45 protein-coding genes, 3 tRNA genes, 1 rRNA gene and 1 pseudogene are annotated in these 49,153 nt (G+C 54.9%); 35 read left to right on the top strand and 15 right to left on the bottom strand.

The window, feature by feature from the left end; genetic code table 11:
• Positions 1-85: 85 nt before the first annotated feature.
• Positions 86-337 (top strand): annotated as a pseudogene (locus OCV58_RS09180) (transposase); the annotation flags it as partial.
• A gap of 155 nt (positions 338-492) precedes the next feature.
• Here the strand turns inward: OCV58_RS09180 and OCV58_RS09175 are convergent.
• The 6 genes from OCV58_RS09175 to OCV58_RS09150 all read right to left on the bottom strand — a co-directional run bounded on the left by OCV58_RS09175 (position 493) and on the right by OCV58_RS09150 (position 4,544).
• Positions 493-942, bottom strand: coding sequence for an IS66 family transposase (locus OCV58_RS09175; protein ID WP_267312873.1), 450 nt, complete (start codon positions 940-942; stop codon positions 493-495).
• A 13-nt stretch (positions 943-955) separates the two neighbouring features.
• Positions 956-2,053, bottom strand: a complete 1,098-nt coding sequence (gene tnpC / locus OCV58_RS09170) for an IS66 family transposase (protein WP_267312872.1) — start codon at positions 2,051-2,053, stop codon at positions 956-958.
• Positions 2,054-2,103: 50 nt separating this feature from the next.
• Entirely contained in the window at positions 2,104-2,460 is a 357-nt protein-coding gene (tnpB, locus tag OCV58_RS09165) for an IS66 family insertion sequence element accessory protein TnpB (RefSeq protein WP_154877658.1), read from the bottom strand.
• Positions 2,454-2,780 (bottom strand): IS66 family insertion sequence element accessory protein TnpA, encoded by a 327-nt coding sequence (tnpA, locus tag OCV58_RS09160; RefSeq protein WP_154877657.1) that lies wholly within the window; start codon positions 2,778-2,780, stop codon positions 2,454-2,456. The genes tnpB and tnpA overlap by 7 nt, the downstream gene beginning before the upstream one ends.
• Before the next feature lie 308 nt (positions 2,781-3,088).
• Entirely contained in the window at positions 3,089-3,244 is a 156-nt protein-coding gene (locus OCV58_RS09155; RefSeq protein ID WP_204614103.1) for a hypothetical protein, read from the bottom strand.
• Positions 3,237-4,544 carry an IS30 family transposase gene (locus tag OCV58_RS09150; protein WP_154877656.1) on the bottom strand — a complete coding sequence of 436 codons (1,308 nt, stop codon included), beginning with the start codon at positions 4,542-4,544 and terminating at the stop codon, positions 3,237-3,239. Before OCV58_RS09150 ends, OCV58_RS09155 begins: the two co-directional genes overlap by 8 nt.
• A gap of 265 nt (positions 4,545-4,809) precedes the next feature.
• On the opposite strand from OCV58_RS09150, the gene OCV58_RS09145 reads away from it, so the two are divergent.
• The 11 genes from OCV58_RS09145 (at position 4,810) to OCV58_RS09095 (ending at position 15,556) form a co-directional block, all read left to right on the top strand.
• Positions 4,810-6,414 carry a recombinase family protein gene (locus OCV58_RS09145; protein ID WP_154877655.1) on the top strand — a complete coding sequence of 535 codons (1,605 nt, stop codon included), beginning with the start codon at positions 4,810-4,812 and terminating at the stop codon, positions 6,412-6,414.
• 84 nt (positions 6,415-6,498) lie between these two features.
• Positions 6,499-7,194 carry a class I SAM-dependent methyltransferase gene (locus OCV58_RS09140; protein ID WP_154877654.1) on the top strand — a complete coding sequence of 232 codons (696 nt, stop codon included), beginning with the start codon at positions 6,499-6,501 and terminating at the stop codon, positions 7,192-7,194.
• Between the two features lie 44 nt (positions 7,195-7,238).
• Positions 7,239-7,892 carry a CatA-like O-acetyltransferase gene (locus OCV58_RS09135; protein WP_154877653.1) on the top strand — a complete coding sequence of 218 codons (654 nt, stop codon included), beginning with the start codon at positions 7,239-7,241 and terminating at the stop codon, positions 7,890-7,892.
• 100 nt (positions 7,893-7,992) lie between these two features.
• Positions 7,993-8,880, top strand: a complete 888-nt coding sequence (locus OCV58_RS09130) for a MaoC/PaaZ C-terminal domain-containing protein (RefSeq protein WP_154877652.1) — start codon at positions 7,993-7,995, stop codon at positions 8,878-8,880.
• Between the two features lie 295 nt (positions 8,881-9,175).
• The gene (locus tag OCV58_RS09125; protein WP_154877651.1) at positions 9,176-9,940 is read left to right on the top strand and encodes a LamB/YcsF family protein; all 765 of its coding nucleotides are present in this window, start codon (positions 9,176-9,178) and stop codon (positions 9,938-9,940) included.
• A 35-nt stretch (positions 9,941-9,975) separates the two neighbouring features.
• Entirely contained in the window at positions 9,976-11,172 is a 1,197-nt protein-coding gene (locus OCV58_RS09120; protein ID WP_154877650.1) for an NRAMP family divalent metal transporter, read from the top strand.
• A gap of 17 nt (positions 11,173-11,189) precedes the next feature.
• A complete protein-coding gene (pxpB, locus tag OCV58_RS09115) occupies positions 11,190-11,927 on the top strand; it encodes a 5-oxoprolinase subunit PxpB (RefSeq protein WP_154877649.1) in 738 nt (245 codons plus the stop codon).
• Positions 11,917-12,915: a 5-oxoprolinase subunit C family protein gene (locus tag OCV58_RS09110; RefSeq protein ID WP_154877648.1), complete on the top strand. Its 999-nt coding sequence runs from the start codon at positions 11,917-11,919 to the stop codon at positions 12,913-12,915. The genes pxpB and OCV58_RS09110 overlap by 11 nt, the downstream gene beginning before the upstream one ends.
• 15 nt (positions 12,916-12,930) lie before the next feature.
• On the top strand, positions 12,931-13,380 hold the full coding sequence (accB, locus tag OCV58_RS09105) for an acetyl-CoA carboxylase biotin carboxyl carrier protein (RefSeq protein ID WP_154877647.1): 450 nt from the start codon (positions 12,931-12,933) through the stop codon (positions 13,378-13,380).
• A gap of 15 nt (positions 13,381-13,395) precedes the next feature.
• Positions 13,396-14,751 (top strand): acetyl-CoA carboxylase biotin carboxylase subunit, encoded by a 1,356-nt coding sequence (gene accC / locus OCV58_RS09100; protein WP_154877646.1) that lies wholly within the window; start codon positions 13,396-13,398, stop codon positions 14,749-14,751.
• Positions 14,752-14,767: 16 nt separating this feature from the next.
• Entirely contained in the window at positions 14,768-15,556 is a 789-nt protein-coding gene (locus OCV58_RS09095; RefSeq protein WP_107196156.1) for a putative hydro-lyase, read from the top strand.
• Positions 15,557-15,622: 66 nt separating this feature from the next.
• Here the strand turns inward: OCV58_RS09095 and OCV58_RS09090 are convergent, their stop codons facing one another.
• The 4 genes from OCV58_RS09090 to OCV58_RS09075 all read right to left on the bottom strand — a co-directional run bounded on the left by OCV58_RS09090 (position 15,623) and on the right by OCV58_RS09075 (position 19,676).
• Positions 15,623-16,438 (bottom strand): DUF368 domain-containing protein, encoded by an 816-nt coding sequence (locus OCV58_RS09090; protein WP_154877645.1) that lies wholly within the window; start codon positions 16,436-16,438, stop codon positions 15,623-15,625.
• Between the two features lie 57 nt (positions 16,439-16,495).
• On the bottom strand, positions 16,496-17,581 hold the full coding sequence (locus OCV58_RS09085) for a 3'-5' exonuclease family protein (protein WP_233127919.1): 1,086 nt from the start codon (positions 17,579-17,581) through the stop codon (positions 16,496-16,498).
• 99 nt (positions 17,582-17,680) lie between these two features.
• Entirely contained in the window at positions 17,681-18,520 is an 840-nt protein-coding gene (locus tag OCV58_RS09080) for an NYN domain-containing protein (RefSeq protein WP_087478143.1), read from the bottom strand.
• Positions 18,521-18,590: 70 nt separating this feature from the next.
• Positions 18,591-19,676 carry a M48 family metallopeptidase gene (locus tag OCV58_RS09075; RefSeq protein WP_154877644.1) on the bottom strand — a complete coding sequence of 362 codons (1,086 nt, stop codon included), beginning with the start codon at positions 19,674-19,676 and terminating at the stop codon, positions 18,591-18,593.
• 207 nt (positions 19,677-19,883) lie between these two features.
• On the opposite strand from OCV58_RS09075, the gene OCV58_RS09070 reads away from it, so the two are divergent.
• Positions 19,884-20,762, top strand: a complete 879-nt coding sequence (locus OCV58_RS09070; RefSeq protein ID WP_206081557.1) for a DMT family transporter — start codon at positions 19,884-19,886, stop codon at positions 20,760-20,762.
• On the opposite strand, the gene OCV58_RS09065 is transcribed toward OCV58_RS09070, so the two are convergent.
• The 3 genes from OCV58_RS09065 to murQ are packed head-to-tail and all read right to left on the bottom strand — an operon-like array spanning position 20,763 to position 24,140.
• The gene (locus tag OCV58_RS09065; RefSeq protein WP_154877643.1) at positions 20,763-21,845 is read right to left on the bottom strand and encodes a MupG family TIM beta-alpha barrel fold protein; all 1,083 of its coding nucleotides are present in this window, start codon (positions 21,843-21,845) and stop codon (positions 20,763-20,765) included.
• 14 nt (positions 21,846-21,859) lie between these two features.
• Positions 21,860-23,239 (bottom strand): PTS transporter subunit EIIC, encoded by a 1,380-nt coding sequence (locus tag OCV58_RS09060; protein WP_154877642.1) that lies wholly within the window; start codon positions 23,237-23,239, stop codon positions 21,860-21,862.
• Positions 23,229-24,140: an N-acetylmuramic acid 6-phosphate etherase gene (gene murQ / locus OCV58_RS09055; protein ID WP_154877641.1), complete on the bottom strand. Its 912-nt coding sequence runs from the start codon at positions 24,138-24,140 to the stop codon at positions 23,229-23,231. Before murQ ends, OCV58_RS09060 begins: the two co-directional genes overlap by 11 nt.
• 283 nt (positions 24,141-24,423) lie before the next feature.
• Here murQ and OCV58_RS09050 point away from each other — a divergent pair, with 283 nt between their 5' ends.
• The 9 genes from OCV58_RS09050 (at position 24,424) to OCV58_RS09010 (ending at position 31,866) form a co-directional block, all read left to right on the top strand.
• A complete protein-coding gene (locus OCV58_RS09050) occupies positions 24,424-25,614 on the top strand; it encodes an amidohydrolase (RefSeq protein WP_154877640.1) in 1,191 nt (396 codons plus the stop codon).
• A 45-nt stretch (positions 25,615-25,659) separates the two neighbouring features.
• Positions 25,660-25,860, top strand: coding sequence for a DUF3311 domain-containing protein (locus tag OCV58_RS09045; RefSeq protein WP_087478137.1), 201 nt, complete (start codon positions 25,660-25,662; stop codon positions 25,858-25,860).
• Position 25,861: 1 nt separating this feature from the next.
• A complete protein-coding gene (locus tag OCV58_RS09040) occupies positions 25,862-26,722 on the top strand; it encodes an alpha/beta hydrolase family protein (RefSeq protein WP_154877639.1) in 861 nt (286 codons plus the stop codon).
• Between the two features lie 30 nt (positions 26,723-26,752).
• Complete coding sequence (locus OCV58_RS09035) at positions 26,753-28,216, top strand: sodium:solute symporter family protein (protein WP_204967879.1); 1,464 nt, start codon at positions 26,753-26,755, stop codon at positions 28,214-28,216.
• Positions 28,217-28,256: 40 nt separating this feature from the next.
• A complete protein-coding gene (locus tag OCV58_RS09030; RefSeq protein WP_154877637.1) occupies positions 28,257-29,690 on the top strand; it encodes an aspartate ammonia-lyase in 1,434 nt (477 codons plus the stop codon).
• A 138-nt stretch (positions 29,691-29,828) separates the two neighbouring features.
• Positions 29,829-29,905 (top strand) — tRNA-Arg (locus OCV58_RS09025).
• Between the two features lie 163 nt (positions 29,906-30,068).
• Positions 30,069-30,632, top strand: a complete 564-nt coding sequence (locus OCV58_RS09020; RefSeq protein ID WP_095629719.1) for a beta-class carbonic anhydrase — start codon at positions 30,069-30,071, stop codon at positions 30,630-30,632.
• Between the two features lie 18 nt (positions 30,633-30,650).
• Complete coding sequence (gmhA, locus tag OCV58_RS09015; RefSeq protein ID WP_154877636.1) at positions 30,651-31,208, top strand: D-sedoheptulose 7-phosphate isomerase; 558 nt, start codon at positions 30,651-30,653, stop codon at positions 31,206-31,208.
• Between the two features lie 70 nt (positions 31,209-31,278).
• Positions 31,279-31,866: an HNH endonuclease gene (locus tag OCV58_RS09010; protein WP_267312871.1), complete on the top strand. Its 588-nt coding sequence runs from the start codon at positions 31,279-31,281 to the stop codon at positions 31,864-31,866.
• A 61-nt stretch (positions 31,867-31,927) separates the two neighbouring features.
• On the opposite strand, the gene OCV58_RS09005 is transcribed toward OCV58_RS09010, so the two are convergent.
• Positions 31,928-32,584 (bottom strand): tetratricopeptide repeat protein, encoded by a 657-nt coding sequence (locus OCV58_RS09005; RefSeq protein ID WP_154877635.1) that lies wholly within the window; start codon positions 32,582-32,584, stop codon positions 31,928-31,930.
• Positions 32,585-32,723: 139 nt separating this feature from the next.
• On the opposite strand from OCV58_RS09005, the gene OCV58_RS09000 reads away from it, so the two are divergent.
• The 8 genes from OCV58_RS09000 (at position 32,724) to OCV58_RS08960 (ending at position 42,059) form a co-directional block, all read left to right on the top strand.
• The gene (locus OCV58_RS09000; RefSeq protein ID WP_154877634.1) at positions 32,724-33,113 is read left to right on the top strand and encodes a NusG domain II-containing protein; all 390 of its coding nucleotides are present in this window, start codon (positions 32,724-32,726) and stop codon (positions 33,111-33,113) included.
• A gap of 9 nt (positions 33,114-33,122) precedes the next feature.
• Entirely contained in the window at positions 33,123-33,647 is a 525-nt protein-coding gene (locus OCV58_RS08995; RefSeq protein WP_154877633.1) for a Gx transporter family protein, read from the top strand.
• A gap of 249 nt (positions 33,648-33,896) precedes the next feature.
• Positions 33,897-34,385: an NADH-quinone oxidoreductase subunit NuoE gene (gene nuoE / locus OCV58_RS08990; RefSeq protein WP_087478126.1), complete on the top strand. Its 489-nt coding sequence runs from the start codon at positions 33,897-33,899 to the stop codon at positions 34,383-34,385.
• A gap of 36 nt (positions 34,386-34,421) precedes the next feature.
• Complete coding sequence (gene nuoF, locus OCV58_RS08980) at positions 34,422-36,314, top strand: NADH-quinone oxidoreductase subunit NuoF (RefSeq protein ID WP_288149230.1); 1,893 nt, start codon at positions 34,422-34,424, stop codon at positions 36,312-36,314.
• Between the two features lie 12 nt (positions 36,315-36,326).
• Positions 36,327-38,054, top strand: coding sequence for an NADH-dependent [FeFe] hydrogenase, group A6 (locus tag OCV58_RS08975; RefSeq protein ID WP_154877632.1), 1,728 nt, complete (start codon positions 36,327-36,329; stop codon positions 38,052-38,054).
• Positions 38,055-38,075: 21 nt separating this feature from the next.
• The gene (locus OCV58_RS08970; RefSeq protein ID WP_154877631.1) at positions 38,076-38,543 is read left to right on the top strand and encodes a CBS domain-containing protein; all 468 of its coding nucleotides are present in this window, start codon (positions 38,076-38,078) and stop codon (positions 38,541-38,543) included.
• A 254-nt stretch (positions 38,544-38,797) separates the two neighbouring features.
• Positions 38,798-41,167, top strand: coding sequence for a glycyl radical protein (locus tag OCV58_RS08965; RefSeq protein WP_095629724.1), 2,370 nt, complete (start codon positions 38,798-38,800; stop codon positions 41,165-41,167).
• A complete protein-coding gene (locus OCV58_RS08960) occupies positions 41,157-42,059 on the top strand; it encodes a glycyl-radical enzyme activating protein (protein ID WP_154877630.1) in 903 nt (300 codons plus the stop codon). The genes OCV58_RS08965 and OCV58_RS08960 overlap by 11 nt, the downstream gene beginning before the upstream one ends.
• Positions 42,060-42,138: 79 nt before the next feature.
• On the opposite strand, the gene OCV58_RS08955 is transcribed toward OCV58_RS08960, so the two are convergent.
• Entirely contained in the window at positions 42,139-42,711 is a 573-nt protein-coding gene (locus OCV58_RS08955; RefSeq protein WP_087478121.1) for a helix-turn-helix domain-containing protein, read from the bottom strand.
• Between the two features lie 208 nt (positions 42,712-42,919).
• Between OCV58_RS08955 and gyrA the strand changes: the two genes are divergently transcribed.
• The 5 genes from gyrA (at position 42,920) to OCV58_RS08930 (ending at position 49,043) form a co-directional block, all read left to right on the top strand.
• Positions 42,920-45,391, top strand: a complete 2,472-nt coding sequence (gene gyrA, locus OCV58_RS08950; protein WP_095630400.1) for a DNA gyrase subunit A — start codon at positions 42,920-42,922, stop codon at positions 45,389-45,391.
• 165 nt (positions 45,392-45,556) lie between these two features.
• Positions 45,557-46,732: an iron-containing alcohol dehydrogenase gene (locus tag OCV58_RS08945; RefSeq protein ID WP_107196170.1), complete on the top strand. Its 1,176-nt coding sequence runs from the start codon at positions 45,557-45,559 to the stop codon at positions 46,730-46,732.
• A gap of 363 nt (positions 46,733-47,095) precedes the next feature.
• Positions 47,096-48,661: ribosomal RNA gene (locus OCV58_RS08940) — 16S ribosomal RNA — on the top strand.
• Between the two features lie 118 nt (positions 48,662-48,779).
• Positions 48,780-48,856: transfer RNA gene (locus tag OCV58_RS08935), tRNA-Ile, on the top strand.
• Between the two features lie 111 nt (positions 48,857-48,967).
• A tRNA-Ala gene (locus OCV58_RS08930) sits at positions 48,968-49,043 on the top strand.
• Positions 49,044-49,153 lie beyond the last annotated feature (110 nt).

The raw sequence follows: 49,153 nt of genomic DNA, 5'->3' as shown, positions 1-49,153 counted from the left end.
CATGAGCTGAAAGTTCTCAAATTCGCTTTCAGCTTACCAAGTATCATAGAAGATCTATGTTTACAGAGATTTTTTCACAGGCTCGGAAACGCTGACTTACTGCGATTTTCCCTGTGAACATTGGACCCGTATCCGTACTAATAACGTCATGGAACGGCTTAACCGGGAGATCCGCCGCCGTACCCGTGTGGTGGGCAGCTTCCCGGACGGCAACTCCGCCCTCATGCTGGTCTGTGCCCGGCTGCGCCATGTGGCCGGTACCCAGTGGGGCAACAAGAAGTACATGAACATGAAGCACCTACAGGCGGCTCTGGAGGATACCTCCATTGCTGGGTGACTTCACTCATATCAGGGCCTGCAAACCATTTTGCGAAAAATACTTGACACTACCCATCCTGGCAGTCGGTATTTTGTAACCGTCAAATCAACCTATATACCAAAAATGCCGTCTCAGAGAACATTTTCTGAGACGGCAAATTCATATTTTTACATTTACTTGGTTTGACATTCCGAGGGAGCATACCATGGCAGCAGCTTGCGAAACTCTTCTGGCTGAGTAAAATCTGAGGAAGCAGCGGTTTTCATGAGCCAGGTCAAATATCTGTAAGGGTCCAGTCCATTCTCAATAGCAGTCTGGATGATACTGAAAATTACCGCGCTGCCGGTAGCTCCCTTAGGTGTATTGGCAAACAGAAAGTTCTTGCGATCAATCACAAAAGGCTTAATGCTTCTTTCTGCCCGATTGTTGGAAAGCTCCAGTCTGCCGTCCTTAAGGTAATTGGTCAAATAAGGCCATTGCTCCTTTACGTAGGTGAGTGCTTTACCCAAAGCAGACTTAGGTGCCGCAGTTCTTACATTTGCCCACACCAAAAAAGCGTCCAGTACAGGTTTTTCCTGTTCCAGCCGCTGAATATATCGATCATTGGGGGATAAGTCTGCCAAATCTTTTTCAATTTCAAAAAAGTCTGGTACAGTAGGCTAATCCCTGAGCTGCAGAGCTCCCTTTTGCCTTGTTTTTGGGCAGAGATTTCACTGCCTCATCAAACTTCCGTCTGGCATGAGCCCAGCATCCAACCACCGTAATATTTTCAGGCAGATTATGGTACCCGGAATAACCGTCCGTATGTAAGTAGCCTGTGAATTTATGCAGAAAGTTTCTCGGATTATGGGAACTTCGGTTTGGTTGATACTCATATAAAACCACTGGCTGATCGGTATCTCCACTTGTCCGGTAAAGCCACATATAGCTTTCACTCTGTGCTTTCTTTCCCGGTTCATGCAAAACCTGCAGCGTAGTTTCATCTGCATGAAGTACCTCTCGGCTGAGCAGCTCTTTATGCAGCTGTTCATAGACCGGCATAAGATAATCCTCAGCAGCTTTCAAAATCCAATTGGACATTGTCTGGCGGCTTAACGGAATCCTCTGCCGGCTCAGTTCCTGCTCCTGACGATACAGAGGAGAACCCATGACAAACTTCTGGGTCATGATATGGGCAATCGCCTCTGGCGTTGCAAAGCTGCCGGAAATGATATTCTTCTCTTTCGGTGCCTTAACAACAGGAGTTTCCGTGCTTTCCCGATTGCATCTCTGACAGGTGTAAGTAAAGTAATGATGTTCTTCCACAACTACTTTGGCAGGAATGATTTTGAGGGTTTTGACAACTTCCTTACCAATTTCAGTCATGGTGTCCCCGCATTTCGGACACACCAAATTCTCCCCCTCTAAACGGTGTTCCACCAGCTCTGTGGCAACTCCTTCCGGGAGATTATTCAGTGTATATTCCTGCTTTTTACGACGCTTGTATGCAGTGACGACTGTGGCCGGTTCTTCTGCTGTTTTTTCCGCATAAACTTCCGCTTCATTAAACAGAAAGTTCAGTTGTTCTGCGGATTCATCCTCTGTTTTTTCAGAAGACGCTCCAAACCGTTTATGCCGGTTCAGCCGTATTGCTTCCATCAGAAGCGATACCTGCTGTTCCAGTTTCAATATCTGCTGCTTCTGTGCTTCATATTCTGCACGAGGAATTGTGATCATTTCCTCGTTGTTTTCCATACTTTTCATAACTCTATGATACCATATTCGCTTAAAAAAGTATACTGTTTTTAGATAATTTCCAGTCCTTTCACTGGCTTATGTGCCCTGGGCTGGTCAATACTGAGCCCTTCCATCAGCCAGCGATATTGCTGCGGGGTCAGCATCCTGGCTTCACTCTCCGAACGCGGCCACTGGAAAGAACCCGACTCCAATCGTTTATACAACAGTATGAAACCGTTGCCTTCCCAATACAGAGCCTTGATTCGATCCCGGCGTCTGCCGCAGAACAGGAACAGTGTATTGGTAAATGGATCCAGAGAAAACTCCTGCTGAACGATTGCTGCCAGACCATCAATCCCTCGGCGCAAATCTGTATAGCCACAGGCGATGTACACCTTGTCGGCTCCAGTGAAGTCGCTCAGCATGATTGCAAAATTCGCAGTACAGTTTCTACTGTTGCGGCATCTGCGCCACTGTGAATATCTGCCTCTGCTCCAGCTATTCGAACGGTAACAGCAACAGTGTTGGTATTCTGTACCAGAGGTGTAACTTCTGCAAAACAGGTCTGCTGGTAATTGACCATTTCAAACAACTTTTTCTGCCATTTGTAGAAGGTCGCCTCACAAATATTATGGTCTTTACACCAGGTTTTCACACTCTTCCCACTGTCACGACAGGCGGAAATACGCTCCGACCATAACGTCAGTTTGTTCTGCTGATTCAATGTCTGTAGTTTTTGCTCCACGAAAATACCTCCATATCTACACGACTATACACAACTGGCGTATACTATCTTCCAGTCGCGTATACTAGCCGCTGCTATATGGTGATATTATCCCATATTCAGAAAAGTCTCTCAAGCCGCCGATTAGTTTTACGCTTACTAAAATAGTATGCGAATCCGAGAGAATAGGGCTATAAATGGGCGCAGTTGACCGGAAGTGAAATTTCATTGTTTTTTTCTCAGAGTAAATTCCACCCCTGTTCTTGTGCCTATGAAGTCTCATCCCGGGTTGTGGTTTTGGTACAGGCATGATCAGCCTGTCTTTTGTATTATCGCTCCTGGGTTCCTGTCAGGAGCGATAACTTTTCCTTTAATTCGAAAACTTCCAGTTCCAGATCAGAAATCTGATCCAATGCGTCAAAATATTGGAAGATCATCTCTTCGTATTCTTCAATCCGTATAGTAATGCATTCTCTGTCATTCATCTTTGTCATCTCCTTTCGCAAGAAGAGACGGCCGCAGTGTGACATCATCCGGCGCAATCTTATGAATCCCAAACCGTTCAGGAATTCCTTTCCCATATAAAAAGCACATCATATCATAAGGAGTCTTATTGCCAAGGCTTGGGCGGCAGTAAGAATTGATGTGGCTCATCATCAGGCTGATGTCATCCTGAGTATAGGAATCCAGCGGTTTCCCTTTGGGAATTACAAGGCGGATCAGTTCATGATTCCGTTCTGCAGATCCTTTCTGACCAGGCGAAGCAGGATCACAGTAAAACAGATGTGTCCGCTGATTCCCCTGTGTATCGAATTCAATCCGGGATGGATTTGAAAATTCGGAACCGTTGTCTGCAAGAAGGACTGGCATGAGAGAGATAAAAATATCACAGCGCAGTTCAAGGTAAAGCCTGTTAAAGATATCGATAACAGACTGGGAATCATTGGTATCCCTGAGGAATGCGGCCATGAATTCTGCCTGCACGAAATGGATGGTGAGAAGGACTTTCCCGCCTTTGACGCCCTCTACCGAATCAATCTGCGTAACAGGGAGATCAGGATGCTCCTGTATATAAACCTGATAATCCAGATAGGTTCTGCCAGTCCGACACTGCTTGTCGATCTTCCTGTTTTTTCTGCACTTGCGTTTGGAAAAACGAACCCTGCGTGGCAGGTCAAGATTTCTTGCGGTAAAAAGATTGTCATTGATCAGCCGGTAGAGAGTGCTTTCACTGACCATAATGGAATCCCCGTGGTTCTGGAAGATATGGTTGAGGGACTGCCCTTTCAGGATCAGAGGGGAGATGATAGAATCCAGATGCCGGATTTCATCTTCGGAAAGAGAGATCCCTTCCCTTGCCTCTGAAAGGAGGCTCTTGTATTCTTCCTGTGCAGACTGAGCCCTGTAAAACCATTTTTCCAGCGTGCAGGAATTCAGGTTCTGGCAGCCGTTGCAGACGTAGGGAGGAGAGGAAAGGCGGGAGCATTTTTGCTCCTTGTAGTCAGGGCAGATAGAAATACATTTACCGCAGGTCCAGCAATAGCGGTTATTTTTGCATCCGGTACAGAGACGTCTGCAGTCGCAGCCGAACCGATGGGCGCAATTGTTGAAGGCTTTCCCAAGGGCACCGGATTTTTTAGGAACCCGATGTCCCCGGACTTCTTTTGAAATAGTAGATGGATCACGTCCAAGTTCGCGGGCGATTGCTTTAAAAGGGGAACAGTCTTTTAAAAGCTGTGCAATTGTAATCCGTTCATCTAAAGATAAATGCGTATGTTTTTTCATCTTCTAAAACCTCCTGCAAAACAACCTGGGGTGAGGAGATAAAATCATAACAGGAGTGAAAGCGAGAGGTAAAGAATTTTTTTAAGTAACTTCTATCTGTAACTTTGTCAAAGTAATTTCTATGGTTAAAATAAAATGGGTGGAACTTAGTTTGGAAAATAAATTATTTCGATGAATTGTTAACAGAATCGCATTGAATCACAGCCCACGCTTATCATAGGAAAGTATTGTAAGCGTGGGTTGTTTCACGAACAGGAGGATTTTAATGAAACAACCGTACAATACAGCACTATATATGAGACTCAGCAGTGATGACGAGAATTATGGCGACAGCGTTTCCATCGAGACCCAGCGAACCATTTTACAGCAGTACGCAAAGGAACAGGGGCTTCATGTGGTCGGCGAGTACATCGACGACGGATGGAGTGGCACTACGTTTGAAAGACCGAATTTCAAGCGAATGATGGCAGATGTGGATGCAGGACGAGTAAACTGCATTGTCACCAAAGACCTCAGCCGCTTCGGGCGTGACCACATCATGGTCGGCTACTATCTGGAATACGAGTTCCCGGAGAGGCAAGTGCGATATATCTCCGTATCCGAGAACGAGGACACCAAGAAAGGCTTGTCCGATTTCGTTCCTTTCAAAAATCTGTTCAACGAATGGTTTGCCAAGGACACCAGTCGCAAGGTCAAGACCGCACTTCATGCCAAGTATGCCGCAGGAGAACGCACCTTTGCCTATGCGCCGTTGGGGTATATCCGACATCCCGAAGTCAAGAACGCCATTGTGATTGATGTGGAGACCCGCTGGATTATCGAAAAAATCTTTGACCTTGCCTATCATGGGGCGGGTGCTGCCAAGATCGCAAGAGTATTGGTGGATGAACACGTTCCTACTGCCGGATGGCTGAACTATCAGCGATATGGGACATTTGCTCATATCTACGAGGGACAGCCGGAGGAAAAGTCCTACGCATGGACGCTGGCACAGGTCAAGAGCATCCTAAAAGACGAAACCTATATCGGCAACAGCGTACACAACAAGCAGACCAACATTTCTTACAAGAACAAGAAAAAGGTACGCAAGCCGCAGGAGGAATGGTTCAGAGTGGAGAACACCCATGAAGCCATTATCTCCAAGGAAGTCTTTAAGCAGGTGCAGGAACAGATCGCCAGCCGCCGCAGACAGCAGAAGGACGCCACCACGCAAATCTTCTCCGGGCTTGTTAAGTGTGCAGATTGCGGATGGTCGATGCGCTTCGGTACGAACAGGCAGAACAAGACACCGTACAGCCACTACACTTGCAGTCAATACGGTCAAGGCTTGAAACAATGCTCCGCACATTATATCCGCTATGACTACCTCTACACCTACGTTCTTTCAAGAATACAGGAATTGTCGAGACAGGCGCAGTTGGATGAGAAGGAGCTTCTGCATCGGTTGCTGAAAGCCAGCGGTCAAGAGCTTGCCGCCAATGCCAAAAGGCAGAGTGCAGAGCTTACAAGAGCCGAGAAGCGCAGAACAGAGGTTGACCGCAAGTTTGCGAAGCTGTATGAGGACTGGTCGGATGGTCGTATCACGGAGTACAACTTCAACATGATGTCTCAGAAATATCAGACCGAGCAGCAGGAGCTTACCGAGAAGATCAAAAGGCTGTCCACCGAGCTTGAGTCCGAAAAACAAACAACTGTCGATGCGGAGACATGGATTTCCCTTATCAAGCAGTACGCCAACCCCACCGAACTGACAGCGGAGCTTCTGAATACGCTGATTGAAAAGATCGTCATTCATGAAGCCACCAACGAGGGCGGTGTGCGAGAGCAGAACATTGACATCTACTACCGCTTTATCGGCAAAATCGAGTAAACAACTGAATATGAGTGCCTTTGCAGGGCTGCATCGGCACTCATACATAACCAATATCCTTAACTTCGGGAATCCGGCGAGACGATGCCCGATATCCTGCTGCTGCCGGCCTTGGCGGATTTGCTGCAGACGAGCACCGACGAGCTGCTGGGGCATCATCGGCAGTATGGAAAGACTGTCTATGCTGACCGGTATAAGGCCGACGAGTTTTATTGGGGCCTGGAGCCCAATGAAATGTGCTACGATATCCTGCGGCTGAAACCGCCGTCGCAGCGGCGTCTTGTCCTGGATATGGGATGCGGCGAGGGAAAGGACGCCGTGTTTCTGGCGCGGTGCGGATATCGGGCTGTCGGCTTTGATTTGGCCGCCGAAGGCATTGCGAAGGCGAAATGGCTGGCGAGCCAGTATCCGACGGCGGCGGCAGAATTCTTCCGGGCCGACATGCTGGAGTATGTGCCGCAGCAGGAATATGATATACTGTTTGCAAGCGGCGTGCTGCACTATCTTCCGCCGGACCGGCGAGGCGCCATCCTGCAGGAGTATCAGCGCTGCATCCGGCCCGGCGGCTTGTGCGCCTTGAACGTATTCGTCCAGAAGCCCTTTATTCCGCCTCCGCCTGATGAAGAAATAGACGGCGGCTATTGGCGGTCAGGCGAGCTGTTTTCGCTGTTTGCCGATTGGAAATTCCACCGCTGCGAAGAAATTATCTTCGACTGCGTCAGCGGCGGCGCGCCGCATCAGCATGCGATGGATATACTGATTGCCGAAAAAATCGTATAAGGCCGTCCGATGCGCCATATCTGGATAGTGAGGAGAGATTGCTTATGTTTTATCTCATCGACTGGGAAACGTGGCCCCGCAGGGACCATTTCAATTATTATTACAATCAAATCAAGTGCCGTTACACGCTGACGGCCCACATCGATATTGCGCCGCTGCGGGAGTTTCAAACACAGCGGCAGCTGCGGTTTTTTCCTCTCATGTTGTACGCGATCATGCGGGCCGTCAATGAGAACAGGGAATTCCGCATGAGCTTTGACGGCGACGGCCGGCTGGGATACTGGGATGTCGTCGTGCCTTGTTATACGGTCTTTCACGAAAGGGATAAGACCTTTTCCGATATTTGGAGCGAGTACGACGCAGACCTGCAGGCCTTTTACGACGGCGTCGCCGCAGATATGGAGACCTACAAGGATGGCGAAGGCTTCGTCAAGGCCAAGCCCAATCAGCCGCCTAATTTCTGCCCCGTGTCGGCGGTGCCGTGGCTTCACTTCACGTCCTTTTCTCAGGATACGTACGCTGAAAACTCCCTCCTGTTTCCCCTCATCCGCTTCGGGAAATTCGAGGCTGCCGGGGAAAAGGTGCTGCTGCCGCTGGCCGTCTCAGTTCATCACGCCGTGGCCGACGGGTATCACACGTGCAAGCTGATCAACGACATCGAGGCTGCCGCCGCCCGTCTGGACAGGTATTGGCAATAAAAGTCCAGCCAGGGGGCATACGGTCCTGTAGATATTCCCTTGTGCATCGTGTACAATAGTACGTAGATACTAGACGCGAGAACGCATAAAGGAGTGACGTATGATGAAGCTGAAATTGGATGAAATCCTCGTAGGAAAAAAGATGGAGCCGCGCTATCTGGAGTACAACTGGCGCGACGTCGTATTGTACGCTTTGGCAGTCGGAGCCAAGCGGGACGATTTGATGTATACCTATGAGAAGTATTTGAAGGCCATCCCGACCTACGGTACCGTGCCGTACTGGGGGACGGTCAACGTCCGGCCGTACCAGTGGATGCCCCTGCCGGCGTCTATGCTGGCCAACGATATCATCAAGCCGACTATTTCCTTCTTGAACATGGACCACGAAATTATCATGCACCGGCCTATCGACCCGATCAAGGGAACCTTCCAGTATCAGGACGTCATTACCGATGTATACGACCGCGGCGAAGGCAAGGGGGCCGTCGTGCGCACGCGCATCGACGTGCGCGACGAGGCGGGCAACGACGTATGCACCAACTACTCGACGACCTTTTTTCACGAAGCCGGCGGCTTCGGCGGCGTACCCATGCCCAAGAGCTCCGTTCAGATTCCCGACAGGAGCCCCGACGTTGAAATCGACGATTATATCAGTCCCGTGCAGAATCTCCTGTACCGCTTGACCGGCGATACGAATTTGGTGCACGTCGACCCGCAGTACGCCCGGAAGATGGGGTTTGAAACGTCGTTCATGCAGGGCCTGTGCTCCTTCGGCTTTGCCTGCCGCATGGCTATTGGCGCGCTGATCCCGGGAGAGCCGGAACGGATGACCCGCATGGCGGCGCAGATGACGTCGGTCTTGTTCCCCGATACGCCGATTATGCTGCAGCTTTGGAAGATGGGAGAAGGAACGGCCTACTTCAAGCTGGTCAATAAGACGACGGGGAAGGCTGTCCTGAACCGCGGCGTTTTCGAATGGCGCAATTAAATTTCATTTAAAAATAAAACTGCAGGATAATCGCAATAAAAATAAAAAAGTTTATATTGATGCAATAAAAACCTTTAAAGTATGTGAAAATATGTAATGTGCCGATAGAACGGAAGACACCCCTTGTTTTTGTTAAAAATTTAAGAAAATAGTCGAAATGACTATATATTGACAAGGGTTTCCGTGGTATATTATAATGAATTATAAATATACTTTACTGGATAAAAGCGCTGAGTATGTTTAATATTCAGCGCTTTTTTGTATAAAATATGAAAATAAACGGGAGGAATTTCATATGATGAAAATCGATTTAAACAGCGATTTAGGCGAAAGCTTCGGCATGTATACCATCGGCAACGATAGTGACGTCTTAAATTACGTCAGCTCGGCGAATATCGCCTGCGGCATGCATGCCGGCGACCCCTTCGTCATGCACAAGACGGTGCGCCTGGCTCTGGAACGGGGCGTGGCAGTCGGCGCGCATCCGGGCTTTATGGATTTGAACGGCTTCGGCCGCCGCAATATCGCCATGAAGCCCGATGAAATCTACGATTTAATCGTCTATCAGGTCGGCGCCTTGTCGGCCTTTGTCAAGGCCGAAGGCGGCAGGCTGCAGCACGTCAAGCCCCACGGTGCCCTGTACAACCTGGCGGCCAAGGATCAGGCCATGTCCGAAGCGATTGCCAAGGCCGTGTACGACGTTGACCCGCAGCTGGTGCTGTTCGGCCTGGCCGGCAGCTGGCTGGTCAAAGCCGGGGAAGCGGCGGGATTGCAGACGGCCAGCGAGGTATTTGCCGACAGGACTTATCAGGAAGACGGGTCGCTGACGCCGCGGACGCAGCCGAACGCCATGATTACAGACGACGCCGCGTCGATACGGCAGGTGCTGACGATGATTACCGAAGGCAAGGTCCGTACGGCGACGGGCAAGGATATTCCCGTCAAAGCCGATACGGTTTGCATTCACGGTGACAGCCCGAAGGCCCTGGCCTTTGCCAGGAGCATCGGCGAGGCGCTGCAGAAGGAACAGATTCAAATAACGTCCTTTATACACCGGTAAGGGTGTCTTGAGATGAAGGAGGAAGAGGCGAGAATATGAAGACTAAAAAAGGATTTGATTTCAGCGTGCTGATGGGCGCAGCCTTCCTGATGGCTACGTCGTCTATCGGTCCGGGATTTTTAACGCAGACGACCGTATTTACGGAGCAGCTGCTGGCCAGCTTTGGCTTTGTCATCTTGACGTCTATTATTTTGGATATCGGCTCACAGCTCAATGTATGGCGGGTCATCGGCATTTCGGGAAAGCGCGGCCAGGACGTGGCCAATATGGTCCTTCCCGGCTTGGGATACGTCGTGGCGGCGCTGATCGTCATGGGCGGCCTGGGCTTTAATATCGGCAACATTGCCGGCGCCGGCATGGGCTTCAGCGTCATCTTCGGCATGGATACGGTAACCGGTGCGGCCATCAGCGCAGTTATCGCCATTTCGATTTTCGTATTTAAAGAAGCGGGCGTACTCATGGATAAATTCACCCAGGCCGCAGGCGTCGTCATGATTGTGCTGACCTTGTACGTCGCCGTGTCTTCGGCCCCGCCTGTAGGCGAAGCGGTCATGAAGACCTTCGTGCCCGACGTCATCGATCCCTTGGCGATCGTCACCCTCGTCGGCGGCACCGTCGGCGGGTATATTACCTTCTCCGGCGGCCATCGCCTGGTCGACGCCGGCGTCGTCGGCAAGGAAGCGCTGCCGCAGATTACGCGCAGCTCCGTTACCGGCGTCTGCCTGACCGGCGTCATGCGTGTATTCCTGTTCCTGGCGACGCTGGGCGTCGTAGCCAGCGGCCTGCAGCTCGACCCGTCCAATCCGCCGGCTTCGGTATTTAAACTGGCTGTCGGCGATATCGGCTACAAGGTCTTCGGCGTCGTCATGTGGTCGGCGGCTATTTCGTCGGTTATCGGCGCGGCCTATACGTCCGTTTCCTTTATCCGCACCTTCAGCCCTAAGATCGAAAACAACTACCGCTGGTTTGTCATCGCCTTCATCGTCTTTTCGACGGTCGTCTTCGCCTTCGTCGGACAGCCCGTCAAGACGCTGATCCTCGTAGGGACGCTGAATGGTCTGATCCTGCCGGTTACGCTGCTGGTCATGATCATCGCGGCCCATAAGAAATCGATCGTCGGCGATTACAAGCATCCGGTGTGGATGAGCATTTTCGGCGTCATCGTCGTTATCATGACGGCGTACATGGGCGTGCTGACTATTATGAAGCAGCTGCCTAAATTGTTTATGTGACAGGGAGGCTGTTACGCTTGAACCATGAATTTACGATAAAACCGTTAGGCGAAGCCGGCGTCCTCGTGAATTTCGGCAGTACGATCAGCCCGGAAATTCACTGCAAGGTCAAGGTGCTGGCCGATTATTTGGAAACCCATCCCTTCGCCGGGATGATGGAATACGTCATTTCGTATACGAGCCTGGCCGTGTACTACAATCCCTTCGTCGTCAAAAAGCAGGCCGGTAAGTATAAAAGCGACTCGGCCCTGGAGATTACGTCGGCGTACCTCTGCAGATGCATGGAACAGCTGGCCGACGTACAGAAGGAAACGGCCCGGGTCGTGCAGATTCCCGTATGCTACGGCGGAGAATACGGGCCGGATATCGACTATGTGGCCCAGTACAATCATTTGTCTGTAGAGGAAGTCATCGCCATCCATACGGAGCCGGAATACCTGGTGTACATGATCGGCTTCTGTCCGGGATTTCCCTATTTGGGCGGCATGGACAAGCGCATCGCCACGCCGCGCCGCGATACGCCGCGCGTAGCCATACCGGCCTGCAGCATCGGCATTGCCGGCGAACAGACCGGGGGATATCCCCTGAGCACGCCCGGCGGCTGGCAGATTATCGGGCGCACGCCGATGGATATGTTTTCCTTGAAGAAGGAAGACGATCCGAGCCTGCTGCACGCCGGCGACATCGTGAAGTTTTACGCCGTATCGGAAGAAGAATTTGCAGCCTTAAAGGAGGAATACGGCCATGAGTCTTAACATTATCCGCCCGGGCCTGCTGACGACGATTCAGGATACGGGACGCTATGGATACCAGAAGATCGGCGTCATCCCTTCAGGGGCGATGGACGTGTATTCCCTGCGGCTGGCGAATATACTGGTCGGCAATGATGAAACCGAAGGGGCTTTGGAAATCACCCTCATGGGGCCGACGATCGAGTTTACGTCGGATACGCTCATCGCTATTACCGGCGGCGATTTCGGCCCGGTGATCGACGGCCAGAAGGTGCCCATGCACCGTCCCGTCGCCGTCAAGGCCGGCGCGATCCTGCGCTTCGGCCCCTGTGTCGTCGGCTGCCGGGCCTATCTGGCCGTGGCCGGCGGGTACGACGTGCCCGTCGTCATGGGCAGCAAGAGCACCTATCTGCGGGCTCAGTTCGGCGGGTTGGAAGGGCGGGCCCTGCGCCGCGGCGATTTGCTGAATACGAAGGAGCCCAGCGAGTACGGCCAGCAGATGATGTTCAACCTGCTGACCCGCGGCGCTCATTCCTTTACGCATGCCCGCTGGAGCATCAGCAAGGTTCATACGACGCCGGAGCGGCTGCGCAAGCCGATTAAGGTCATGGCCGGACTGCAGTACGACGAGTTTACGGAAAAGGCCAAGTACGACTTCTTCGGGACGGACTTTCTCATTACGACACAGTCCGACCGCATGGGCTATCGCCTGAACGGCCCTAAGCTGGAAATGAAGCGGCCTTTGGAAATGATTTCCGAAGTCGCCGGGCTGGGAACCGTACAGGTACCGCCCAACGGCATGCCCATCATCCTGATGGCCGATCACCAGACGACGGCGGGCTATCCTGTCATCGGCCAGGTCGCCTTGGTAGACGTGGCCCGCGTGGCCCAGCTCAAGCCGGGCGACCGCATGTATTTCAGGCTGATCAGCAACGAAGAAGGCGAGCGCTTGTTTATCGACATGGAACGCTGCATGGAAAATATAAAGATTGCCGTCGCAGGCATGCTATAACTAGGAGGGATTTGTTTGTTATCGTTAGAAGAAATCAAGGAATTAGTACGGATTCTTGAAACGTCGTCCCTGAATAAGATGGAACTGGCCTATGAGGACGGAAAGGTCCTGCTGGAAAAGGGCGGCGCCCCCGTAGCCGTCGCCGTGCCGCAGCCGGTGATGCCGGCCGTCCAGCCCGCCGCTCCGGCCGAAGCGCCCCAGCCCGGCGAGCACGTCGTCGAAATTACGGCGCCTATCGTCGGCACCTTCTACAGCGCACCGGACCCCAAGGCGCCTCCCTTCGTAAAGGTCGGTTCCGCCGTGACGCCAAATACGGTCGTCTGCGTATTGGAAGCGATGAAGCTCTTTACGGAAGTCGAAGCGATGGTCGAAGGCGAGATTACGGAAGTGCTGGCAAAAGACGGTGAGTTCGTCGAATTCGGCCAGCCGTTGTTCAAGGTGAAAAAAGGCCATGTCGGCGTATAGAAAGGGCTTGGGCATATGTTTAAGAAAGTATTGATTGCCAACCGCGGCGAAATTGCCGTGCGTATTATCAAAGCATGTCACGAGTTGGGAATCAGCGCCGTCGTCGTGTATTCCGAAGCCGACCGCGATTCCCTGCCTGTCCGCCTGGCCGACGAAGCGTACTGCATCGGACAGGCCCAGGCCAAGAAAAGCTATTTGGATATTGCCCGCATTATCGAGACGGCGAAGGCAGCCAAGGCCGACGCCATTCATCCGGGCTACGGATTTTTGTCGGAAAATGCTGATTTTGCCGACGCCTGCGCAAATTATCACTTTACCTACATCGGAGCTAGCGGCGAGGCTATCCGCCATATGGGCGACAAGGCCATGGCCCGCAGCACGATGAAGCGCGTCGGCGTGCCCGTCATTCCGGGAACGGAAGACGTCATCTGCGACGAAGACGAAGCGCGCCGCACGGCAGAAGCCATCGGCTATCCCGTGCTGATCAAGGCCACGGCCGGCGGCGGCGGCAAGGGCATGCGCATCGTCGAAGACAGTACGGAGCTGGTCAAGGCCCTGCGGCAGGCTTCGCAGGAAGCGGAGCGCTCCTTCGGCAACGCTGGCGTGTATTTGGAAAAATACTTATCCCATTCGCGGCACGTAGAAATTCAGATCATGGCCGATAACTACGGCAACGTCGTCTACCTGGGCGAACGGGACTGCTCGACGCAGCGCCGTCACCAGAAGGTCATCGAAGAAGCGCCGTCGCCCGTTGTGTCGCCGGACATGCGGAAGAAGATGGGCGAAGCCGCCGTCATGGCCGCCAAAGCCGTCGACTACAGCGGCGCCGGCACTGTCGAGTTCATCGTAGACGATACGGGAAATTTCTATTTCATGGAAATGAATACGCGCATCCAGGTCGAACATCCCGTCACGGAAATGGTGACGGGGACGGACCTGATTAAGGCGCAGATACTTGTCGCGGCAGGGGAAAAGCTGCCGTGGACGCAGGCCGACATCCGCATGAACGGCTGGGCCGTCGAATGCCGCATCAACGCCGAAGACCCGATGCACAATTTCATGCCATGCCCGGGGAAAATCACGCGCTACACGCCGCCCTTCGGCCGCGGTATCCGCGTGGACAGCGCCATGTACAGAGGCTGCGTCATTACGCCGTTTTACGACTCGATGATTGCCAAGCTCATCGTATGGGCCCCGACGCGGCTGGAAGCCATCGACAAGATGGAAAAAGCCCTGGCCGATTTTAAGATCGAAGGCGTGACGACGAATATTTCCCTCCAGCGGAAGATATTGACGACGGAGGCCTTCCGCTGCGGCCAGGTCAACACGAATTACTTAGAAGAACATCTGGAAGAGATTTTAAATACGTAGAAAGAAGGGAACTGTCATGGATTTAGCGAAAGCGTCTCCGGCAGAAGTGCGAAGCCTTATCCGGGCCGGAGAATTGGATAAGCCGACGAGCGGCATGTGCGCTCCCTACGCCCAGGCCAATATGGCCGTGCTGCCGAAGGAACTGGCCTTTGATTTCCTGCTGTTCACGCAGCGCAACAAGGTGCCCTGCCCCGTGTTGGACGTGACGGAAGCCGGCTCTCCCGTGCCGAAGCTCGTGGCTCCCAAAGCCGACCTGCGGCACGACATACCGCGGTACCGCATTTATCGCCATGGCGAGCTGACCGACGAAGTGACCGACGCCGCGCCGTTCTGGCGCGACGACTTGGTGGCCTTTTTGCTGGGATGCAGTTTTTCCTTTGAAGGCCCCATGATAGAGGCGGGACTGGAAATCCGCCACATTACGGACAATCACAACGTGCCTATGTACAAGACGAATATCGAGTGCGTGCCGGCCGGCGTATTTCACGGCCCCATGGTCGTGTCCATGCGCCCCATGAAGCCTGCCGACGCGATCCGGGCCGTGCAGATTACGACGCGCATGCCCTTCGTCCACGGCGCGCCGATCCACATCGGCGATCCCGAAGCCATCGGCATTTCCGACATCGACAAGCCCGACTTCGGCGAACGGTCCGACATCAAGCCGGGCGAAGTGCCCGTCTTCTGGGCCTGCGGCGTCACGCCTCAGGCCGTGGCCATGGCCGTGAAGCCTGAGTTCATGATTACCCATGCGCCGGGATACATGTTCATTACAGACGTCCTGAATTCGCAGCTATCCATCATGTAAGAGCATACTAAAAAAGCTGAATGCATACGCCTATAACGCGTGCATTCAGCTTTTTTTATAAAGTATTTAGGAAAACTCTTGCTTTGAAAGGGTGTAGATGACGGCGAAGCCGGCAGCCAGGGGAACGGCGGCGGATACGAGGGAGAGCAGGTCTGTCGGGACGCCGGGGAACAGCTCCCACATGGAGCCGAGGACGAAGCCTAAGATGATGAGATACGTCGCCTGGGGATAGCGGTTCATGGCCTTTTCCAGCAATTTCGTCGTCGCCAGGATGCCGGCGATGACGCCGCCGCCCAAGGGGATGAGCAAGGAAAAGGACAGGCTGCTGATGGCCAGCAGTATCTGGTCGTATACGCCTAAGAGATACAGCAGGTACGATACGCTGATGCCTGGCAGAATGAGGGCGATGGAGGCGACGAAGCCCGTCACGATCCACAGAATGAGGAAGAACAGGCCGCCGTCGGTCTGGGCGTGCAGCCCGTCTATAGGCGCGGCGGCAAACAAGGCGACGATGACCACGCCTAAGAGGATATACAGGACGGCCTTGGCCGACAGGCTGGAAATATTTCCCTGACGGAAGGTAATGGGGACGCTGCCGGCTACGGCGCCCAGGAAGAAGTATGACGTGGGGATGGGATACGTTTCCATGAAGTGGAGCAGCGGTTTGGCGAAGGCGATGATGCCGAGGCCGCCGCCGGCGGAGAAGGCGCACAGGAAGATGAAGGAGGCCTTATCGAGCCGCGTCAGGGCGCTGACGGCGTGAATGAGCTTGTCGTATATGCCTAATACGATGGCCATGGAGCCGCCGCTGACGCCGGGGACGAGCATCGTGCCGCCGACGATTAAACCTTTGAGAAACGTAACTATAGGAGAGTGCTTCATAATCAATATCGTGTCCTTTCTGTAAAGAGGGCGTATGTCGGTGTGTGAAGTACAGTCTTATTCCAGCATCATGCTGTGGGCGTAGCCCGTCGCGCCGTCGTATTCGCCGCCGAGGATTTTTACGAGGACGAAGCCTTTTTCATCGGCCGGGCTCAGTGATTTTACGCGCGTCGGATTCATAAAGACGATGACCTCGTCGGAGCGCACCATCTGGCGAATCAGCTCGACGTCGTGGTTTTGAAAGGCGTCGAGAAATTCTGGAATAGTCCTGGCGTCGCAGACGATGTAGGTGCCGCGGAGCATCAGGTACTCTTTATTCGTCTCGATGGCTGGAAAGGAGGGCTTTTGCTCCGGCGGCACGGCCTTGACTGAAGAGTACTGCGAAAAGTCGACGTGAGTCTTGGCGTTTTCCTGCAGCGAGTATAGATAGTAGCCAGCCAGAATCAGGCACAGCAGGACGAAGGGCAGGAAGAGGCGCTGCATATAGTGAGCGGCCTGTTCTAGTGTTTTGTGCGCATCAGCCTTTCGCTGCGTTTCTTCCTCCGTCGGTTCGTGGAGCGCGCCGGCCATGACGGCCGACAGGGGCAGCCCGTAGTTGCCGATGGGATACAGATTTTCCATCCAGTTCATGCCGCAGGCGCAGGCCATGGCCCGGCTGAGGGAATTGTCCAGGTCTACAGAAATGTTCATGTAATGCATAATCGATAAAAAAGAAAAGTTTTCCAAGTCGGCAATATAGGCCGCGGCGAGAAATTTCAGGTCGCGGACGTAGGCGTCTTCCATGGAAAAGGGCTTGCCGCTGGCTTCGTAGCTGGCCTTGATGGCCAGGAAGAGCTGTTCTGACGAATACGCCGAAAGGACGGCGTTTTTCAGCAATATCTTGATTTCACCGTCCCAGACGTCGGCGAAGGGCTGGCAGTCGGCGACCATGTCGGCCGTGATTTTGCGGCACGTAAACTCGTCCGTCGGCGGCTTGATCAAGAAGGTGAGACCGTGGACGCTGCCGTCGCTGATCCATGCCAGAGACAGGCGGCAAATGCTGTTTAAGTTGTCGTTGGCCAAATCGGCCGTCACGGCGATGGGCCGGTTCGGATGCTTCCGGGACAGCGATTCGAGCGTTTTCTGCATTTGTTCGTCAGACATGGGAACCCTTCCTTTCGTCTGTATTTCCATGGGAGCAGGCCGATAGGAAAAACGAGGTGCCATGGAACGGGATGGGCCGTTCCATTGTACCTCGCCGTATTAGCGGTAATTCTTGTGATACGGATGGGACGAGCGGGCCGGACGGTACGACGTCTGCGACTTGAGGCGGAAGTAATTGTGCTTTACCGTCTTGTTCTTGTCGTCCGTAATGGTGTTTACGTCGAACAGCTTCAGTGATTCGATAAAGGGGACGAATTTCTTGTAGCCGAAGTTGCGCACGTCGAAGTCGGAGAACTGCTTGCTCAGCAAATTCCCCAGGGTGCCGGAAAAAATCCAGCCGTTGTCGTCGGAGTTTTCTTCGGTCAGCTTGATGAGAGCCTGCTTGATGGTCAGGAAATCCTTGCCCGGCGTTTTTTCGTGAGCCGGTACGTAAGGCTGGGCCGCTACGGCTGTATCCGGCGTTGAAACAGGCTTAGCTTCTTCGCTTTCGTTTTCTTCCGCTTCTTCCAGCAGGACGTCTAAATACAGAAACTTGTTGCACGCCGAGATGAAGGAGCGGGGCGTCTTGCTTTCGCCCATGCCGAGAACGTATTTCTGCGATTCGCGCAGGCGCGATGCCAGGCGGGTAAAGTCGCTGTCCGACGATACGATGCAGAAGCCGTCGAGATGGCTCTGATACAGCAGGTCCATCGTGTCGATGATGAGGGCCGAATCGGACGAATTCTTGCGCGTCGTGTTGCTGTACTGCTGCACGGGCTGGATAGCGTTGTCCAGAATGGTGCTGCGCCACGAGGCCATCTGCGGTGTCGTCCAGTTTCCGTAAATGCGCTTGTATATGACGTCGCCTAAGTTGTTGGCTTCCGATAAGATGACGTCAATGTATTTATTGGAAATATTTTCCGCGTCGATGAGGACGGCTAATTTCATTTCATGATCCATAAATGTGATTCCTCCTGCCTGCTATTGTATCATTTAGGCCGGGAAAATAAAAGATATTGTGTTATGCCGATTACAGCAGGGCCTGCAGGCGGGCCGTCACGGCAGCTGGGTTCGGCTCGGCGCTCAAATCGGCAATGGGCTGGGCTCCGACGTAGAGCATCTGTCCCTGTGTATGGACGGAGGCCGTCGGCCGCTTGTTCTGATGGTAGACGGCGGCCAGGTTGCCGGCAACTAGGTAGGCCTGTTCCCGGCCGCTCATAGAGGCCGTATCGGCCGGGGCGAACCATTCCTTGCCGCGGATGGAAATCATGCCCGTTTCGGCGTCGACCTTGACGACGTTGTTGCTCCATTTCGTTAGGGTCTTGCTGTACGTGTCGCGGCGGCTGACGTTGGTCGGATGGTCGTTGAACAGCTCCATGACGCCGCTCGTCTTGACGGAGCCGCCCTTTTCCAGCATGCGCTGCCATAAGGCGGCGCCCGCGCCGGGGTTGTAGCCTGCGCCGACGGCGTATTCGAAGGCCAGCTTGTCCGCTTCCTTTTCCATGGGCTTGGTGACCAGGTTAGCCGTGCCGATTTGCGACAAGATAGCTGAACCGAGCTGGGCCGCGCTGCCGTTGGCTCCGGCCAGCGATGCCAGTAAATCGAGGGGCATGGATTTCTTGACGCCTTCGATGGGATGGTTTTCCTGGCCGTGACCCATTTCGTGAGCCAGGACGAAGGCGACTTCGTTTTCATTGTAGTTCAGGGGCTCAAAGAGGCCGATGTTGACGCTCATGTTGTGGCCGATGGTACAGAAGGCGTTGAAGGACGTGTCGTTGTTGACGAAATAATTGTACGGCTTATCCAGGATGGACGGGTCGATGGCCGCGACGGAGCGGGACAGGTTTTCCATGACGCGGGCCGTCATGGCGTTGGCCTGAGGGTCGTAATTGACGCCGTACTGGGCCTTGACCTGCTCCATGAATTCGTCGCGCCCTTCATTGTCCAGATAGCTGAGCTGCTTATTCAGGCTGGCGTACTGTACGCCGGCTCCGATGATCGTGCCGATGGCGCCGAGGTTAATGGCCTGGACTGGCGCGGCCGGTGCGGCGGCTGTGCTGAGGGTGATGCAGATGGCGGCGCGTATGGCCGCTCGTTTCCATGATGATGCGGACATGAGAGGTATCTCCTTTCTCCTGCGCAGGCAGGGCGGCAGAGGCGGTATCGGCGAAGCAGATACCGTGACTATACATCGTGCATATACATGTAGTATACCATGCCATAGGCGCGCGGCGATAGCGGAGCGCTTATGGCAGCGTATTGACAATGAGACGAAAGTCTTTTACTATGAAACGCATAACAAAGGGAAAAGAAGGGATGGACTATGACTATACGACTTGACGGCAAGACGGCGCCGTTTTTTATTATCGCCGCCGGCATCTGCTGGGGCGTCATCGGGATTTTTTCCCGTCAGCTGGCGGCGCTGGGATTTTCGCCGGTCCAGATTGCCTTCGGCCGCTCCTTTGTGACGGCAGTGGTCATGGTGCTGTTCATGGCCAGCACGAGGGCGTCGGAGCTGGCCATTGCCAAACGGGATATATGGATGTTCCTGGGGACGGGCCTGTGCAGCATCGTCTTTTTCAACATTTGCTATTTCACGGCGATTCAGCTGACGACCCTGTCCATGGCGGCTATTTTGCTGTACACCGCGCCGAGCATCGTCATGGTCTTGTCAATCCTGTTGTTTAAAGAGGCTTTCACGCCGGTGAAAGCCCTGTGTCTGGTCCTGGCCTTTGCCGGCTGCGTCCTCGTCAGCGGGCTGGGCGTGGGGAAGGTCAACATTCCCGGCGTCCTGGCCGGGTTGGGCGCCGGCTTCGGCTACGCCCTGTATTCGATTTTCGCCCGCTATGCTCTGGCGAAATACACGCCCTTTGCCGTGACGACGTGGACCTTTGTCGTCGCCGCGGCCGGGCTTGTCGGCTTCAGCCATGCCGGACAGATTGCCGCTGTCGTCCTGACAGTACCCGAAGCGGCGGCGCTGTTTGTCCTGCTGGGCGTCGTGTCGACGGCTCTGCCCTTCGGCCTGTATACGCTGGGGCTCAATAAAATGGAAGCGGGGAAAGCGTCCATTCTGGCATCTGTAGAACCGCTGACGTCGACCCTCGTCGGCGTCGCCGTATTTCACGAACCTCTTACGGCAGCCGGTCTCGGCGGTATCGCCTGTATTTTGGGAGCCGTCGTGCTGCTGAACTGCAGATCCTAATCAGCGGACGAATTCTAAGCGGAATCGCCGTCCCGGCGTGATGTATTTCAGTAAAAATCGTTCTTCCGGCAGGATTTGGGCGGCGATCATCGTCTTGTCGTCTTCTTCGGCGTCGGTTGTCATAATCGCCATTTCTCCCCGGTACCGCAAGTACATATCCGTGTCGATGGTTACGTCACCGCGCCGCAGGCCGCGGCGGGGGCAAGCCTCGTCTCTTACAATGGAGCCGCTCGCGTGAGAGCGGCTTTCCTGCGTCCGTATCATATCGCGGGACGGGTCCAGGCGGGACGTAAAGGTATAGGACAGGAAATCGCGGACCCAGGGCTCGCGGCTGCAGAGGCGGGCCTTTAAGACGACGACGCCTTTCTCTTCGCGGCCTGCCGCGGCGAGGGCTTCCAGCTCCGCGTCGGACGGCTGAGCATCGCCGATGAAGGCCGACTGGACGCCTAAGGCGGCCAGGTGCCGGGCCGTTAGACTGACGTCGAGGCGGCGGTGGTCTTCCAGCGTCGGCAGTCCTTCAAACAAGGGGCCGCGCCGGCCGTGCTGGCTGGGAATGAAGGCCCCGACGGACAGGCCTTCCAGCTGCAGCCGCGCCGTCTGGGCGGTAAAAAAGGCTTCGCTCAGTCCCGTATGGGGCCGGGGATAAAAATTGTGCAGGCAGTCGATGCGGGAAAACTCCGCGCCGGCGTCGCGAAGGGCGTCTATGTACTCGGGCTGCACCGTCGAAGCGTTGAGCTGGACGGACATGACGCGGCTGAACAAGGCCGTCTTTCGCACGTCGAAGCCATAGTCCAGGCGGGCCGTCGTGATGCCCAGCTCCACCAGCTGCTGCGGCTGAAGGCTGTCGACGCCGAGGATGGCCGCCGTTTGGGGCGATACGTCGGCGACGACGTCCAGGCCGCGACGCTGTGCCGTCTGCAGCAGGGCGCGCAGTTCCCTGCGCAGCGCCGCAGTGTCTGCTTCGGGAATATGCAGGGACGTAAACACACGGCTTATGCCTGCGTCTGCGGCCTTTTCCAGTAATTCCATATGTGCTTCTGCCGTGCCGTGCAGGCCCGGGTACAGGGAGATTCCCGTTTTCATGATGTTGTTCCTCCTTATGGCTCGGGGTCGTCGAAGCCGAGAATCCAGGCGGCGAGGAAGCCGGCGGCGTAGGATGCGGCCAGGCCGAGCAGGTAGATGGGAATATTATCGGTGCTGGCCGCCAGGGGCAGGCCGGAAATTCCTAAGGCTGCCGAGCCGACCATGTAGTAGGCCTGGACGGCGCCGCCGCAGGCTCCGCCGATGCAGGCGCCGATAAAGGGCTTGCCTAAGGGCAGGGTGACGCCGTAGATGAGTGGCTCGCCGACGCCCATGATGCCGACGGGAAGGGCGGTGGCGATGGTTTTGCGCAGCCCTTTGTTTTTCGTTTTGACGTATACGGCTAAGGCTGCCCCGACCTGGCCGCCGCCGGCCATGGCCAGGACGGGCAGGAGAATCGTCACGCCGTAGCGAGCCAGCAGCTCGGCGTGAATCGGCGTAAGGCCCTGGTGTACGCCGGCCATGACCATGGGCAGGAAGGAGCCGCCTAACAGGAAGCCCGTAACGGCTCCGCCGGAACGAATAGATTCCGTTGCCGCTGCACCGATGGCCTCCGATATGCAGCCGCCGACGGGCTGGCAGATGCAGAGGGCCGCGAAGGTGGAAACGAGGACCGTAATGAGAGGCGTCGCAAAGAGGTCGAACATGTCCGGAATTAGGCGATGGAGCTTTTTTTCCAGCCAGGCGGCGAACAGCGACACGAGGAGGACGGCGACGACGCCGCCCCGGCCGGGCGCGAAAGCGATGCCGTCCGCTGAAATCGACGCCAGAGACGGATGGCTCATGACGGCAGCCAGCACGCCGCCGATCATAGGCGACCCGCCGAAGGTCTTTACGGCGTTGATGCCGACGAATATATTCAGGCCGAAGAAAGCGGCGCTGCCGGCGACGGCCAGCATTTGCGCAATAGGCGACGCCGCCCACGACGGTTCTATTTTCAAGGCGACGTTCAGCAGTCCCGTAATGAGGCCGCAGGCGATGAAGGCCGGAATGATGGGGACGAAAATGGCGGAAATTTTCTTTAAGGCCAGCTTAGCCGGCGTGGCGTTCTTTTTTTGTATGGCGTCGTGGAGCTCTTTCCCGTCGCCGACCGACGCGGCCTGGGCAAGGGAGGAAATCGTGCCGCCGTCGGACTTGGGCGTCGCGCTGTCTTTTTCCAGAAGGGCTTTAAACTCCTTCGTCACCTTGGTGGCCTTGCCGGGGCCCAGGACGATCTGCCATTCGTCGCCGGACTTGTTGACGCCTAAGACGCCGGGAATTTTTTTGATTTCCTCGGCAGGGATGCCGCCGTCCTTGACGTGAAGGCGCAGGCGGGTCATGCAGTTGTAGGCGTGGACGATGCGCTCGGCCGGCCCGACGGCGGCCAGCAGCTGTTCCGCTAATTCTTTATCGGTCATGAGGCGTCTCCTTGCATACCCGGTCTATGTATCCGCCGTGCGCGGCAAGCCGCCGCTCCGCTTCGGCGGCGGACACGCCGAGGCGCAGCATGACGATGGCCGTTTTAGCCTGCCCGCGGCATTGAAGCAAGGCCTGTTCGGCGTCCCTTCGTCCGCATTGGGCCGCCGTCATGACGATGCGGCAGGCTCGTTCTTTCAGCTTTTCATTAGAGGCCTTTACGTCGACCATGAGGTTGCCGTATACCTTGCCGAGCCGTATCATGGCCCCTGTAGACAGCATGTTGAGGATCATCTTCTGCGCCGTGCCGGCTTTCATGCGCGTCGAGCCGGTGATGACCTCCGGGCCGACGAGGGCGCATAAGTCGATTTGTGCATACTGGGCGATAGGGGCCTGAGGCGAGCAGTCGATGGAAATCGTCGCTGCGCCGACGGAAGCGGCGTACTGAAGTCCGCCGAGGACGTAGGGCGTCCGTCCCGACGCGCTGAGGCCGACGACGACGTCTTTTGCCGTCACGGCCTTGGCTGCCAGGTCGGCCCGTCCCATGTCCTGTGAGTCTTCGGCACCTTCCTTGGCCCGGAAGATGGCTTCGTACCCGCCGGCGATGAGGCCCTGGACCATGTCGGGGTCCGTGCTGTACGTCGGCGGACATTCGACGGCGTCGAGTATGCCCAGCCGTCCCGACGTACCCGAACCGATGTAAAATAACCGCCCTCCTTGCCGCAGCCGGCCGGCAATCAAGTCGACGGCGTCGGCAATGGCCGGGGCGATAGCGCCGACGGCGAGGGCAGCCTTTGTATCTTCTTCGTTGATAAGGCGTATCATATCCAGCGTAGACAGCCGGTCTATATGCCGCGTCTGTTCGTTGCGCTGTTCTGTTGCGATGGAGTGGAGATCAATCATATGCAGAGGTCCTTTCTTTACTTATACCTTCCATTATAGAAAGGATGGCATAGACGCGCAAGCCTTACTTTTTCTAAACTATTTCTAACTATTTTGTAAAAAATACGGGGCTTTTATTGACAAGGCGAAAGGGAACCCCTATAATGGCTTTAATTTCATAGTACGTGCGGCAAAGGCGCTGTTGAATCTGCATTCAACGGCGCTTTTTTGCGCGGCTGGAGGGAAAACGGAGCCGCGCGGCGCGTAGTGTGAAAGAATCTGAACGGCAGAGGGGGAACTACTGATGAACGACGCCGATATGATTAAAACATATATGAAAACATACGAAGGACAGATTCGCCAGTGGCGGCGGCAGTTTCACGAATATCCGGAAACGAGCTTTCAGGAACGGCGGACGACGCTGCGAATCGTCAATATCCTGGAAGACATGGGCATTCCGTGCGAAGTGAATCCGGAGCAGCATACGGGCGTAGTCGCCAAGATTGAAGGGGATCATCCGGGAAAAGCTGTGGCCCTGCGGGCCGACATAGACGCCCTGCCCGTACAGGAAGCAAACGACGTGCCCTTCAAATCGCGCTGCAGCGGCTGTATGCACGCCTGCGGCCACGACGGCCATATCGCCGTGTTATTAGGGGCGGCGCGTATGCTGGTCAACATGAAGGACCGGCTGTACGGCACGGTGTATTTGATTTTTCAGCCCGGCGAAGAAACGGGGCGCGGCGCGCCGTATATGATACGCTTTGGAAACTGGTATGAAGAAATCGGCTCCATCTTCGGCGGCCATCTTTGGATTGATGTGCCGTCGGGGAAGGTGTCCGTCGAAAAAGGCGAACGGATGGCGGCGGCCGATGAATTTACCATTCTCGTACACGGCCTGGCAGGCCACGGCTCGCAGCCTCAGCAGACCGTGGACGCTACGGTCGTCGCGTCGGCCATAGTCCTGAATTTGCAGAGCGTCGTGTCGCGTCATGTCAGCCCGCTGGATTCGGTCGTCCTGACGATCGGGACCATGAAGAGCGGCACGCGGTTCAATATCATTTCCGGCGAAGCGGAGCTGTGCGGCACGACGCGGTATTTCAAGAAGGAAATGGCGGAGGACATCAAGACGACGATGGAACGGATCGTTCAGAACACGGCGGCGGCTTACGGCGCCTCGGCAGAATTGCAGTACCGGGTCATGGTACCGCCCGTCGTCAACGAGGAAGGCTGCTCGGCCATTGCGGAAGACGCCGTCAGAAAGATTTTGGGCGGCGACGCCGTGACGACGCTGGAAAAGACGACAGGCGGCGAAGACTTCGCCTACTATCTGGAGAAGAAGCCCGGGTGCTTTGCCCTGATCGGCATTTATAATCCCGACGTCGGCGCCGTGCATTCCCATCACAGCGATACCTTTACGATCGACGAATCGGCGCTGCCGGGAGCGGCCGGCATCTACGCCATGTATGCCGTAGACTGGCTGCGGCTTCATTCCTAACAGCCGCGCCGCAAATTGTTTTGCAGTGAAAAGGGGGAACATGCTATGAAATGCCTATTGACGGTGATTCCGTTTATTTGGATTATTGCGGCTCTGCCGTTTGTGAATACCTTTCATCCGCAGATTGCCGGGCTGCCCTTCCTGGCTTTTTGGATTCAGGCCGGCGTCATCGTAACGGTGGCCTGTATCCATACGCTGTGGGTATTGGATAAAAAAGACCGGCTGCGGTCTAAGAAGGAGATGTAATATGACGCTGCATTTGGAATATATGTATCAAGACCCGCCCTGCCGTCCCGGAGAGATACCGCCGGCTCTGGAAGGGCTGAGTATTCTCAGCGGCGGCGGGGACGCCCACATATACGGAAAGGTGATGACGCCGGGAAGGCCGCCGGGGGAACGGCGTCCCTGCGCAATCCTGCTGCATGGGTATCCGGGATACACGTCGCTGTTCGATATCGGCCAGGGGCTGCGCCGGATGGGAGCCGTTGCCGTGAGCATATCGTATCGCGGCTGCTGGGGAAGCGAAGGCCAATATACCTTGTCGGGCATCATCGAAGACGCCGTGGCTGCGGCGGAGTGGGCCCGGACGACGGAAACGGCTTCTAAATACGGCATTGATACGGACAAGATGTTCTTCCTCGGCCACAGCATGGGAGGATTTGCCGCCGTGAACGCCATGCGGCGTCTTCCCTGGATTTGCGGCGCCGCCGTCATGGCTCCTTACGATTTTCCGTCGTTGTTTGAAAGGGGCGACGAAGAATCGCTGAAGGAGCTGCTGATTCAGGGAGCCGACGTCCTGCGCCTGTCCAGTATGAAGGAGTTATATGAAGACGCGCAGTATTGTCTTCACGCCGAATTTGGCCTTCGTCATGCCGCCGAAGACCTCAACGACAGGAACCTGTACTTCATCGGCGCGGCGAAAGACGACGTCGCGCCGGCGGCAGACATGATCGGGCCGCTGTGGCGGCAGCTGCAGCTCCATGAAACGGCGGCTGTGCAGCAGTTCGATATGCTGGAGGCCGACCATGCTTTTGATGAAACACGTCTGACTGTCGGCGCGATGATCGGCCAGTGGATGCAGGCCGTGCTCGATAAGGCGACGTCGTAAAGTATATTTGTTCGCGAGGGGGAATGTATTATGGAGGCAATGAGCGCACTGGTTATTTTATTTGTCTTCATCATCGGGATCGCCGTGCTGGGCGCAATTCCCGGATTGAAAGATAAGCACATGAACGCCGAGAACTGGGCCGTCGGGGGACGGAATTTCGGACGGTGGCTGAACTGGTTTATCATGGCCGGCGAGGTGTATACGGCCTTTGCTTTTTTGGGGGCCAGCGGCTGGGCCTATGCCAAGGGCGGCCCGACCTTCTATATCCTGGGCTACGGGGCGCTGGCCTACGTCGTCGGCTATCATATTCTGCCGAGGGTCTGCCAGTACGGCCATCGCCATCAGCTCGTCACGCAGGGCGACTTGGTCGAATACCTGTACGACAGCCGGCCTTTGGGTATTTTAGTATCCTGCATCGGCGTCGCCTTTCTGCTTCCGTATTTGCAGCTGCAGCTGACGGCGCTGGGCCTTATCGTAGAGGTCACGTCCCTGGGCGCGATTCCGCGGGTATACGCCATGGTCATCGCCTTCGTCATGGTCGCTTTGTTTGTATTTTTGAGCGGCTTGAAGGGCGTCGCGTCGACGGCTGTCGTCAAGGACGTCATGATGATGGGCTCCATGTTGTTCTTCGGCTTGTATCTGCCGTACCATTACTGCGGCGGCATCGGCGAAATGTTTGCCCAGGTCGAAGCGATGAAGCCGGGGTTTATGATGTTTCCCGGAGGCACGGGCAATCTGGATATCATCTGGGCTATGACGACCCTCGTCGTCATGGCGGCGGGGTTTTACATGTGGCCGCATTTTTCGACGAACACCTTCAGCGCCAAGGACCCCGACGTGCCGCGGCATAACGCCGTATGGCTGCCCGTGTGCCACCTGTTTCTCATCTTCCCGATGATCGTCGGCTTTACAGCTGTCCTGGTATACGCGGACAATCCGATTCCCGTCGCCGACATGGCCTTCTTATATATGGTCAAGGATTCCTTCCCCGTATGGGTGCTGGGACTTATCGGAGGGGCCGGCGCCCTGGCCTGCATGATTCCTGCGGCCGACCTGCTGCTGTCCACGTCCCTTCTCATTTCCCGCAATATATACATTAAAGGGCTGCGCCGCGGCGACGAAGGGATTTCGCCGGAGCACATGAAGCGGACGGCCCGATACTTGATTCTCATTTTGACGGCGGCGGCGCTGTACTTGTCTATTTTCCACTCCAATCTGCTTGTCAACCTGCTGCTGACAGGGTATTCCGGCGTCACCCAGTTTTTCCCGCTGCTGGTCTTGGGCATGTTTTGGAAGCAGGCCAGTAAGAAAGCCGCCCTTTGCGGACTGGTCGTCGGCGAAGTACTCGTGTTCTATCTCATGCTGAATCAGATGGACCCGCTGCCGGTGCTGGGCGGACACTTTAACGCCGGGTTTATCGCCTTAGCGGCGAACTTCGTCGTATTTGTTCTCGTCAGCGCCGTGACGAAAAACGGCAAGACGCGGTTAGTTTAATATTTTGTATTTTGCTTGCTGTATCATTGGAGGGACACCTATGCGGAAAGAACATGATTTTTTAGGGACGATGAACGTACCGGATGACGTATACTACGGCGTGCAGACGATGCGGGCCGTTAAGAATTTTCATATTACCGGTGAACGGCTGGATCCGGACTTTATTAAGGCCCTGGCGACTGTGAAAAAAGCGGCGGCGCTGGCGAATATGGAAACGGGGCGATTGAATGCCATCGTCGGGAAGGCGCTTACGCGCGCAGCCGATGAAATTATAGACGGGCAGTGGCTCGATCAATTTCCCGTCGATCCGATTCAGGGCGGCGCCGGCACGTCTATCAACATGAATATGAACGAAGTCCTTTGCAATCGGGCTCTGGAAATCTTAGGCAAGCCGAAGGGACGATACGACATCATCTCGCCGAACAACCATGCCAATATGGCCCAGTCGACGAACGACGTATTTCCGACGAGCATCAAAGTATGTCTTGCCGCAAAGGGGAAGGCCTTGGCCAGTACGCTGCGGACGCTGGAATTTTGGCTGGACGAAAAAGCCGATGAATTTCGAGACGTATTGAAAATGGGCCGTACGCATTTGCAAGACGCCGTGCCGATTACGTTAGGACAGGAAATGGCCGCCTATGCGTCTGCCGTCCGCCGCGCCCGCAGGCGAATCGAAACGTCTCTGGACGACGTGCATGTCGTCAATATGGGCGGCACCGCTGTCGGCACAGGGCTGAACGCCGAACCGGAATACAGCAAGCTGGCAGCGGCAAAGTTGTCGGAGCTGACGGGGGAAATGTTTGTTACGGCCCGCAATATGATCGACGCTACGAATAATACGGATGTATTTGCCGACGTATCGGGAAGCATGAAGTCGGCGGCGCTGGTGCTGATTAAAATGGCAAACGACATCCGCCTTATGGCGTCCGGACCGAGATGCGGCCTTCATGAATTAAACGTACCGCCCCGTCAGCCCGGGTCGTCTATTATGCCGGGCAAGGTGAATCCCGTTATCGCCGAAGTGCTGGATCAGACTTGTTATCAGGTTATTGGCAACGATATGGCGATTACGCTCGGCGTTGAAAACGGCCAGTTTGAATTGAACGTCATGGAGCCGGTCATGGCTTTTAATCTCTTTCATTCCATGGACTATTTGACGAACGCCGTACAGACCTTTGTAGATTACCTTCTGAAGGATTTGCAGGCGAATACGGAAGGATGCCGGCATTGGGTGGACCGCAGCGTAGGCGTGATTACGGCGCTGCTGCCCCATATCGGCTACGAAGAAGCTGCGATGCTGGCGAAAGAAGCGTACAGCACGGGACGGCCCGTTCGGGACATCATCCTGGCTCACGGCACCTTGACGAAAGAGCAGCTCGACGTCATTCTTTCGCCGCAAGAGATGACGAAGCCGGGAATTGCGGGAGAAACGTTCCTCCATCGTCAGGACAGCCGGAAATTAGCTTCGAATTAACAGCTGTACATCACGCCGCCTCTGCGCTTTTCGATGCCGAGGCGGCGTTTTTTGTGTGCAAGGAGCCGGTCATTGTTTAATCTCCACTTTATTTTTTTATAGATTCATGCTATCATACATAGCGTATAGTATTATTGTGCGCCCATAGCTCAGTTGGATAGAGCAGCAGTTTCCTAAACTGCGTGTCGGATGTTCGAGTCATCTTGGGCGCACCATTTTTTTATGTAGGAGCCAGTCCGGACAGTCTTTTGGTATCGGCGTCGTGAAATGCGGCGATAGGAAGGCGTTCGGAGCAGACGAAATGAATAGAAACAAATAGATGAATAGGTTAAGGCTAAGCAGCTCGCCAGAGCCGCGCGGCCATAGGAGGAACAGATCATGTCAGCATTGATACAGCAAATTACGACGGCGAACGAAGCCTTTGTCAAGGAAGCCCTGGCCCAGGGCGGTTTGGACGAAGTCAGCAAATACCCGAACCGCAATCTGGCCGTCCTGACCTGCATGGATACGCGTCTTCTCGACTTTCTCGAGCCGGCCATGGGGCTGCGCCGCGGCGAAGCGAAGATCATCAAGGTCGCCGGCAACACGGCCTTCGACGACTTTGACAGCGTAATCGGCAGCCTGATGGTAGCCGTGTACGAGCTTCACGTCCACGATATCGTCGTCATGGGCCACGACGACTGCGGCATGCTCAACACGACGTCGGACAGCCTGAGCCGGAAAATGGCCGAAGCCGGCATCGAAAGCGCCGTCATCGAAGCCGTGCGGCCGAAGCTGCAGCAATGGGCCGACCCGATCGGCGACGTCGATACGTCTGTAAAGGAAACGGTACGGCGGCTGCGCAGCAACCCCTATTTGCCGAAGGATATCGCTGTCTATGGCATGGTCATCCATCCGCACAGCGGGGAAATCCGCGTAGTAGACGATAATTCCAATGTCTGATGAGGAGGCGCTATTACTATGAATATCATTGAAGAACGCATGGCGGAACATGAAGCCGTATTTCAGGCGACAAAGGCCTTAGCTCCGTCCATTGCCGAAGCCGGCGATATAATCAAGACGGCCTTGCAGACGGGACATAAAATTTTGTTCTGCGGCAACGGCGGCAGCGCCGCAGATTCACAGCACTTAGCGGCGGAAATCGTCGGCCGATTCCAGAAGGAACGGCGGGCCTTTCCGGCGATTGCCCTGACCGTCGATACGTCCGTCCTGACGGCCGTGGCCAACGATTACGGCTATGAAACCGTATTCAGCCGCCAGGTCCAGGCCTTGGGGAACGAAGGCGACGTCCTCGTCGGCATTTCGACGTCCGGCAACAGCGGCAACGTCCTGGCGGCCATTGCCGAAGCGCGGGCCAAAGGCATGAAGGTCATCGGCATGACGGCTATCGGCGGCGGCAAGATGAAGGAGCTGTGCGACGTCATCCTGGCCGTTCCGGCAAAGACGACGGCCCGGGCCCAGGAAATGCACATCATGATCGGCCATATCCTCTGTGAAATTGCCGAAGAAGACATGTAAATTCAATTTGCAAAAGCACCGAATTCCTTGGCAGGATCCGGTGCTTTGTTTTTAGGTGGAGAAACGAATCGTGAATGATTTACATATAGAAGCATTAGTTCAAGCTGCGCTCTGTTTAAATGCCGGTGAGAAAGAGCAGGCAAAACATCTCATTCAAGAACGCTATCCCTTTATTCCTGTAGCAGCGAATAAACGGAAATATTCAGTTAAAGAAATGATAAACCAGTTTTTTCAAGACGGCTTTATTGATAGGTATTCGGGACAACGACTTATCAATCCAGGTATGCTTCGCGTCATGTCGGAAGAATTAAACGATATATTTCCATATCATCCTCACTGGAAAACCGACGCATGTCACATAGCTTATTGGGAATGGCAGCCGACCATAGACCATATCATACCCGTTTCGCTTGGCGGGATAGACGATTCATCAAATTGGGTAACGACGTCGATGATGAATAACTTAGCGAAAGGCAACTTTACGTTGGAACAACTGGGATGGACACTGAAAGAAAAAGGTGATGTTCGGCAATGGGATGGATTATCGAAGATTTTTGTCCAAGTGGCAGAACGGGATTCGGCGTTGTTGGCTATTCCTCGAATAAATGCGTATTATAGAGCGACTAAGGTAATGCTTAAAGCTGTGAAGAAACGGTGACTTATTATAACCATTGTATGATATTAGAGGATACTTAATGCCTATTTTGCAGATATTTCTGCTACGGCGATATGAGGGCGCGGAACTCCGCGTCATTGCGGATGGAGTCAAAGTGGGATTGCGTGCGGGCCGCTTCCAAGACGTTTTCTTTGTCCAGTGCGGCGGCCTTTTTCAAATAGACTACGGCGTTTTTGGCGTCGCCCTTATCGCCGTATATGGTGGCTATGCCGTAATAGCTCCACGTATTGTTCGGGTCTGCTGCCAGTACCTTTTGAAAATAGGATATGGATTTGTCGTATTGGCCGTCGATTTTATAAGCCAGGGCCAGGTCGTAAAAGGCCGGGACGTAATCGGGCTGCAGCGCCAAAGCTTTTTGGATGGACGCGATGCCGTCGGCGACGTCCTGATGGCTGCCCGTTTCGTTTCCGCGCATCGCCAAGGCGACGCCCTTTCCCGATAAGGCCTGGTAATTGCGGCCGTCGGCCTGTATGGCCTTGTCGTAGGCGGCGATGGCCGCGTCGTATTCGAACCGGCTGTAGGCGGCCAGTCCTTCCTGGCAAAATCGTTCTGATTCAGCGCTGATAGGCGGCGCGGTTTTCGTCTCGGACTGCCGTTGCTGGGGCATGTTTGGCTGCCCTTCGTCTTGGGATGAGCTGCACCCCGAGGCGGCGAGGGCGAGGATGGATGCTAAGACGGCGAGGCATATCTTGTATTTCATGGCGAGGGCTCCTTTTTCAGATAGTATTTCTTTTCCCTATTATACTAAAATTTGCTATAATTAGAATACGTTGATTACCGGTGCTGCACCGCGCCGATGAGGCAGGAATGGCTGTCTTTCGGCGGATAGGAGTCGTGTCATGATAAAAAAATGGGATATTATCCTCATAGCGGCGCTGCTGGCGGCTTCCTTCATTCCCGAGGGAGTATTCCTGCTCGGCGGCAATTCGGCAGACAAGGGCGGGACGTACGCCGTCATACAGGTCGATGGAAAAGAATATAAAACGGTACCGCTGTCAGATCATCACGGTACGGATACGTTTACGATCCGTACCGAGTCGGGCTATAATACGGTCGTCGTGAGAGATCAGGAAATCGGCATCGTCGAGGCGGACTGCCCCGATAAAATCTGCATCGGAGAAGGCTTTATTTCCCAGCCCGGCGCGACGACGGTCTGCCTGCCTCACAAAGTTCTCATAGAAGTGCGTTCGTCTCACGGCGGTGAGCCCGACGTTATTCCTGCCCGGTAGAGGTGTCACATGAATAAAACCTTTCGCATCATCATATTGAGCTTGTTTGTTGCACAGTCCCTCGTCTTATATATCGTCGAAGGCATGCTGCCCGTGCCGTTCATTGCGCCGGGCGCTAAGCTGGGCCTTGCCAATCTCATCACGGTCATCGCCTTGTATGCCCTGCCGAGAAAGCGGGACGCCTGCCTGATCTTGCTGCTGCGCGTCGCCTTGTCGACGGCCTTCGGCGGCGGCATCAACGCCTTTTTGTACAGCGCGGCCGGTGCGGCATTCAGCCTGGGGAGCATGATCGCCCTGAAACGGGCGGGACGGTTCAGCTTAATCGGCGTCAGCGCGGCCGGCGGCGTGTTTCATAATCTGGGACAGGTCGTCGTCGCTTCGTTGGTCGTGGAAAATATCAAAATCATGCTGTATTTGCCGGTGCTTTCCGTTGCCGGCGTCGGCACGGGGATTCTCATCGGCGTAACGGCCTCTTTTACGCTCGCTCACTTGCGGAAGCTTCCCGTATACAAGCGGATGCAGCAGCTAGTTTGACAATTACATATACAGCCTTTTGGGCGCAGACTCAGGGATGCAGATGGAGACCGTACTCTATTTGCATCCCTGTTTTTTATAGTTGACGAAAATTATTACAAAAACGTTTAATAAAGTTAAAAGATTCACAAATAATTAAATATAATGCATATTATACTTAAATGTTTACATTTTGATAAAAAAGTTGTATAGTATCATTATCGAAATGCAATGGGAAAATGAGAAAATTGCATAATATGGGAGGCGGATATGATGACATCGAATAGCGTACAAGAAGCGTTTGAACAGAAAAAAGATAAAATTGATGAAATCATGAGGAAATATGAAGGGCAGGAAGGCTCGCTGATAGCCGTCCTGCAGGACGTGCAGGATTTATTTAATTATTTGCCCCGGCCGTCGCTGGTATACATTGCCGAACGGCTTCACGTGCCGATTGCCGACGTGTACGGCGTCGTAACCTTTTATTCCCAGTTCCATTTGAACCCGCGGGGACGCAATATCATCTGCTGCTGTCAGGGGACGGCCTGCCACGTCCGCGGCGGCAAGCACATTCTGGCCGAGCTGGAAAAGCAGCTGGGCATCAAAGCCGGCAACACGACGGACGATCAGAAGTTTACGCTGGAAACCATTGCCTGCCTGGGCGCCTGCGGCATGTCTCCGGTCATGCAGATCAACGGCGAAACGTACGGCCGGCTGACGAGCGACGATATATCCCGTATTTTGGCCAGCTACGAATAAGATCGATTCATTTTACCGTGAAGGGAGTATACAGGAATGAAATCCATAACAGAATTAAACGCATTGCGCGAATCCCTGAAAGACTATATGAAAATACGGATGCCGGAAAAGAACGTTCCCGTAACGCCTGTCAACCGGACTCGTCCCGGCGTGCAGAAGCACATCCTGGTCTGCGGCGGTACGGCCTGCGTGGCTTCCAATTCCGTAAAGTTGCAGGAGGCCTTTCAGAAGGCTTTGGAAGACAACGGCTTGTCGGCGGCGGTTAAGCTGATTCAGACGGGCTGTCACGGCTTCTGCGAAAACGGCCCTATCGTGACGATATATCCGGAAAATACCTTTTATGTCCACGTAAAGGCCGGCGACGCCAAAGACATTGTAGAACAGCATATCATGAAGGGCGAAGTCGTAGAATCGCTGCTGTACATGGACCCCGTGACGGAAACGCGCGTTGAGACAAACGACGAAGTTCCCTTTTACAAGAAGCAGGTACGGCGCGTCCTGGCACGGTGCGGTCTCGTAGATCCGGAAAACATCAACGAATACATCGCCATGGACGGCTATCAGGGCCTGGCGAAAGCGCTGACCATGGAACCGCAGGCCGTCATCGACGAAGTTGTTGCCTCAGGCCTGCGCGGCCGCGGCGGCGCAGGCTTCCCTACGGGGAAAAAATGGCAGTTCTGCCGCAACGCGCCGGGCGATAAGAAATACATCATCTGCAACGCCGACGAAGGCGACCCGGGTGCGTTCATGGACCGCAGCGTTCTTGAAGGCGACCCCCACTCTGTATTGGAAGGTATGTGCATCGGCGGCTACGCTATCGGCGCCGACGAAGCGTATATCTACTGCCGCGCTGAATATCCCTTGGCTATTCACCGATTGGAAGTCGCGATCAAGCAGGCAGAAGAAATCGGCCTGCTCGGCAATAATATCTTAGGAAGCGGCTTTAATTTTAAGATTCATATCAAGAAAGGCGCCGGCGCCTTTGTCTGCGGCGAAGAAACGGCTCTCATCGCTTCCATTGAAGGCCGCCGCGGCACGCCGAGTCCCCGTCCGCCTTTCCCGGCCAACAGCGGCCTATGGGGCAAGCCGACGAACAACAACAACGTCGAAACGTGGGCCAACGTCGCTTCGATTATCCGCAACGGCGCGTCGTGGTTCAACTCCATCGGCACGAAGACGTCTCCTGGGACGAAGGTCTTCGCCCTGACCGGCAAAATCAACAACACGGGCCTGGCCGAAGTGCCCATGGGCATTACGATGCGGGAAATCATCTTTGAAATCGGCGGCGGCATTCCTCATGGCAAGGCCTTTAAAGCCGTGCAGATCGGCGGCCCCTCCGGCGGCTGTCTGCCTGAAGCCATGCTTGATACACCTGTCGACTTTGATTCCTTGTCCGGCATCGGTGCAATGATGGGGTCCGGCGGCTTGGTCGTCATGGATGAAACGACCTGTATGGTCGACGTGGCGAAATTCTTCGTAACCTTTACGCAGGCCGAATCGTGCGGCAAATGCGCTCCCTGCCGCGAAGGGACGAAGCGCATGCTGGAAATCCTCGTCCGCATTACAAAGGGCCAGGGAACGCGCCGCGATTTCGATCTCCTCCAGGATTTGGCCAATAATATTAAATTGTCTGCTCTTTGCGGCCTGGGCCAGACGGCTCCCAATCCCGTACTGAGCACTATTCACTACTTCGGCGACGAATACAAGGCCCATATTGAAAACAAGGAATGTCCTGCCGGCGTCTGTGCCGACCTGCTGCACTACGTCATTTCTGACGAATGCAAGGGCTGCGGCTTGTGCGCCCGCAACTGTCCGGTCCACGCGATTTCGGGCCAGCCGAAGGAAAAGCACGTTATCGACCCGCAGCGCTGCATCAAATGCGGAGTCTGCATGAGTAAATGTCCGTTCAAGGCTGTTAAAAAGGCGTAAGGAGAGTGTGTTATGGAATCGATTACTTTAACGATAAACGGCATGACCGTCACGGTTCCCAAAGGAATTACTATTTTGGAAGCGGCGCGGATGTCCGGTATATATATTCCTACTTTGTGTTATCATCCTGATTTAAAGCCTGAAGGCGCGTGCCGTCTCTGCATCTGCGAAGTCAGCGGCGCCAAAGGACTGGTCGCCAGCTGCTGTTATCCCGTAGCCGAAGGCATGGTCGTCAAGACGAATACGAGCAAGGTGCGGGCGGCCCGCCGTATGGTCATGGAGCTCCTGCTGGCAAATCATCCTCAGGACTGTCTGTCCTGCCAGAAGAACGGCGACTGCGAGCTTCAGAAGATGGCCGCCGACCTGGGCGTCCGCACGCGGCGCTTCGACGGCGGGGAAATGAAAGCCCATACGATAGACGATTCCAATCCCTGTCTCGTCCGCGATCAGGATAAATGTATTCTCTGCGGCCGCTGCATCCGCATGTGCCGCGACGTACAGAAGATGAACGTATACAGTTACGCCCGCCGCGGCTTTGACTCCATGGTCTCGACGGCCTTCGAGCAGGATTTGTCCAACGTAGCCTGCACCTACTGCGGACAGTGCGCCAGCGTGTGCCCGACGGCGGCGATTCGCGAAAAGGACGATACGGAACGCGTATGGGACGCCATCCACGATCCCGACAAGGTCGTCGTCTGCCAAATCGCGCCGGCTGTCCGCGTATCTCTCGGCGAAGAGCTGGGCATGGAACCGGGCAGCATCGTAACGGGCAAGATGGTATCGGCCCTGAAGAGCCTGGGATTTGACCGCGTATTCGATACGGACTTCAGCGCCGACCTCACGATTATGGAAGAAGGCCACGAATTCCTGCAGCGGGTACAGAACGGCGGCGTCCTGCCGATGATTACGTCGTGCAGCCCCGGCTGGGTCAACATGTGCGAATTGAAATATCCCGATTTGCTGGATCATCTGTCGACGGCGAAATCGCCGCAGGGCATGTTCGGCTCCATCATCAAGACCTATTGGGCCGAAAAGGCCGGCGTCGATCCGGCGAACATCGTCAGCGTGTCCATCATGCCCTGCACGGCTAAGAAGGCCGAATGCCTGCGGCCGCAGCTGCGCGCGTCGGGCTATCAGGACGTCGATATTTCCATTACGACGCGTGAACTGGGCCGTATGCTCCGCGAAGACGGGCTCAGCTTTGAATCCCTGCCGGACAGCGACTTCGACGATCCCTTGGTTGGCCTCGGCTCCAGTGCCGGCGTCATCTTCGGCACGAGCGGCGGCGTCATGGAAGCGGCCTTGCGCACCGTCGCCGATATCGTAGCCGGCGAAGAACTGAAGGACATCGAATATACGGCCGTCCGCGGCTTGTATCAGACGAAAGAAGCGACAGTATACGTAGCCGGTCATAAGGTCCGCATTGCCGTCTGCAATTCCCTGGGAGCGGCGCAGCAGATCATGGACCGCATCCGGGCCGGCAATGCCGAATATGATTTCATTGAAATCATGGCCTGTCCCGGCGGCTGCATCGGCGGCGGCGGCCAGCCCGTTCCGACGAGCATGGCCATCAAAAAGAAGAGAATGGAAGCGCTGTATCGCATCGACGACGCCAGCCGTCTCCGCAAATCTCACGACAATCCGCAGATTCAGGCGCTGTATCAAAACTGGCTGGGCGAGCCGCTGGGTGAAAAAGCCCACAAGCTGCTGCATACGACCTATTCCAGACAAGTGCGTTGAGAGAAGAAGGGGAGGGTTTCAATGGAAAAACGTACTGTTGCCGATATTATGGAAAAAAGCTTCGTCACGGCCACTCCGGACACGTCCGTCTTCGACCTCATCGACATGATGGTAGAGCATAACGTAGCCGTCATTCCCATCGTACGGGACGACGGCGCCCTGGCGGGCATCGTGACGGAAGCAGACCTGGTGTATAAAAAGGTCAAGCCCCATATGGCCCATTATTCCAGTTTGCTGGGAGAAAACGTCTATTACAACGGCATGAACGAGTATGAAAAGGGCTATCAGAAGAAGATGGCCTGCAATGCGAAGGAGCTCATGACGACGGATGTCGTCGTCGCATCGCCGAAGGCGACGGTCGAACAGATCGCCGGCATCATGGTATCGGAGCATCTCAAGCTGATTCCGGTCATCGACAACAAACGGCTCGTAGGCATCGTGACGAGACGGCACATCTTGAACGAATTATATAAGGAATACAATGGATAACCTGTCCTGACGACGGCGCTCCTTCCGTCGGGATCGGACGATGAAGGGCTGTCTCGCCAGCGGCGGGGCGGCCCTTTTATCGCGCCGAAGGGCGAGGCGCAGCGGCGACGGAGCTCGCGCCGCCGGGCCCGATGGCATGCGGCAAAGGACCTGCTTTTTTCTATTGACAATGGAGCATTAATGTGATACATTGAAGTCATGAAAGACGTTATAGCGCACAAAATGCTTTGTACTTCAAAGAGGAGGCACATCCTATGCTTACGGAACGAATTCAAAGAGCAAAAAATGAATATGTAAATAACAAACCGGCTATTTCTTATGACCGGGCCAGAATCTGGACCGAGTCGTATAAAAAAACGGAAGGCCAGACGGAACCGATTCGCCGCGCCCAGGCGTTTAAAGACGTGTGCGAACAACTCGTCGTCACGATTTTCCCCGGCGAGCTCATCGTCGGCGCCGTCGGCGAATTCCGCAAGTGCGGCATCCTGACGCCTGAATTTTCCTGGACCTGGGTAGATCGGGAAATGGATCATTTCTCCGATCGCGTGCAGGACCCCTATGAAATGACCGACGAACAGCGGGCCTTCGTTCGCCAGAATATCTTCCCTTACTGGAAGGGCAAATCGCTGGAAGAAGCCTTCTTGGCCCAGATTCCGGCAGAAACGGCGAAGGTAGCCGTCGACACGGGCATCATCGACATCGACTCCAAATGGCGTCAGTCCGTCGGCGAAATTACGCCGGACTACCAGGACGTCTTGTTTAAGAAAGGCTTCCGCGGCATTATCGATACGTGCCGGGAAAAAATGGCCCAGCTCAAGCTTTCCCAGCCCGACGCGCTGAAAAAATACGATTTCTACCGCTCCGTCATCTTGTGCGGCGAAGGCATGATTATCCTGGCCCATCGCTATGCCGACAAGGCGGAAGAAATGGCTGCGGCCGAGACGGACGCCGTGCGCAAGAGCGAATTGCAGCAGATTGCCGCGATTTGCCGCCGCGTTCCCGAATTCCCGCCTCAGACCTTCCAGGAAGCCCTGCAGATGATCTGGTTCTATCAGCTCGGCGGCATCTTGATGGAAAATCCCTTGTCCCTCAACCCGGGCCGCTTCGACCAGTACATGTATCCGTACTACCGCTACGATATCGACAATAAGCTCCACGACGACGACGGTATTTTAGAGCTCATCGAATGCTACTGGCTCAAGCTGTCCGAATGGGTCTGGACGATTTCGGCCAACACGGCAGACTTCTTCGCCGGCTATAACCAGTTCCAGAACCTGACCGTCGGCGGCAGCGACCGCTACGGCAAGGACGCGACGAACGAGCTGAGCTACCTGGCGCTGAAGGCGACGGCTGAAGTAAAGACTCATCAGCCGGGCTTATCCGTCCGCATTTCCCAGAACAGCCCGAAGGAATTCGTCGACGCCGTCATGGACCTCGTCGCCCTGGGTACGGGCTTCCCGGCCATTCACAGCGATAAGACGGGCTACCAGATGCTGAAAAACCTCGGCTACGATACGGAAGACGCCCGCGACTGGAATAACTGCGGCTGCGTTGTTCCCCACTTCCGCAAGACCTTTGAATGGACGAGCACCGTAAACGTCAACTTCAGCGGCGCTTTCGAATATGCGACGAACGGCGGCAAGAGCCGCATGACGGGCAAGCAAATGGGCCTGCCTATCTATCAGGACAGAAAGTTCGCTTCGTATGAAGACGTAGAAAAAGCCTTCATGGAACAGTTCGACAACCTCATCGACATTTCCGTCACGGGTACGCTCATCGCCCAGCGCCTGCAGAAGGACATGATTCCCCGTCCCTATTTCTCGGCGTTGTTTGAAGACTGCCTGGAAAAGGGCAAGGACCTCGTCGACGGCGGCGCCAAGTACAACGTCGGCCCCGTTCTGACCGGCATCGGCCTGGCCGAATCGGCCAACAGCCTGGCGGCGATTAAGAAGCTCGTGTTCGAAGATAAGGTCTGCACGATGGACGAAATCCTCGACGCCATGGACAAGAACTGGGAAGGCTACGAAGAATTGCGCAAGCAGGCTCAGAACGCGCCGAAGTACGGCAACGACGACGACTTTGTCGACGACATCGCCCAGCGCATTTCCAATCATTTCTATGAAGAAACGCATAAATACACGGATATTTACGGCAATCCCTTTACGAGTGCCTTTATGGGCATTTCCAACTTCATTCCGACCGGCCGGGTTATCGGCGCGACGGCATGCGGACGCAAGGCCGGCGAACCGATTTCCGAAGGCGTTTCGCCTGTCGCCGGTACCGATACGTCTACGCCTTTGGCCGCGATGAATTCCTGCGCTAAGATGAACCAGGACGTTCATTCCGGCGGCACGCTGCTCAACATGCGCTTAAGCCACGACCTGGTCAAGACGAAACGGGGCAGAAGCAATCTGGCCGCTATGGTACAGACCTTCTTCGATATGGGCGCGTTCCACGTACAGTTCAACACCTTGTCTACGGAAACGCTCCTCGAAGCGCAGAAGCATCCTGAAGATTACAAAGACCTCCTGGTCCGCGTAGCCGGATACAGCACGCAGTTCGTCCACCTTTCCAAGACGCTGCAGGATTCCATCATTCGCCGGAGCGTCCACGATGGCTTCTAAGGGCCGCATTTTACAGCTGCAGAATTATTCCGTCAACGACGGCGACGGCATCCGGACGACGATCTTTTTCGCCGGATGCCCCCTGCGCTGCCGGTGGTGCGCAAATCCCGAAGGATATACGCCGAAAAATCAAATCCTGTACGTCGCGTCGCGGTGCATTGGCTGCCGACGCTGCGAAGCTGTATGCCCCGAAGGCATCCCCTTCGATTTCCAGTCGCCCCAGGCCAGGGAACGCTGCACGGGATGCGGCGCCTGCGTCGACGCATGTCTGGAAAAGGCACGCAAGAATACTGTCACAGAGTATACTGTCGATGAGATTGTGGCCAAATTGGAATCGCAGCTGCGGTTTTTCCGCAATTCCGGCGGCGGCGTCACCTATTCCGGCGGCGAATGCACCATGCAGGCGGAATTTCTGGCAGAGCTCGTCGACGCCGTGTACGACATGGGGCTGGATCAGGCTATCGAGACGAGCGCCTATTTCGACTTGGAGGCCCTGCAGCCTACGTTGGATAAAATCGACTTGCTGTTCCTGGACATCAAGCACATGGATAGGGACAAGCACCTCGCCTTTACCGGCGTCGACAACGACCTCATCCTGCGCAATATCGCCGCTCTCGGCGCGCAGCGCGGCGGCATCGTCGTCCGCATTCCGACGATTATGGGCGTCAACGGCGACGACGACAACATCAGCCGCACGGCGCAGTTTGTCAAGGCCCATCTCCGCGACCCGCAGATCGAGCTGCTGCCCTATCATCCGTATGGCGTGGACAAGTATGTGCAGCTGGGAATGCCCTATGACGAGGGCGAGTTCCGGACTCCCACGCAGGAGGAGCTGCAGCATTTAACCGATATCATCGAAAGAGAAGGCGTCCGCGCCGTATCCTTTAAATAAAAAAGAACCTCTCTGCTTTCCTATCCATGGGATAGGAGGCAGAGAGGTTTTTTGCTGCAGCTCTTGCTGCGGGCGTGCATTAATATTTCATGATATTCTGGAAAATAACCGGCTTATCCGTGTTGTTGATGTAGTAGTGGTCCGCGTTGGCCCGGAAATTGATCTTGGCCGGCGCCGTCAGCGTAAAGGTCTGCTGTTCGACCTGCAGGGTCAGGGTGCCTTCCGTGACGATGACGTATTCTTCGGCGATGTTGCGGTGGGCGTCGGAATGATGCTTCGTGCCGGGCTGAAGGATGATGTAGAAATATTCAAAGCCGCTGAGGGGATTGAAGGGGAAGATATTATACAATATCATGTTGTTGTTTTCATCGTAAATGGGCTGCAGATCCTTCAGGATGTCGACGGCCTGGTATTGCTGCGGCGGTTCGTTCAGCAAGGTCGACAAGGAAATTTGCAGTCCCTTGGCGATTTTCCACAAGACGGAAATCGTCGGTACGGATACGCCCCGTTCGATTTGTCCCAGCATGGTTTTGCTCACGCCGGTCATGGCGGCGACATTATCCAGCGTCAAGTCGCGGTCAAAGCGGATGCGCTTTAAAATTTTTCCGATTTCCTTTGCCGGATCATCGGGTATAATAGGCGATGTTGTCATGATGGATTCTCCCTAAAGAATGCTTTTTCTCTATTCTACATCCTTTATAAAAGGCGCGTCAAGGCAGATACAGGGCTGTTTTTCGGCGGAGCTATCTATTTCGCTGATTTTTTGGTATAATAGAACAGATATCCTAAATATATATCTATAATGATATGTGCAGGACGTCCCAGTATTTATATTATTACATTATATTTGAGGTGACATTGTGGACGAACAACAATCTGATAAAGTATTACCGGTTTGTCTGGAAAGCGAAATGCAGACGTCGTACATCGACTATGCCATGAGCGTTATCATTACGCGCGCACTGCCTGATGTACGGGACGGGCTCAAGCCTGTTCACCGCCGTATTTTGTACGCCATGCATGAAGCGGGCATGACGCCAAACAAGCCGTACAAAAAGTCAGCGCGTATCGTCGGGGAAGTTTTAGGTAAGTATCATCCCCATGGTGACAGTTCCGTATATGACGCGACAGTCCGCCTGGCCCAAGATTTCTCCACGCGCTACCCTCTTGTTGACGGTCACGGAAACTTCGGCTCTGTCGACGGCGACTCCGCGGCTGCCATGCGTTATACAGAAGTGCGTATGGCTAAGATCACCGGCGAAATGTTGGAAGATATCGACAAGGATACGGTTGATTTTATGCCTAACTACGACGGTTCTCTCCAGGAACCGGTCGTACTGCCGTCTAAGATCCCCAATCTGCTGGTCAACGGCTCTGCCGGTATCGCCGTCGGCATGGCGACCAACATTCCGCCCCATAACTTAGGAGAAGTCATCGACGGCTGCGTCATGCTCATCGACAATCCCGAAGCGAGCCTGGACGAGCTCATGACCAAGATTAAAGGGCCCGACTTCCCGACGGGCGCGAAAATCATGGGCCGCGACGGCATTTTAAAAGCCTACTCTACGGGCCGCGGCAGCATCAAGATGCGCTCCTGCGCGTCCATCGAGCCCATGGCGAAGGGCAAGAACCGCATTGTCGTCACGGAAATTCCCTATCAGGTCAACAAGGCCCGGGTCATCGAATCGATTGCCAACTTGTCGCGCAACAAGGAAATCGACGGCATTACGGCCCTGCGGGACGAATCGGACCGCAAGGGGCTGCGCATCGTCGTCGAGCTGCGGGCCGACGCCAACCCGGACATCGTCCTGAACAAGCTGTACAAGCACACGCAGCTTCAGGAAACCTTCGGAGTCATCATGCTGGCCCTCGTCGACGGACATCCCCGCATCTTGACCTTGAAGGAAGTCCTCCATTACTATTTGGACCACCAGAAGGTCGTCATTACGCGGCGCTGCAAATTTGAACTGGAAAAGGCGCTGGCCCGGGCCCATATCTTGGAAGGCTTGCTCATTGCGCTGGACCACATCGACGAAGTCATCCGGACGATTCGCGAATCTCAGACCGATGAAATTGCCAAACAGGCATTGATGAGCAAATTCGGCCTCAGCGACAAGCAGTCCACGGCGATTCTTGACATGCGCCTGCGCCGCCTTACCGGCTTGGAGCGGGAAAAAATCGAACAGGAATACAAGGAAGTGCAGGACCGGATCGCCTACTTGCGCGACGTCCTGTCCGACGACCATAAGATCATGGAAATCGTCAAGACGGAATTACTCGACGCGAAGAAAAAATTTGCCGACGAACGGCGGACGGAAATCGTAGCCGACTCGTCCGATTTTGCTATCGAAGACATGATTCCGAACGAACGGATGGTCATTACCCTGACGCGCCGGGGCTACGTAAAGCGCATCAACGCCAACGTATACCATACGCAGAATAAGGGCGGCCGGGGCATCAAGGGCATGAGCACGAAGGATGAAGACGCCGTCAACCACCTGCTGTATACGTCGTCCCTCAATACGGTCTTGTTCTTTACGAACTTTGGCCGCGTATACCGCCTGAAGGCCTACGAAATCCCTGAAGCGAACAGCCGCAACTCCAAGGGCATCGCCGCGATCAACATCCTGCCGCAGATGGCCAGCGGGGAAAAGGTAAACGCCCTCATCGACCTGGACCAGGTAGACCCGTCTATGAACTTGTTCATGGCGACGGAAAAGGGGCTGGTCAAGAAGACAGAGCTGAAGGAATTTAAAAACGTCCGCCGCCACGGCCTCATCGCCATTTCCCTCATGGAAGGCGACCACTTGGCGAAGGTGCGCCTGACGAAGGGAGATCAGCGCATTATTCTGGCGACGAAGCTGGGCATGGCGATCTGCTTTAATGAAAACGACGTCCGTCCCATGGGCCGCAATACCCGCGGCGTCCGCGGCATTTCCTTGGCCGAAGGGGACAGCGTCATCGGCGCCGACGTGCTCGAGCCGGACTGCCAGGTCCTGACGGTCAGCGAAGAAGGCTTCGGCAAGCGGAACAATATGGACGCCTATAAGATACAGCTGCGCGGCGGCAAAGGCGTGAAGAATTTCAAGATTACGCCGAAGACCGGCGCAATTGTCGGCGTAGAAGTCGTCCACGAAAACCAGGAGCTCATGCTCATTACGTCGAACGGCATCGTCATCCGCACGGATATCGAAAGCATCGGCATCAAGAAGGGACGCAATACGTCGGGCGTCAAGATTCAAAAACTGGAAGGCGACGATAAAGTCGCTGCGTTGGATACGATCACCGTAGAAGGCGAAGAGGATTCGCAGGACACGTTGTTCGACGCATAATATCTGCTGAAAAGAGGCTCTGCGGAGTCTCTTTTTTTGCATACGGCGCGCAAGGTCGTATCGTATGCGTGCAGATTGCCCCGCCTGTTTTCATTGCACAGAACGGGACGACCTTATATAATGAAGGTATCATCACAACGCAGAATCAGATATGGAGGGATGACTATGAATAATTTTACCTATTATACGCCGACAAAGGTCTTTTTTGGCCGAGACGAAGAACGGCGGGTCGGCGATATCGTGAAGAGCTACGGCGCGACGAAGGTGCTGGTCCTGTACGGCGGCGGCAGCGTCAAGCGTTCCGGTTTGCTTGACCGGGTGGAACAGGCCCTGACAGACGCCGGCGTGTCCTATGTTGCCTTCGGCGGCGTGCACCCGAATCCGCTCCTTTCGCATACGCACGAAGCTATTGCATTGGCAAAACAGGAATCGATTGATTTCATTTTGGCCGTAGGCGGCGGCAGCGTTATTGACGAAGCCAAAGCCGTCGGCATGGGCTATTACTATGACGGCGACGTGTGGGACTTTTATCTGCGCCGCGCCGTCCCGGAACGGGTCGTGCCCCTGGGCTGCATTCTGACCATCGCCGCAGCCGGCAGCGAAACGAGCTGGGCTTCTGTCATTACGAACGAAAAGGGCTGGTATAAAATCGGTTATCAGAACGACATCCTTCGCCCGATTTTCGCCATCATGAATCCGGAGCTGCTGTACACGCTGCCTCCGTATCAGATGGCCTGCGGCAACGTCGATATGATCATGCACGTGCTGGAACGGTTCTTCAACCCGAATGCAGAAGACGACCTGACCGACTCCATGGCGGCGGCTCTCATCCGCAACGTCATCAAAAACGCGCGCATCGTAAAAGAAAATCCGAAGGACTACAACGCCAATTTTGAAATCATGTGGGCCGGCAGCCTCGCTCATAACGGCTTGTTCGACGGCGGCAACGGCCGCGGCGACTGGGGCACGCACCATATCGAAATGGAAGTCAGCGGCCTGTTCGACGTCGCCCACGGCGCCGGTTTGGCGGCTATCTGGCCTAGCTGGGCCCGGTACGTCCTGCATAAAGACGTAGGGCGCTTCGCTAAATTAGCCCGTCTCGTCTTCGACGTGCAGACTGAAGACGAGGAAGCGGCGGCCCTGGAAGGCATCGCCAAGATGGAAGCCTTCTTTAAAGAAATCGACATGCCGACGTCGCTGACGGAATTGGGCATCCAGCCGACGGAAGAACAGTATTGGGACATGGCGAAGAAATGCACGAAGCGGGATATGGTCAAAGAAGGCTGCTTCGGGCAGCTGACGTCGGCCGATATATATAAGATTTATAAAATGGCTGAATAAGAGTACATCCGGCGAGGCGGCAGGGGCGTTTCCCGCCGCCTTTTCCCGTTTTGCGACGTTTTGTAAAATTTGCAGAAAAATTTCCTTGACAACAGGACGAAAAGGGGATATACTAAACAAGCTGTTGCGGCAGGGCGCCGCGGCAGGCCGGATAGCCGGTTCGCTTGAAAAGAACTTCGAAAAAAGTGCTTGACAAGCTCGGACGAGTCTGGTAAGATATACAAGTCGTCGCGAGACGGCATGGCCTTTGAAAACTGAACAGTGTGATATGAAACAATACGCCAGAGTGCGAGGTCTTAGCAATAAGATTTCAAAACAGGTAATACCAATAATAAGTAAGAACGAGCAATCAGCTCTTCACATATCATGGAGAGTTTGATCCTGGCTCAGGACGAACGCTGGCGGCGTGCTTAACACATGCAAGTCGAACGGGAGGACATGGGAAGCTTGCTTCCTATGGACTCTAGTGGCAAACGGGTGAGTAACGCGTAAGCAACCTGCCCTCCGGATGGGGACAACAGCTGGAAACGGCTGCTAATACCGAATACGTTTCCATTGCCGCATGGCAGTGGGAAGAAAGGTGGCCTCTGAATATGCTACCGCCGGGGGAGGGGCTTGCGTCTGATTAGCTAGTTGGAGGGGTAACGGCCCACCAAGGCGACGATCAGTAGCCGGTCTGAGAGGATGAACGGCCACATTGGAACTGAGACACGGTCCAGACTCCTACGGGAGGCAGCAGTGGGGAATCTTCCGCAATGGGCGAAAGCCTGACGGAGCAACGCCGCGTGAGCGAAGACGGCCTTCGGGTTGTAAAGCTCTGTTATACGGGACGAACGGCTAGTGTGCCAATACCACATTAGAATGACGGTACCGTAAGAGAAAGCCACGGCTAACTACGTGCCAGCAGCCGCGGTAATACGTAGGTGGCAAGCGTTGTCCGGAATTATTGGGCGTAAAGGGCGCGCAGGCGGTTTCATAAGTCTGTCTTAAAAGTGCGGGGCTTAACCCCGTGAGGGGACGGAAACTGTGAGACTGGAGTGTCGGAGAGGAAAGCGGAATTCCTAGTGTAGCGGTGAAATGCGTAGATATTAGGAGGAACACCAGTGGCGAAAGCGGCTTTCTGGACGACAACTGACGCTGAGGCGCGAAAGCCAGGGGAGCGAACGGGATTAGATACCCCGGTAGTCCTGGCCGTAAACGATGGATACTAGGTGTAGGGGGTATCGACCCCTCCTGTGCCGGAGTTAACGCAATAAGTATCCCGCCTGGGGAGTACGGCCGCAAGGCTGAAACTCAAAGGAATTGACGGGGGCCCGCACAAGCGGTGGAGTATGTGGTTTAATTCGACGCAACGCGAAGAACCTTACCAAGCCTTGACATTGAGTGCTATCCTCAGAGATGAGGAGTTCTTCTTCGGAAGACGCGAAAACAGGTGGTGCACGGCTGTCGTCAGCTCGTGTCGTGAGATGTTGGGTTAAGTCCCGCAACGAGCGCAACCCCTATCTTCTGTTGCCAGCGCGTCATGGCGGGGACTCAGGAGAGACTGCCGCAGACAATGCGGAGGAAGGCGGGGATGACGTCAAGTCATCATGCCCCTTATGGCTTGGGCTACACACGTACTACAATGGCTCTTAATAGAGGGAAGCGAAGGAGCGATCCGGAGCAAACCCCAAAAACAGAGTCCCAGTTCGGATTGCAGGCTGCAACCCGCCTGCATGAAGCAGGAATCGCTAGTAATCGCAGGTCAGCATACTGCGGTGAATACGTTCCCGGGCCTTGTACACACCGCCCGTCACACCACGAAAGTCATTCACACCCGAAGCCGGTGAGGTAACCGTAAGGAGCCAGCCGTCGAAGGTGGGGGCGATGATTGGGGTGAAGTCGTAACAAGGTAGCCGTATCGGAAGGTGCGGCTGGATCACCTCCTTTCTAGGGAAGAGGTAACGGATTCTGCGGAAGACGTTACAAATCTTTAGGTCGGCATTCTGGAGTACGTACACATTGTTCAGTTTTGAGAGGCCATGAACCTCTTAACATCATATCCCATGGGCCTATAGCTCAGCTGGTTAGAGCGCACGCCTGATAAGCGTGAGGTCGGTGGTTCAAGTCCACCTAGGCCCACCAGGGCAAGTCGATACACCCGAAATGCAAAGGCAGAGTACGGACAATCGAGGAGCCGTCATATGTTGCAATGACATGCCTGCCCGTCTGGCGGGAAGCCGGCGCAACGAGTGTGGGGGTGTAGCTCAGCTGGGAGAGCACCTGCCTTGCAAGCAGGGGGTCAGGAGTTCGATTCTCCTCATCTCCACCACAATTTTATTACGAAAGACCCGTACCTTGACAACTGCATAAAACGAAACGAACAAACCTCTTTTTTGAAGAAAAGAGAAAGACTTAACGAACCGAAGAAACTCTGAAAAA

The organism is Megasphaera stantonii, assembly GCF_025567065.1.
Lineage (GTDB): Bacteria > Bacillota > Negativicutes > Veillonellales > Megasphaeraceae > Megasphaera > Megasphaera stantonii.
Note: the sequence above shows the minus strand (reverse complement) of the source record. Positions and strands in the feature narration are given on the sequence as shown.

Excerpts from the sequence above, each read along its gene's own strand:
- tnpC (WP_267312872.1), bottom strand. The coding sequence starts at position 2,053 with ATGGAAAACAACGAGGAAATGATCACAATTCCTCGTGCAGAATATGAA.
- tnpB (WP_154877658.1), bottom strand. The coding sequence starts at position 2,460 with ATGCTGAGCGACTTCACTGGAGCCGACAAGGTGTACATCGCCTGTGGC.
- OCV58_RS09155 (WP_204614103.1), bottom strand. The coding sequence starts at position 3,244 with ATGAATGACAGAGAATGCATTACTATACGGATTGAAGAATACGAAGAG.
- OCV58_RS09150 (WP_154877656.1), bottom strand. The coding sequence starts at position 4,544 with ATGAAAAAACATACGCATTTATCTTTAGATGAACGGATTACAATTGCA.
- OCV58_RS09145 (WP_154877655.1), top strand. The coding sequence starts at position 4,810 with ATGAAACAACCGTACAATACAGCACTATATATGAGACTCAGCAGTGAT.
- OCV58_RS09140 (WP_154877654.1), top strand. The coding sequence starts at position 6,499 with ATGCCCGATATCCTGCTGCTGCCGGCCTTGGCGGATTTGCTGCAGACG.
- OCV58_RS09135 (WP_154877653.1), top strand. The coding sequence starts at position 7,239 with ATGTTTTATCTCATCGACTGGGAAACGTGGCCCCGCAGGGACCATTTC.
- OCV58_RS09130 (WP_154877652.1), top strand. The coding sequence starts at position 7,993 with ATGATGAAGCTGAAATTGGATGAAATCCTCGTAGGAAAAAAGATGGAG.
- OCV58_RS09125 (WP_154877651.1), top strand. The coding sequence starts at position 9,176 with ATGATGAAAATCGATTTAAACAGCGATTTAGGCGAAAGCTTCGGCATG.
- OCV58_RS09120 (WP_154877650.1), top strand. The coding sequence starts at position 9,976 with ATGAAGACTAAAAAAGGATTTGATTTCAGCGTGCTGATGGGCGCAGCC.
- OCV58_RS09110 (WP_154877648.1), top strand. The coding sequence starts at position 11,917 with ATGAGTCTTAACATTATCCGCCCGGGCCTGCTGACGACGATTCAGGAT.
- accC (WP_154877646.1), top strand. The coding sequence starts at position 13,396 with ATGTTTAAGAAAGTATTGATTGCCAACCGCGGCGAAATTGCCGTGCGT.
- OCV58_RS09095 (WP_107196156.1), top strand. The coding sequence starts at position 14,768 with ATGGATTTAGCGAAAGCGTCTCCGGCAGAAGTGCGAAGCCTTATCCGG.
- OCV58_RS09090 (WP_154877645.1), bottom strand. The coding sequence starts at position 16,438 with ATGAAGCACTCTCCTATAGTTACGTTTCTCAAAGGTTTAATCGTCGGC.
- OCV58_RS09085 (WP_233127919.1), bottom strand. The coding sequence starts at position 17,581 with ATGTCTGACGAACAAATGCAGAAAACGCTCGAATCGCTGTCCCGGAAG.
- OCV58_RS09080 (WP_087478143.1), bottom strand. The coding sequence starts at position 18,520 with ATGGATCATGAAATGAAATTAGCCGTCCTCATCGACGCGGAAAATATT.
- OCV58_RS09075 (WP_154877644.1), bottom strand. The coding sequence starts at position 19,676 with ATGTCCGCATCATCATGGAAACGAGCGGCCATACGCGCCGCCATCTGC.
- OCV58_RS09070 (WP_206081557.1), top strand. The coding sequence starts at position 19,884 with ATGACTATACGACTTGACGGCAAGACGGCGCCGTTTTTTATTATCGCC.
- OCV58_RS09065 (WP_154877643.1), bottom strand. The coding sequence starts at position 21,845 with ATGAAAACGGGAATCTCCCTGTACCCGGGCCTGCACGGCACGGCAGAA.
- OCV58_RS09060 (WP_154877642.1), bottom strand. The coding sequence starts at position 23,239 with ATGACCGATAAAGAATTAGCGGAACAGCTGCTGGCCGCCGTCGGGCCG.
- murQ (WP_154877641.1), bottom strand. The coding sequence starts at position 24,140 with ATGATTGATCTCCACTCCATCGCAACAGAACAGCGCAACGAACAGACG.
- OCV58_RS09050 (WP_154877640.1), top strand. The coding sequence starts at position 24,424 with ATGAACGACGCCGATATGATTAAAACATATATGAAAACATACGAAGGA.
- OCV58_RS09045 (WP_087478137.1), top strand. The coding sequence starts at position 25,660 with ATGAAATGCCTATTGACGGTGATTCCGTTTATTTGGATTATTGCGGCT.
- OCV58_RS09040 (WP_154877639.1), top strand. The coding sequence starts at position 25,862 with ATGACGCTGCATTTGGAATATATGTATCAAGACCCGCCCTGCCGTCCC.
- OCV58_RS09035 (WP_204967879.1), top strand. The coding sequence starts at position 26,753 with ATGGAGGCAATGAGCGCACTGGTTATTTTATTTGTCTTCATCATCGGG.
- OCV58_RS09030 (WP_154877637.1), top strand. The coding sequence starts at position 28,257 with ATGCGGAAAGAACATGATTTTTTAGGGACGATGAACGTACCGGATGAC.
- OCV58_RS09020 (WP_095629719.1), top strand. The coding sequence starts at position 30,069 with ATGTCAGCATTGATACAGCAAATTACGACGGCGAACGAAGCCTTTGTC.
- gmhA (WP_154877636.1), top strand. The coding sequence starts at position 30,651 with ATGAATATCATTGAAGAACGCATGGCGGAACATGAAGCCGTATTTCAG.
- OCV58_RS09005 (WP_154877635.1), bottom strand. The coding sequence starts at position 32,584 with ATGAAATACAAGATATGCCTCGCCGTCTTAGCATCCATCCTCGCCCTC.
- OCV58_RS09000 (WP_154877634.1), top strand. The coding sequence starts at position 32,724 with ATGATAAAAAAATGGGATATTATCCTCATAGCGGCGCTGCTGGCGGCT.
- OCV58_RS08995 (WP_154877633.1), top strand. The coding sequence starts at position 33,123 with ATGAATAAAACCTTTCGCATCATCATATTGAGCTTGTTTGTTGCACAG.
- nuoE (WP_087478126.1), top strand. The coding sequence starts at position 33,897 with ATGATGACATCGAATAGCGTACAAGAAGCGTTTGAACAGAAAAAAGAT.
- nuoF (WP_288149230.1), top strand. The coding sequence starts at position 34,422 with ATGAAATCCATAACAGAATTAAACGCATTGCGCGAATCCCTGAAAGAC.
- OCV58_RS08975 (WP_154877632.1), top strand. The coding sequence starts at position 36,327 with ATGGAATCGATTACTTTAACGATAAACGGCATGACCGTCACGGTTCCC.
- OCV58_RS08970 (WP_154877631.1), top strand. The coding sequence starts at position 38,076 with ATGGAAAAACGTACTGTTGCCGATATTATGGAAAAAAGCTTCGTCACG.
- OCV58_RS08965 (WP_095629724.1), top strand. The coding sequence starts at position 38,798 with ATGCTTACGGAACGAATTCAAAGAGCAAAAAATGAATATGTAAATAAC.
- OCV58_RS08960 (WP_154877630.1), top strand. The coding sequence starts at position 41,157 with ATGGCTTCTAAGGGCCGCATTTTACAGCTGCAGAATTATTCCGTCAAC.
- OCV58_RS08955 (WP_087478121.1), bottom strand. The coding sequence starts at position 42,711 with ATGACAACATCGCCTATTATACCCGATGATCCGGCAAAGGAAATCGGA.
- OCV58_RS08945 (WP_107196170.1), top strand. The coding sequence starts at position 45,557 with ATGAATAATTTTACCTATTATACGCCGACAAAGGTCTTTTTTGGCCGA.